The following is a 42530-nucleotide window of genomic DNA, read 5'->3' on the forward strand; positions in this document are numbered from 1 at the left end:
GCGAAGTCGAGACACGTTGCCGTTGCGCGCGGTGTCTCGACTTCGCTCGACACGAACGGGGCAGAGGAATTCAGCCCCGCACCTAGGCAGGCGGCTTGGGCGATCCGGGCAGGCCCATGTAGTAATGCCCGGCATTCATCCCGCCATCGACCGACAGCTCGGTGCCCATGCAGTACCGCGCGTCCTCCGACGCCAGATAGGCCGCCGCCGCGCCGATGTCCTTCGGCTCACCGGCGTATTGCGCGGGGTAGACCCAATAGCCCTTGTCGTATGTTTCCTTGTCGACATTCATCGGGTTGGCCAGCGGGGTATAGATCCCGCCCGGATGGATCGAATTGACGCGAATCTTGCGCGGCCCCAGTTCCAGCGCCAGCGCCTTGGTCAGCCCGCGCACCGCGAACTTGGTCGCGCAATAGACCGATACCGCGTTGGCCCCGGCAATCCCGTCGGCCGAGCTCATGTTGATGATCGCCCCGCCGCCAGCCCGCTCGATCGCCGGGATCGCGGACTGGCAGCCGATGATCACGCCGTTCAGGTTGACGTTGATCAGCGTCGCGATTTCGGTTTCCGAATAATCCTCGAACCCCCGAAAGAACAGCACGCCCGCGTTGTTGACCAGCGTATCGAGCTTGCCGAACCGGGCCTCGGTCGCGGCGATCACGGCGGTCCATTCGGCGCGGCTGGTGACGTCATGATGATGGAACGCGGCGCGCTCCCCCAGTTCATCGGCCAGCGCCTGTCCGGGTTCGTCCAGAATGTCGGTGATCATGACTTCTGCGCCTTCGGCAATGAACCGCCGGACGATCCCTTCGCCAATGCCGCGCGCGCCGCCGGTTACGATTGCTACTTTGCCGTCCAGCCGAATCATCTTATCACTCCCACTAATGCCGCTCTCAGTTCATGGGCGGCGGCGGCCTGACAATACGCAATCATCACCACAACACATAACCCTTTCGGGTAACGCGAATCATAATCGACTGCATATAACGCATTCGTATAACCATCAGGATCGGGAGAATCCTCTGCATGCCGCTGAATCCTCAGGTCGAAGCCCTGCTTGCCATGTTTGCGGCGCTGCCGCCGGTTGACTTCACCACGCTCACGGCCCCGGCGCTGCGCGCGACCAATGACACCCCGCTGGCATTTGGCGAGCCCCCGGCGGTTGCGCAGGTACAGGACCTGTTGCTGGACCTGCCAGGACGCACCCTGCCCGCACGGCTGTATGTGCCGGAAGGTGCCGCGCAGCCTGCCGCGCCGCTGGTGGTCTATTACCACGGCGGCGGCTGGGTGATCGGCACGCTGGAGACGCACGATGCGACGTGCCGTGCGCTGGCCCGCGCGAGCGGCGCGGCGGTGCTGTCGGTCGGTTACCGGCTGGCACCGGAACACGCCTATCCCGCCCCGGTTGACGATTGTTATGATGCGCTGGTCTGGGCAGCGGCCAACGCGGGCGCGCTGGGCTGCGATCCGGCGCAGCTGGCAGTGGCAGGGGATAGCGCCGGCGGCAATCTGGCGGCCGCCGTGGCCATTCTGGCGCGCGATCGCAGCGGCCCCGCGCTGCGTCACCAGTTGCTGATCTATCCGGTGACCGATGATGATTTCACCCTGCCGTCCTATGCCGAAAATGGCGGGGGCGAGTATTTCCTGGGGACCGAGATGATGCGCTGGTTCTGGGACCAGTATCTGGGCCGTGCCGCCGACGCCCCGCTCGCGCGGATTGCCGGAACGCCCGATCTGGCCAGCCTGCCCCCGGCGACCGTCATCACCGCCGAATTCGATCCGCTGCGCGATGAAGGCATGGCTTATGCCGCGCGCCTGGCCGGCGCCGGTGTTCCGGTTGATGCAGCCACCGCTCCGGGGATGATCCACGGGTTCTTTTCGATGTTCCAGCCCGTGCCCGATGCGCTGCCGTGGATTGACCGGGCCGGAGCAAACCTGCGCAGCGGATGGTGCGCCGCGTAGTCATATCATTATTCGCGTAACAAAATGTGACACGTCATGCGCAAATATCAAATTCATCGCGCGCTGACCGGAAAACTCCGCTATACTTTGCGGTAACGGTTACGAACAAAGGCCCTGCGCGGGTTACGGGAGAAGGACTTTCACATGGCCAAGACAGCCGATTACGCCTTGGGCGAATTCACCTATCCGCGTGGCTGGTTCATGATCGGCGCTTCGGCCGATGCCACCACCACCCCCGCAGCCGTCCGCTATTTCGGCGAAGACATGGTCATGTATCGCGGTGAAAGCGGCCGGGTCTTCCTGATCGAGGCCTACTGCCCGCACATGGGCACGCATCTGGCCAAGAACACGTCATCGTATGTCGTGGTCGACAAACAGCACGTCGAAGGCGACGGCATCCGCTGCCCCTATCATGCTTGGCGGTTCGGTCCGGACGGTCAATGCGACGACATTCCCTACTCGCCGGTCAAGCCGCCCAAGGCCGCCTGTGTGAAAAGCTGGAAAGTGGTTGAACGCGCCGGGTGCCTGTGGACCTGGTATGATCCGGAAAACGGCCTGCCCGACTATGAACTGCCCGCGTTCGAACAGTGGGACCAGCCGAACTGGGTCAACTGGAACGTCGAATGTCTGGGCGAACTGGCCTGCCACCCGCAGGAAGTGGTCGATAACATGGCCGACAAGGGCCATCTGGAACCGGTCCACGGTTCCATCGATATGGTCCAGTTCGAGAACGAGTTCGACGGCACGGTGGTGCGCCAGATCCTGACCGCAGGGCACAAGACGCTGGCCGGATCGGGCGCCGAACCCATGACCAACGATACCTGGTACACCGGCCCCGGCATCCTGCAATCGACGATGATCGGCGAATACCCGTCGCACATGCTGATTGCGCACACCCCGGTTGACGACGGTGTGATCAAGGTCTGGTACGGCCTGTTCGTGAAGGTCAAGAACGCCGCGCCCAGCGATCCCGACCGCGAACTCGCGCGCGGTTATGAGCAGGCCGGGGTTGCCGCCTTTGCCCAGGATTTTGAAATCTGGTCAAACAAGCGCCCCTGTATCAATCCGTTGATGGTGCGCGGTGACGGTCCGTTCGACAAGGTCCGCGTCTGGTACAAGCAATTCTATAACCCGCGTGAGCGGGCCGGGGATTTCCAGGCCCGTGTCAACGGCCGCTATGTCACGCGCGGCACGCAGCAGGCCCCGTGGGATACGGCTGCGTAACGGACGGCGATGGCATGAACCGATCGTGCCATCGCCAAATTTCGTAATTTTAGGGAACGCAAACGGGTAAAGGAACATTTTCGGCCTTATTATCGGCAACTTTGCTTTTGTTTGCGTAGAACGATTTGACGCATGCTACGAATTTTGACAGCCTCTCATCCTAAGGACAGCGCCAAGCCTGTCCGGTGAAGGAGAGGGCAGAAAATGATCGTAAAACGATTCGCAGTCCGGCACGCCTTGCTGACGACTGCGGCAGCCGCAGCGCTTGCTACACCAGCCTATGCACAGAGTGCCGATGATGCCGATCCGCAGAGCGGCGGCCTGGGCGAAATCGTGGTGACCGCCAATAAGCGGTCGGAAAACCTGCAAAAGACGCCGATCGCGATTTCCGCCATTCCAGCAGAAGCGCTGGAACTGCGCGGCCTGAGCGAAGCCAAGGACCTCTCCGCCATCGCCCCGAACGTCTCGGTCGTCGGCGCCGCCACCAACGCCACAGCCTCGGTCGTCTCGATCCGCGGCATTCCCAGCCCGGCCGATGAAACCCAGGGCTTCGATTCACCGATCGGGATGTATCTCGACGGGGTTTACCTCGCCCGCTCATCCGCCTCGACTTTCGAAGTGGCGGATATCGAACGGGTTGAAGTGCTGCGCGGACCGCAGGGCACGCTGTTCGGCCGCAACACGACCGGCGGTGCGATCAACTTCATCACCAAGAAGCCGTCCAGCGAAGCCAGCCTGAAACTGCGCGCAGGCGCAGGCAACTATGGCATGTGGACTGGCCGCGTGGTTGCCAATTCGGGCGACATGAACGGCGTGCGGCTCTCCCTCGGCTATCTTCACCGCCAGCGCAACGGCACGGTCAATGACCTGCTCGAACCCAAGAAAAGCCGCGATCCTGGCGCGATGAAGGTCGATTCCGTGCGCGGTGCGATCGAATGGGACGTGACTGATACGTTCAGCGTCTACAACGTGTTCGATTACACCCGGATCAAGGCTGCACCGATGGTGATGCAGCTGGCCGCCGTCGGCGACGGCACGTTCCGCCCGAACGTCACTCTGGGCGGCAACACCTTCAGCCAGGTCCAGCCTGCCAACGTAGCCGGTTACCTGAATGCGGCCACGGTGGTCGAGCCGGGCTGCTCAAAGACTGTATCGCGCACCTTCAGCGACACGATCTGCCTCAATTCGGGCAACCAGTCGGACGACAAGATCTGGGGCAACATGTTCCGGATGGAACTGAACCTGCCGACCATCACCGTGCGCAGCACTTCGTCCTACCGCAACTGGCGCAACGACATCCGCGGCGGCGATCTGGACGGTCTGGGCACCTTGCGCGGACCGCTGTTCAACATCGGCAGCCCCAGTGCACCGTTTGCCACGTTCACCGGCTTCCCGACCTCGGTCCTCACCAATGTCGGCATCCCGGACGGAACCGCCGCGTTCCTGACGGCGGGCAGCGTGCCCACCACCACCAACCCGCTGTTCACCGCCAATACCCTGCGCGGGCAAAAGCAGTTCAGCCAGGAACTGGAATTCGTCTCCACGGCGGAGGGCGGTTTCCAGTGGGTCGCGGGGGCATTCTACTTCAGCGAAAGCGGGTATGAAAACAACGCCCAGCAGTTCGGGTTCGTGCTGGATACCAATCAGGCGGTCTATATCCCGTCGACCATGCAGTCGATCCTGACCGGCTTCGGCTATCCGCTCGCCACCGCGCAGGCGCTGGCCCCGGGCATGGCCGCTGCGTTCCAGGCGGCCAACCCGGCCCGTTACCGGCTCGTGCCGGGCGGTGCGGTGCTGGATTACAAGGCCAGCGGCAATTCGATGGCACTCTATGGTCAGGCCAGCTATCGCCCCGGCGGTGAAGATGGTCCGCTGGGCGTGACGTTGGGCCTGCGCTATACCTGGGACAGCAAGAGCGTTGACCGCACCCAGAACGGGGCCACGCCGTTTTCCGCCGCAGAACTGGTCCTGAACCGGCGCAAGGCCAGCTTCAGCGCGCCGTCCGGGCACCTGACCGTGGATTACCGCGCGACCGAGGACATCAACCTCTATGCCCGCGCCGCCCGTGGCTACCGCTCGGGCGGGTTCAACTTGCGCCAGTCGACCAGCGTCGCCAGCAATATCGGCCTGATCCCGTTCAACGAGGAACAGATCTGGTCGTATGAACTGGGCGCCAAGATGGAGTTCATGGACCGCATCCGGCTGAACGTGGCCGCGTTCCATAACGTCTACACCGACCAGCTGGCGACGATCCCGATCCCGATCCAGGGCGGCGGCAGCTTTGGCACGCAAGTCGTCAACGCGGGCAAAACGACCTACACCGGGCTCGAAGTCGAAGCCGCGTTCCAGATTACCGACAATTTCTCGATCGACGGGAACTTTGGGTACATCGACGTCAACATCAAGGAGTTCCCCGGGGCGGACATCGGTGGCGTGACGCGCAACATCGCGCCACTGATCTCCGGGGCCGGCTATGCGCCCAAGTACACGGCTTCAATCGCAGGCAACCTGACGGTGCCGGTGGGCGATGCCAAGCTGCACGCGCGAGTGGGTTACAACTACACCTCCGAGTTCGAGATGTTCCCCAACACCCTGACCGCACCGTTCTCGCAGGCCGGGCGCGGTGACGCACGGGGCCTGCTGGATGGGCAGCTGCGCTTTTCCGGCTTCGGCCCGAACGGCGGCATGGGGCTGACCATCTGGGGCAAGAACCTGACCGACAAGAAGTATGTCGCGCGTTCGGTCGATTTCGGCGCGCTCGGCTTTGCCACGGTCATCTATGGCGATCCGCGCACCTTCGGGGCGACGCTCGACGTGGAATTCTGAGGCTTTGACGACCTGGCGGGCCGCAGGGACCGCCAAAGTGAACGGGGCGGCTGTGCAAACGGCTGCCCCGTTCTCACATTGTGCCCCCTAATCGGACAACAAATGGCCCGGGGGGAATTGCGGTTTTCCGCGCCCCGCGTATGGAACAAGGAACGCTCACCCAGACAGAGGACCAAGCCCGGCATGACCCAGGCCGCCCCGCCCGCCACTTTGCCCGACCAGTTGAAGCAGGTCCTGCGCTATCTCCCCGCGCCGGTCGGGATCGTGACCAGCTTCGATCCGGAAACCCGCGCGCCCGTCGGGCTGGCGATGTCGGCGCTTATGCCGGTTGCGCTCGATCCGTGCTCGATGGTGATCGCGGTCAACCGGTCCGGGTCCAGCCACGCGAGCATGCTGGCGGCGGGGCGCTATTGCATCAACCTGCTCGATACCGGTTCGCACAGCCACATGACCCCGTTCGCCAGCTATGATGCGCGGGACCAGCGCTTCACCCAGGCCGACTGGAAGCAGAACGGCGACGTCTGGTATATCGACGGGGCACCGGCCAACATCTTCTGCGAAGTGCGCGAAATGCTGTCGTTCGGGACGCATGACCTGCTGATCGGCGAAGTCTATGACTTGCGCACCACCGGCGGTCAGGAAATCCTGGGTTGGGCCAACGGCACGCTGGGCCGCCTTACCCCGCTCTGAACTTTTCTGCCGGAATGAACCGGCAGCGCCACAATCGGCCCAACCCCGCCCTTTCCGGTTGCCTGCCCGCGCGGGGCGTGGCGAAGTGGATGCCTGCACGCGCGGCTAACCGCGGCGGGATCGGAGCGGCCTGATGAACATTCCCTACCTTCTGCGCGGCGTCATGCCCGTGGGCACTGACAGCAGCGTGCTGGTATCCTCGTCCAAATACCTCAACAATCCGCGCCTGCGCGAATGGCTGGCCATGATCCTGCTGCGCAGGAACGGCCCGGACATGCCCCCGCAGGCCGAAATGCACGAGTTTCTGGGCATTCTGGACGAGCTGCGCGATTATGCCGAGATCGAGGAGCGCTTCACTGCCGAACGCCGGGTCAACCCCCGGCTCGACGCGTGGTTCCGCGAAGGGCACGTGTCGAACTACAAGATCGACGATTTCGCACAGTATGCCCCCGGCACGCTGGGCGGTATCTTTCATGCGCAGATGACCGGCGGGAACTATGAAATCCAGATCGTGCCGTGGTCAGAACCGAAGACCCAGCTGGAATTCTTCAACCTGCGGTCCGGCCAGACGCATGACTTCGAACATATCCTGACCGGCGGCGGCTTCAATTTCATGGGGGAACTGGTCCCCTACTGGTACCGGCTAACCAACGTGCCGCGCTTCTTCGTCGATCAGCACCTTGCCACCGAGGTCAACCTGATCCAGATTTTCGGTTCGCTGCGCTACACCATCCGCACCGCGCTGCATTACCCGGAAGTCTGGGACACCGCCGTGCAGTGCATCCAGCGCGGCATGAAGGTGGGGCAGGACAGCGACGCACTGTTCCTGATGAAGCTGGAGGATGCGTTCCACCTGCCGCTGGAACAGGCGCGTGCAGCGCTGGGCGTGCGCGGTGCGGTGGACGTGGATACAGACCGCGAAGGCGCCTTCTGGGCCGAACGCGGCGAACTTTGAGAGGGATGAACGGCATGGCGGAATATGACCTGGTGGTGCGCGGCGGCACGATCGTCGATGGCAGCGGCGACGCGCCCTATGCGGGCGACATCGCCATCCGGGGCGACCGGATCGTCGCGGTCGGCGACTGCCCCGGCACGGCTGCGGAAACGGTCGATGCAACCGGCAAGTTCGTGACGCCGGGGTTCGTCGATATCCACACCCATTACGATGGCCAGGCAATCTGGTCAGAGGAACTGTCGCCATCGTCCTCGCACGGGGTGACAACGGTCGTGATGGGCAATTGCGGCGTCGGCTTTGCACCCTGCCGCAAGGAAGACCACGCCACGCTGATCAAGGTGATGGAAGGGGTGGAGGACATCCCCGGCGTCGTCATGGCCGAAGGCCTGCCGTGGGACTGGGAAACGTTCCCCGAATACCTCGACGCGCTCGACGCACGCCGCCGCGATATCGATGTCGCCGCCTATCTGCCGCACAGCCCCTTGCGCGTTTACGCCATGGGCGCGCGCGGCGCGCAGCGCGAACCGGCAACCGCCGCAGACCTTGCCCGGATGCAGGAACTGGCGCGTGAGGCGATGGAAGCCGGGGCGCTGGGCTTTGCCACGTCGCGGCTGATGATCCACAAGACGATGGACGGCCAGCACATCCCCAGCTTCGATGCCGACAACGCCGAACTGATCGCGATCGCGCAGGCCCTGAAGGACACCGGCAAGGGCGTGGTTCAGATGGTGCTGAACCTTTATTCGGGCTGGGAATCCGAATTGTCGCACCTGATCAAGGTGGTGGAAAGCAGCGGTCGCCCGGCGACGTTTACTTATGCCGTGGCCAACACCGGCCCGGTCACGCCCGACACCGATCTGGCGCTGGTCAACGCCGCCAATGCCGCCGGGGCAAAGATCAGCCCGCAAATCCTGCCCCGCCCGATCGGGATCGTCGCGGGGTTTGACCTCTCGACCCATCCGTTCTGCCTCTGCCCCAGCTATCTGCCGATCGCGGGCCTGCCGCTGGACCAGCAACTGGAACACCTCAGCGATCCCGAATTCCGCGCCCGGTTGATCGCCGAAGCGCCGGAGGAAGGCCACCCGCTGGCGCAGCTGTCGCGCAACTGGAACTGGCTGTTCCCGCTGTCCGATCCGCCGAACTATGAACCCTCCGCCGAAACCAGCGTCGGCGCGCAGGCCCGGGCGCAAGGGCGCTCGCCCGAAGATGTGGCAATGGACCTGCTGATGAACGGCGGCGACGGTCAGGGCATGCTCTACAACGCGCTGGGCAATTTCAACGCGGGCAAGCTAGATGCGCTCTACGAGCTGATGCAGCGCGATGACGTGGTGCTGGGTCTGGGTGATGGCGGCGCGCATTACGGCGCGATCTGCGATGCCAGCTATCCCACGTTCCTGCTGACCTACTGGACGCGTGACCGCGCCGGGCCGCGGCTCGACTGGGCCAAGGCGATCCGCGCCCTGTCTGCCACTCCGGCTGACGCGGTTGGCTTGCATGATCGCGGTCGGCTGGCCCCCGGCTACAAGGCTGACGTCAACGTCATCGATGCCCAGCGGCTGGCGCTGCACCGCCCGGTGGTAAAACGCGACCTGCCCGGCGGCGGGCGGCGCCTGGATCAGGCCGCAACGGGCTTTGCCGCAACGATCGTTTCCGGCGAGGTGATCCGCCGCGACGACCGCGCCACTGGCGCCCGCCCCGGTCGGCTGGTGCGCGGAGAGCAGGCTGCGGCGGCGTGACCGTCACGCTGGAATCCCTCGCCGCCCGCATTGCTCAGCTGGAGGATCTGGAAGCGATCCGCCAGCTCAAGGCGCGCTACTTGCGCGGCTGCGACCTGAAACAGGTTGACGTCGTGCGCGATACCTTGCTGCCAAAGGGTGCGGTGATCGCCTACGAAGGGTTCCCGCCCTTCGACGACCGCGAACCGTTCGTGGAAATTTTTGCCGCAATGGGCTGTCAGCCGGGTGTTTACGACATCCATCATGCGACCAACTCCGAAATCACCTTCACCGGCCCGGACGAGGCGGTGGGCAAGTGGTCACTCAATTTCCACAGCATCATCCTCGCCGCCCGCAGCGTAACGCACATGGGGGTGGAGTATGAGGACCGCTATGTCCGCGAAGGCGGACGCTGGTGGATCGCCGAAACCCGCAGCCGCCGCCCGTTCTGCCGGATCGAGCAAGTGGACGAGGCGGGCCACGCCGTCACCATCGCGCTGGGCGATCCGCCCGCCGCATACGGTGCATGACGCGCAATCTTCTGGATAAATCGCGGCCTGCCCTTGGTGAGCCAGACGCTGGTTCGTAAGGCAGCGGCACAATGATCCATCCCATTCCCTCTCCGTTCGTGTCGAGCGAAGTCGAGACGCGTTTGCGCCTGCGTGTCTCGACTTCGCTCGACCCGAACGGAGGTGGCTGTCTGACTGGCGAGGTCTGCCGGTGAGCGGTCCGATCGTCATCGGTGCCGGGCCGACCGGCACACCTGTCACCATCGACATGGAAGAACTGCTGGCCACGCGCCTGCTGGTTCAGGGCAACAGCGGCTCTGGCAAATCGCACCTGCTGCGCCGCGTGTTGGAAGAAAGCGCCGCCATCGTCCAGCAGGTGGTGATCGATCCCGAAGGCGACTTCGTGACGCTGGCCGAACCGTTCGGGCACATCGTGATCGACGCCGCCGCCTATTCCAGCGCAGAAATCGGCCGGCTGGCCGCACGCATCCGCGAACACCGGGCCTCCGTCATTCTGGCGCTCGACGGGCTGGAAATCGAGGCGCAGATGCGCTGCGCCGCGCTGTTCCTCAACGCGCTGTTCGATGCCCCGCGTGAACAGTGGTATCCCGCGCTCGTCGTGGTGGACGAAGCGCAGATGTTCGCACCGGCTGCCGCTGGCGACGTCAGCGATGAAGTGCGCCGCCTCTCGCTGGCGGCCATGACCAACCTGATGTGCCGGGGCCGCAAGCGCGGGCTGGCGGGCGTGATCGCCACCCAGCGACTGGCCAAGCTGGCCAAGAACGTCGCCGCCGAAGCATCGAACTTCCTGATGGGGCGCACGTTCCTCGATATCGATATGGCCCGCGCCGCCGACCTCTTGGGCATGGAGCGCCGTCAGGCCGAACAGATCCGCGATCTGGAGCGCGGCCATTTTCTGGGCCTTGGCCCCGCGATCAGCCGCCGCCCGGTGGCGGTGCGGATCGGCGCGGTCCAGACCGGCACCCGCGCCATCAGCCACGCCTTCGCCCCGCCGCCCGTCACCCCGGCGGATGACCTCTTCGCGCTACTGCATGACGGGCTGGAGGCCGAGCCGGTTTCGGCCAGCGCGCCCGCCCTGCCCCTGCCCAAGCCGGTCGCTGCCGATGTCCTGCTGGACCAGATTACCCTGACCGCCGAAGCCGCGCCGGTGGGCGAACATGATGCGCCGCGCGCAGACCCGGAACCGATCATTGCCGAGATTCTGGCCCAGATGGCGGAAGAACCCGACGCCCCGTTCCAGACCCCGGCTGACCTGTTCCAGGACTTCACCGTGCGCTGCCGGATGCGGCGGATCATGGTGCCGGGGCTGGACGTCACGCGGTTCCGCCGCCGGTTTGCGATGGCGCTGGCGGGCATGGCCGACCCGGCGGATGAGCGCTGGGCCGATGTCCTGCAAGTCGCCCACGCCGTGCCGGAAGACCTGCTCGCCCCATTCCTGTTCCTCGCCCGCGCGGCGCTGGATGGCGCGCCCTGCCCCGATGACGCCAAGCTCGCGCAGATTTACGGCACCCACTCATCGGGGCGCATCCGCCGTTTGCTCGATAACTTCGAGCGGCAGGGCCTGATCGTGCTGCGCACCGATTTCAGCGGCCGGCGAACCGTGACGATCCCGCAGCTGGGCCTGACCAGCGCCGCCGAAGACGCCTGAACGGCTGCCCCTCCCCCGCCCTGTCGGCAGGCGGGAGAGAGGCCACCCCCATCAATGCCCGTGGCCGTCTCCACTGCTGTGGGCCTGACCGGCGGCGGAATTGCCGCTGCCTTCCCACCAGTACGACGGGCGCACGCGGGTGCCGGTGGCCTTCTCGTTCAGCGTGGCCGCATCGTACAGTCGCCCGCCCAGCATCACCGCATTGACCTTTTCGGTGTTGCGGATGTTGTCGAGCGGGTTGGCGTCCAGCACGACCAGATCTGCCAGCTTGCCCACTTCCAGCGTGCCGATATCACGGTCCATCCCCAGCGTTTTAGCAGGAGATACGGTGGCCGATTGCAGCGCCTGCAGCGGGGTCCAGCCGCCCTTGGCAAAGCTCCACATCTCCCAGTGCGCGCCGATCCCGTCCTGCTGGCCGTGCGCGCCGATGTTCACCTGGATGCCCCGGTCGGCCAGTTTGCGGGCCTCCCGCGCGGCCCAGGAGTCGGCATAATCCTCTTCCGGCGCCAGTTCGCGCCGCGCGTTGGCAGCGGCCAGCGTGCCCGGCGGAATATGCGCCTTCAGCAGCGGCTGCTCCCAGACATTGGTGCGCGAACGCCAATACGGATCGCCGCCCGGCCCGCCATACGTCACCACCAGCGTCGGGGTATAGTTGGTGCGGGTCTGCGACCACATTTGCAGCACATCGTTATAGAACGTGCTGCCCGGAACGTTGTGTTCCACCGTCGCGTTGCCGTCCTGGATCAGCGTCATGTCCATGTTGAACAGCGATCCGCCCTCCGGCACGACCAGCATGTTTTCGGCCTGCGCGGCGGCCACCACCATCTGGCGCTGTTCGCGGCGCGGCTGGTTGTAGTTTTTCACGCTCTGCGCGCCCTGCGCCTTCAACCGACGGACATGAGCCAGCGCGTCTTCGTACTTGCCGATATCAGCAAACACCCCGGCCGCTTTCGCGCCATAGATGATCTCCCCAGTCGAGAAGATGCGCGGCGACAGGATCAGCCCCGCGCGCTGCATTTCGGCGGCGGCGAAGATCTCGCTCGCGCGGCTGGACGGATCGTGGATCGTGGTCGTGCCCAGCGCCAGATTGGCCTGCGCCGACCAGTTCTGCTGCGGCACCAGTCCGTCCACGCCCTGCGGGCCGTGGGCGTGGGCATCGATGAAGCCGGGCACCACGGTCTTGCCAGCCAGATCGACCGAGGGCGTCCCCGCTGGCACCGCCACGCTGCCGCGCGGGCCGATGGCGGCAATCCGGTCACCCTTGATCAGGATCGTCGCATCCTCGATCACGCCGCCATCCGCGCCCGCCATCGTCACCACCCGTGCGCCGGTCAGCGCCACGGTGCCGGTCGGCTTGGCGGCGGGAACCGTCCGCGCCAATGACAGGCCGGACTGCGGCGGCTTGTAGCCTTCGCCATAGGCCTTGGCCGTATCGGCGCTGAACAGCACCGGACCGATGCTCCAGTGCACCGTATTGCCGCTGCCTGAGAAGTGGATGAAATCGCCCCCGCCTTCGCTGAGGCGCACGTTGGGCAGCGCGGTTTCCTTCGCGCCCGCACCGACATCCTGCGCGCCCGGCATCAGCGGCATCAGCCACGCTTCATAGTTCTGCCGGAACGCCAGCGCGCGGCCATCGGGCGAGACCACGAATTCGCTGGTCATGTCGCCCGATGCATGGACCCGGCGCTGCTGGCCGCCCATGTCGGTGCTGACCAGTTGCAGCTTGCTGTCGGCCTGCGCCACCGTGAACAGCCGGTCGCCGGTCGCGCCGAACTGCGGATTGCCGCTGCCGCGCACCACCAGTTTCGGCGCGCCGCCGCTGGCCGGAACGGCATAGACGCCGCCGTCGCGGCTCCACTGGTCGGACGTCAGATAGCCGCCAGAGCCAGCCTCGAACACCACGGTCTTGCCGTCGGGCGAAAAGCGCGGAGTGCCGTAATGACCCGGCTCGCTCGTCACCACGCGCGGCGCGCCGCCACTGGCCGCCACCACCTGCACCCGGCCCAGCGCCTTGTCGTTCCAGGCGACGAAGGCCAGCTGCCTGCCATCGCGCGACCAGCTCGGCCACGCCTCAAACGCGTCCTCGTTCCCGCGCGTCAGGCGGCGGGCCTCGCCCCCGGCGGCGGGCTTGACCCACAGCTTGCCGAGCGATTCAAACACCACCGTCTTGCCGTCGGGCGACACCTGCGCCCAGCGGACCATCCTGGTCTGCACGGTATCGGGCGCGACTTCGATCACCGGGTGGACCGAATCCGCGACCACGCGGTCATCCTTCACGCGGAAGGGAATGCTGCGCACCGTGCCGTCCAGCGCCACGCGGGCCAGCTTGCCACCGGTCCACAGCACGACCTCGCGGCTGTCCGCCGTCCAGTCCATGTTGGGATAGACGCCGGTTACCGCCCAGGTTTCCTGCATATCCTGATCGGGCAGGTCATAGAGCTTGCGCTCATTCCCGCTGGCGAGATCGCGGACGTACAGCTTCGACTTCGCGCGTTCGCGCCGCACGAACGCCAGCTGCTTGCCATCGGGCGACGGCGTCGGGCGCACCGCCCCGCCATTGCCGCCCGCGACGCGCAGCGTTTCGCCGCTTTCCAGGTCATAGCGCTCGATCGCGAACAGACCGCCGTTGGAATCCTGCGCGTACTCAAAGATCGGCCCCGGCGTGACATTACGCGAGAAATAGACGCTCTTGCCATCGGCCGCGAAGGTCGGCTCGCCCAGTTCCTTCTGGTGGCGTTCGTTCACCCGCTTGACCAGCGGCACCCCGCCGCCGCCCTCGACATGGAACAGCCAGACCTCGCCCGTGCCGAGCGAGCGCCCGGTGGTGAAATGCTTTTTCGCCACGATGTAGCGTCCGTCCGGGCTCCAGCTGGGCTGGTTCATCAGCCGGAAGTCTTCCTTGGTCAGCGCCTTGCGGTTGCTGCCATCAGCATCCATCAACCAGATGTTGTCGCCGCCGCCCCGGTCCGACACGAACGCGATCCGCTTGCCATCGGGCGACCAGCGCGGCTGCTGGTCATAGGCCAGCCCCTCGGTGATCCGGGTCGGCGTGCCGCCGCTGATCGGCATGGTGTAGATATCGCCCAGCATATCGAACGCGATCCGGCCCCCATCGGGCGAAACGTCAACGTTCATCCACGTGCCCTCATCGGTATCGAGCGCGACCTTGCGGGTCTTGAGACCGGCGGGCGCATCGACATCCCACTTGGGCGGCGTGGTGGCAGTGGCTGGCGCAACAGCGGGTGCGGCGGCTTCCTGCGCGGAAGCGAGCGAGCTGCCCGCAAGCAGCACGGCGGCGAGCGAAAGTCTGGCGATCATGTAGGCAGTGTTCCCTGGCATTTTTGGACCGGCAAACCGGTAATGCCAGGAAAATGGACTGCTCTGCGCTTGCGCGCAAGGGGACCTTGGGCCGCAGTTGTGAATGCAGCAACGGCGCGCGCTGCGGCTGGCCCGAAGGCCCGCCGTCAGTGCGTCATGCTGCGCCGCATCCGGTAGCGCCCTTCGGCGAATTCCTCAAACAGGTCCGTGACCGACGGGTGATCGATCGGCCCGCTGTCCCCGTCCTCGGTCAGGTTCTGCTGGCTGACATAGGCGATATAGCTGCTTTCCCCGTTCTCGGCGAACAGGTGATAGAACGGCTGTTCGCGGTTGGGGCGCACTTCCTTGGGGATCGATTCATACCATTCGTCGCTGTTGGCGAAGACCGGATCGATATCGAACACGACGCCGCGAAAATCGAACAGCCGGTGGCGAACAATGTCGCCAATACCGAAGCGCGCCTGCGTCCGGCGCGGCATTTCGATCCGGCGTCCGGCCTGCGGTGAAAAGAACGACGCTTTGTCCATGCACCCTGTATAGGGATTGTGCGCCTGCGAAACAACGCCGCAACCGGGGCGTTCCCCCGAAAATGCCGGAATGAGGGCTTGGCAAGCCCGACAACATCCGCTAACCGCGCGCTTCTTCGACCGAACGGGCACGTCCCGCTCAGACGGCGATCTCGCGGAGAGGTGGCAGAGAGGTCGAATGCGCCGCACTCGAAATGCGGTGTACGGAAACGTACCGTGGGTTCGAATCCCACCCTCTCCGCCAGTTATATCATCCCGGGAAAGCCCGATTGATCCCGGAAAGTCGCAGAATTCTACGGCCGTTGGGGCTTGATTGCACTTTCTATGTTCTTATATTGTTCTCAATGATCTCCCTAAATCCAGCTTGGAGTGTGGGGGAGATTGTGGGGGCGGGACAGGATGATCGTTCATGGGCCGACTCACGCCACTGCAGATTCGGAACCTCAAGGAACCCGGGCGTTAGAACGATGGCGACGGTCTGTTCCTGGAACTGACGGGACAGAACAAAGGTAACTGGCAGCTCCGCGCTACTGTGAACGGTCGGCGGCGCGATATTGGGCTCGGTTCGCTGACGCCAATATCAGGCCATGCAGGGATAAGTGAAGCAGGTGCCATTCGGCGATTTGAAACTGGGTTGGCAGAGATGCTGATGCCCTCAATCTGGCCGCTGTATCATCCAGATTCGACGCTCCACGGTAAACGGGATGCTGCGCTCCTTGCAGAAATCATCGATCGTCCACAGAACGTCAGGGTGGGTTCTGGCGCAGTCGTCGCCGCACAATATGCCTCCGGGTCTGACCCTCTGGAACCAGTGCGTCACGTCTGCATGGAACACCGGATTGTGATGCACGCCGTCAAGGAAGACGAGGTCGAGACTGTCCCTCGGCCAGCTCAGGAAGTCATCCGGACTGCGGCCCTTCACGGCCGTGATGTTGTCGCAATCCCGTGTGTAATAATCGAAGTTCTCGCGCGTTCCCCAGCTGCCGCGTTCTCGTGACGTCTTGCCGAAATCCTCGCCCGAAACGGCTTCGGCGTCACTCTTGGCTGGTGGCGAAAAGGGGTGCTCGATCGGATCCCAGATGTCGATGCAGGTGATCGAAACATCCGCAGCCACCGATTTGGACCAGCACCAGGACGAGCGACCGCAAAACGGGCCTACCTCCAGCATGGCGCCGCCGGACGGGATTGTGCGGGCCAGCCTCTCAAGTATCTTGAGCTCGGGCTCGGGCATCCACCCGGGTATATCGAGATTATATGGCATGAAGTTCACTCATTCCTCACGCCCTTTCGGACCTGCCATTCGCCCACTGGCCACTTGCCCCATCTGCGCTGCGGTGCCGTGGTTCGATGCAAGCCACGCCGGTCACAGCCCCGGATAAGTCTGATGTGCGTCATTGGGCCACTTGAAGTTGGTGTGGGTGGCAGAGACGCTGAAATCGAGCGCCGTTACCTGGTGCCACCAGCCGATAGGTATGAACAGCGCGTCACCCGGTGCCAGAACGATCTCATAGGTCTGCACATCGTGAGCCAGCGGATAGCTGGCTTCGTCGATATCCGTGATGTCGACCATGCGGCTGAACACATGGTCATCGTTGTACAGCTTTCCGTACTGGGACGGCGGGATCATGATGATACGCTTACGACCGCGAATCTGGACGAGAAGGTTGTTGGTCAGATCGTGATGGAGCGGGGTGAATGTTCCTTCACCGCCGATCCAGAGCATCCCCCGTGCCCCGGATGCCTCGCCATCAAGAACCGCATCGATATTGTCCAGATCGGCATGGAGCGGCTCGATCGCGGCTGCGTTGGACGCCGAATTGTAGGCCGTCATATACAGGTCGTTTGCTGCGCCCGGCTGCTGGATTTCGTTGATGAAGCGGCTGAACGGCATGGACTGGCGAAAGGCGTCCTTCTGCCTTTCGTAATTGCCACCGGCATTGCGGCCGGCCTGTACCTCGACCGGACTGTCGCCAAGCCGGGCTGCCAGATACTCAGGTGTCCAGCGCATCAGCGCCGACCAGTGGCCGATGGCATTGCCGAGAATGACGGGACGGCCCGGGGCGTAATGTTCGTCGAGGAATTCGTCGCCGCTGATGTTTTCCTTCCGGAATATGGCGCTCGCCTGCGCGGAAAGGCTCCGGCACCGCTCTTGTGTCTGCAGGATCCAGTCGCGCTTCAAAGTTCCGACATCGTCCGTCTGCCGCGTTTGCGGCGGATTGAGATCGTGGTGCGAAACCGGGCATTTCGGCTCGGGAATGTCTGGCTTCAGGGCCCCGCCAAACGGCTGTAGATGCAGCTTGGTCTGGTGATCGCGGATGGCCGTTTCGCCGTGCGGATCGATCCCGCGGTAATAGAGCTTCTGCCACTTGTCCTTCGGATCGGCGGGGCAACTGATCGCGACCTGCTTGTGAAAATCGTCCCGCAACTGGCTCCATTTTTCGAACTGGGCTTTCAAGTCGGCATCGTCATCGATGGACAGGTACTGCGGCTCGATTGCCTCGATGATGTTCCGCTGCACGGGAGCAATGAAGCAGAAGGGTTCGTTCTCCTCGAACCGGACCCGATGATTGGCGCGGGTGAAGCGCCAGTTCATGGTGAAGGTGTAGGGCGACCAATCGGTTTCGATGATGCCTGAAAGCGGGCTAATGCCATCCTTTGCCGCATTGGGCAGGCCGCTGACCGACAGGTTCCAGCCCGGAGAAGTCCGGAACAGGCCAGCAACGTGGAACGTGATGGTGCCCAGTCCGAACAGGGCGACCGGCGCATCGTGCGGTTCTGTGCCTTCATCCGTCAGAATCGTCACATCTGCCGCCATCGGGCCGCCGTTCCAGACCGCTTCGAAGCCACATGGGCTCAGGATTTCCCAGCCGTGGGAATTGCCGATTGCCAACGGCAGGCAGCGATAGGGAAAGGCTTCGGGAGCAGTATCCATCCAGTCGCGGCGGGTGGATGCCGGACGGATGCGGGGCTTCCAGCCGTCATACAGATAGCACTTCAGTTCCATTCAAAGTGTCCTCCGTCGGTTATGGTGCGGCCCCTGGCCGGTCGGTCGGCTCCTGCATGGCAAAAACCTGATAAATCGATGCGATTTCCGGCAGGATGTAGGTGATCCCGGTCGTGTTGGTGAAAGTCGTCCGCACGACGGTTTCATAGAAATTCGCGGGCACATTTATGCATCCGAAGGAGATGCGGTTGTCGAGAACCGAAGGACTCTGCAACCGCTTCAGGCGACGCTCGGCAGGGTTGGTGGTGATGACCGGATGCAGCGACATCGAGGACACGTAATCGATCCACAAGATGTCCTTGTTTGCCTGATTGTGGCCGGCAGACGTGATGAAGCGCCCGGCGGCGGTAATACGTTCGCTCGATGAGATGGCCGACAACTTGCGCGAGCCAATGTCTGCCGGAGCGATATCGCCCTTTGCCATTCCGAGCAGGACGGGGGCTGCACCGCGCAGCAGTCCGACCGCATCGAAGACAAACACTTTCGCGTTGACCTTGTCGACAATGATGAAGGGCAGGCCCTGATTGTCGGCTTGCAGGACAACCCAGTCGGCAACCTGTCGCGCTTCGCGCGACGCATCCTCACCGCGGAAATCGGCTTGTCGATGAATCTGAGCAGGGGGAAGCTCGCTGCTGGCGGTCGCCGCTGAAACAGCATCGGACATGAGCGGCCCTGCGAGCAGGAATGCAACCATTCCAACCCACTGGCGGGCCGGACCTGAGGCGATCCGGCCCGTGTAGATCATTCTGATTGGGGCGTGGGTCAACATCCTTGCATCGAAGCCTCAGTTTCGATCCTGCTTGGGCGGATAGACCGGCGGCGGAGCAATGACCGGGGGGACATAGGGCGGCGGCACCCGCTCGACCGGTGGCGGCGTGATGACCTTGGGCGGAGGCAGGTTCACGCCCGGCCCGAAGACCTCTAGCGGAACAAAGCCGGAAGGCGGGATCACCATGATCGGCACGCCTGGAATCGGCGTCCGCGGCACTTCTGGCACCCAGGGTGGAGTCGGAGTTGGTGTCGGCGTCGGCGTCGGTGTTGGCGTCGGTGTCGGCGTCGGTGTCGGCGTCGGTGTTGGCGTCGGTGTTGGCGTCGGCGTCGGCGTCGGTGTTGGCGTCGGCGTCGGCGTCGGTGTTGGCGTCGGCGTCGGTGTTGGCGTCGGTGTCGGAGTTGGCGTCGGTGTCGGTGTCGGCGTCGGTGTCGGAGTTGGCGTCGGTGTCGGCGTCGGTGTTGGTGTCGGTGTCGGTGTCGGCGTCGGTGTCGGAGTTGGCGTCGGCGTCGGTGTTGGCGTCGGTGTCGGTGTCGGAGTTGGCGTCGGCGTCGGCGTCGGCGTCGGCGTCGGTGTTGGCGTCGGTGTCGGCGTCGGCGTCGGTGTCGGAGTTGGCGTCGGCGTCGGCGTCGGCGTCGGTGTTGGCGTCGGTGTCGGAGTTGGCGTCGGCGTCGGCGTGATGGTCGCAGTCGTCCTGAATGTTTTCGTGCAGCAGGCCTCGACCAATGCGTAACTGTCCGCGTTGGTGCCACCCAGGCTGTAACCTGTGTAGGTAATACCAATGTCCGATCCCGGCTCGGCCGTATCAAAAACCGCAGTACTGTCGGGCGCGGCGATCAGAGTGACGCCTGTCGGAAGGCCGGTCACCACGGTCCCCTTGAATCCGGTGAGCGTCGCAGCCGTTGTGCCGTCCGCAACCTTGTCGCCAGCGGGAAACACCAGCATCCGCTGCTTCAGCGTGGCGCCATTGGTCAGGGTGAAGTTGACCGAATAATCCGACGGTGTGGCATAGGACGTCGGATTGTAATTGACGACAGCGGCGGCATTCGGACCCGTGACGGTTACCGGTGCAGCGTGACTGCCGAAAATGACAGTGCCGCCGGCAACGCCCGGCCCGGTTCCGCCAGCGCCGGCAATCAGGGTGAGCCCCGTCGCCAAGTCGAGGCTCTGTGACGGAATGGTTGAGCCACGCGTCAACGTGATTGCGCCGTCAATGCTTAGATCGAGTCCGGCGCAGATCGTGATGTTTCCGTCAGTAGTAGTGAGGGCCGAGGCGAGGCCGAGAACCACGTTGCGGCCAGCGCCCAGCAGGATGGAGCCATTGGTTGTGGTGATGGCGCTGTTCAGATTGATATCGCGGCCGCAGCACACAACAAAATTTCCGTTTGTCGCGGTGATGGCGGCATTGATGTTGACATCGCGCACTGCCAGCAAGGTCAGCGTCGTCGTGCTGGGGCTTGCTGTCCAGGCGATCGCGTCGTTGACTATGATATCTCCATTGCCGGTGAGGCTGGTGTACAGGTTGGTCACCGGCGGCGTGCCGGCTTCAGTTGCATCGGAACCGGCCAGCGTGTTGATGACAACGCTGTTGGTGACGAGCAGCGCCGAAAGCGTCGGGCCGGAAATATTTCCTCCGGCACCGATGATGAAATCGAACGGGTCGATCAGCCAGGTGCCCGTGACGCCGCCCGGAGCTGCCGTTGTGACAAATGCCGTATCGGCGATCATGACATTTGCGCCCGACGTTTCGATCATACCGCCGTTGCCGCCATCGGGCGCGCTTGCATCCAGCGTGCCGTTGACTGCCACCGTGCCGTTAACCATGTCGCCCAGGAGCCAGATGGCCCCCTCCCGCGAGCCGAAGGTTTGCGCTTCGATTACCCCTGTGTTGTTCACCGCGGTCTTGAGCAGTTGACCGGCCGCCTGTGCTGTCAGCACAACTTGCCCGCCTTGTGCAACGATCATCCCGCCATTCTGGACGAGCGCGCCAACGGCTCCGGTGTCAACGGTGACCTTCAGCAAGCCATCGCCTGCAACATCGAGCGTTATGGCCTCGCCCGCTGCCAGGGCCACAGTGCCGAGCCGTGCGCGGATCAGCCCCTGATTGTCGACGCTGGCTCCCAGCATGGCGACATAGCCGCGATCGGCAACGTTGATCGCGCCCCGGTTGAGCACGGCACCACCCGTGCCGGAAAACCGGTAATTTCCTTCCATAAAGTTCGCGTCCGTCAGGTCCAGTGTGGATGCGACCAGCCCCCCCACATTCACCTGCGCACCCTGGCCAAAAAGGATGCCGCTGGGATTGACGAGGAAAACCTGACCGTTGGCAGAGAGGTTTCCGAGGATTTCGGACGGATTGGTGCCAATTACCCGGTTCAGGACGACCGAATTGCTGTCCGGCTGGACAAAAGCGACCGACTTACCTGCCGCAATATTGAAAGTTTGCCAGTTGATGACCGCATTCTGGCTCGACTGCTGGATCGTGACGGCATCCGTGCCACTCGCAATGCTGGCGGACCCGGTAACAACCTGTCCGCCCGTCGGCAAGCTCTGTGCGTGGCCGACCGAGACCAGAAACAGGGAACCGATCAGGCCGCAGGCGACTTCCATTGAAAGGCCGGTCAGAGCGGTTGAACACGTCCACCTCTTGCTATGGTTGCCTGAGGGCGATCGCCTGGCATGAATGGCGTCGGTGATGATTGCTCTTGCGGGCGAATGATGATTGCGGTTCATGAAATTGTCCTTGGTTTCTGACCCAGGCCAGCACACGTTGTCAGAAGAATTTGGCGATCTGTATCCAGAACCTGCCCGAACGATCGGGGGCCGAAGTGGCCGCAGTGTTGCCGATCTTGCGCGAGTAGGCGGCCTTCACGATGAAGTTGCCGGGGTCTGACCAGGTAACACCTACGCCATAGCCGCTGCGATGCGCGCTATTGCTTCCGGCAAACCAGGGATTCTTGGCCAAGGTGACGGCCCCTGTGTCCACGAAGCCGATCAATTGGACCTGCCCCGGTAAGCTTGCCGACAAGGCGGGCAGCGTCAGCCTTGCCTCGATGGTGGCAAGATAGCCCTCGTCACCATAGGCCTCGCCCTCAGGATAGGCGCGCACACCATAGGCGCCACCCAGTTCCATCCGTTCTGAGCTGTCGAGGTTCTTGGAGGCCAATTGCCCTCTGATCGACCCATAAAGCGAGAGCGGGCCGACCAGAGTCTGCAGGCGTGATGCGCTTAATTGCAGCTTGGCATAATTGCCATCGCTGCGCGCCGTAAGGGCATCGTCCGCAAGATCAAGCGGGGTCTTCAGCCGCAGCGTACCGATGGTCGCACTGATCGAGTAGGTGCTCCAGGCACCTCCGCCCAGGCTATCGTGGAAGCTCCCGTTGAGGCCCACCATCAGCGAGCGCGTTGTCCGATCAGTTTCCGACCCGGTCAGGCGGACCTTATCCTTGAACCATTTGGCCTCTGCCGCTGTGACGAAAAAGAGATTGTGATCGCGTGATCGGATCAGCGGATAGCTGGCATAGATGCTGGCGATATCCGCCGTGCCGCTGGCGTCGAGGCTTTTGAACTCGCGGCCCAGGGCATACCGGATATGGGCATAGGACACGCCCACGGTCGCCAGGCCAAACTGCGTCTGATAAGCAACGCGGCCATAGACCATGCCAAGGTTTGAAGCGAGCAGACGGAAGCTGGCCACATCGCCATGTCCCGTAATGTTGTTGAAATTCACGGTGCCGCCAAGCCGGTATTCGCCAGTGTAGCGGTTGCCGGCATTGTCCGCCTCGATCACGCCGGTTACGCGCCGACCAGGCTCGACATTCACGACAAGATCGGATGTTCCCTCCAATGTGCCGGGCTTCAAGGTGGCGTTGACAGCAACGCCGGGGATGTCAGACAATAACAGAAGCCGTCGTTCCAGCGGGGCGCTGGCCACCACATCACCGCTGTCCAGCCCATGCAGCACCGCGCGAGCCTGTCTGTCCCCGAGGCTGGAATGGTTCTGGACGTCAATTGCTCCATAGCGTCCCTCGATCACTGCTATGGTCACCCTGCCGCCGCTGACGTCCTGTGCTGGCACATAGGCCTGCGCCAAGGGATAGCCGCGGCTGTTGTAATAGTTTGTGATTTTCATGGCCGCGTTGCGCAGGTCGCCCAGAGCAAGTTCTCCACCCGGCTTGAAGCCTGTCGCTGCGATCAGTTCACTTTCAACAAAGACCGTTTGCCCAGTGACATGCAACGCATCGACGCGAATTCTGGTGCCATCCGATGCCGAGGCAACTGGCGTATCTTTCGATGTGATCCTTATGTCAGGGATTGTTATCCGCGATTGGGGGGGTGGCGGGATCTGCTGTATTTGCTGGCCAGCATCGGGCACCTGCTGTGCCAATGCTCCCTGGCTGGTCGTTACAAATGTAGCGGTTATCAAGCAGCATCTGAATAGCGTCATAGCCGTTCCCCAATACCAGCACCCGTTGAAACAAAAATGATTCGATAAGAATCAGATGAAGCACATGAACATTCGAAAATGATAACCGGGGGGACGGGAAGTTGTTCCGTCGGTGGTTAGATAAATTCGGACCCTATTCATGTCGGAATCGACGAATTTTCATTCGTTGGATGAGAGCCCGATTCAAATGTTCATCAAGCGTAACAGCACCTTGCGGTACGGTGTGTGACCATTCGGATCGAGGCTATGAGCGCCGATGTGGTTGAAGAAGCGATGGAACGCTCCCAATCTTCGGCCAATCGTTGGCGTCGGCCCAGCCATGCGAACGTCCGCTCGACACAATGCACAGCAACGCGCTCACGACCTCGCGAATGTCCGTCGCGCCGCTGCCAGCCAGACTTCGCCGACGGGATGAACGGCGCGGTGAGTGGTCACTCGCGATCGGTCAAATCGGATGATCTGGCCACTCTGCAGCATCTGGCTGGACGTGCTCTTTCCTTGGCCAATGTCGTGGTGGTGACCGGCGGCGCATCGGTTGGTGAGCGGGACTACGCCAGGGCGATGTTCGCCGAACAGGAACTTGAGCCGCTCTTTACGAAGGTCGCGATCAAACCCGCAAAGCCGATCTGGATCGGCTGCTCACATGGCTTGGCCGGCTTCTCCGAAAGCGGACTGGCAGCATATGGCGGCCTTCCTAAGGAGCTGGGCTGCTTATTGCCTGCGCCACAATCCCGGATTTACGATGCGTAACCGAGGCTTCTTACGCCGCCTTGCCTTGCACTTCTTCAACCGTTCGGCCGTCACGAATATTGTAAAGCCGCTTGAAGGTCGGGATGATCTTTTCATCGTGAGTGACAATGATGATTGCCGTATCAAATTGCCTGGCCATGTCATTGAGCAGCCCCACAACTGCGAGGGCCCTTTGACCATCTAGCGGCGCAGTTGGTTCGTCGGCGAGGATCACCGGCGGACGATTGATCAGCGCACGTGCAATGGCGACACGCTGCTGCTCCCCTCCCGAGAGCTGTGAGGGCATAGCAGCCGCGCGGTGACCGACATCCAGTGCATCAAGGAGATCGCGGGCCAACCTTCGAGCCTCTGCATTGGGTTTTCCGGCCAGCATGGGCAGCAACGCGACATTGTCCGTCACATCGAGGAACGGGATCAGGTAGGGTGCCTGAAAAATGAAGCCGATCATATCGCGGCGCAGCGCGCGCAGATCGCGTACTTTCCAGCCATTGTCATAAATGCACTGGTCGCCAATCGTCATCTTGCCAGACGTCGGTTCGATCACCGCGCCAAGGCATTTGAGCAGGGTGCTCTTGCCCGAACCCGATGGCCCGATCAGCCCCACGACTTCGCCCTTGGCCACGGCCATGTCTACGCCGCGCAGGGCATGAACCGCTGTCTCGCCGCTACCATAGGTCTTGACGACATTCTCAAGGATGATGCCTTCAGCCACCGATCGCCTCCGCCGGATCGACCTTGATCGCGGCCTGGATGGCCAGAAAGCTGGCCAATGTGCAGATCAGCATCACCGCCCCGAAGCCCAGAATCGAATCCGATGGCAGCAGCAGAACATATTTGGGGAAGAAGGGCGCCCACAGGCTGGCTGCGATCTTGCCAACGATAAAGCCAATCAGTCCCAACCCCAGGGCCTGTTGCAGGATCATCCAAGAGATCGTGCGATTGCGTGTGCCGATCAGTTTCAGCACGGCAATTTCACGGATCTTGCCGATGGTCATGGTGTAGATGATGAAGGCCACGATAGCCGCACTGACAATCGACAGGATGACAAGGAACATCGCGATCTGCCGGGCCGAGTTGGCGATCAGCTTCTGAACCAGGATTTCCTCCATCTCAGCCCGGGTATAAACCGTCAGGCGTTGCCAGCGGCGGATGGCGGCGGCGACTTCATCGGGATTGGCATCCGGCGTGATGGTGACCAGAATGGCATTGACGTTGGTATTGCCCGATTGAACCGCGTTTACGGCTTGCCCCACCGCCGGATTGCCCGGCGGGTTCAGTTGCGGGTTGGCCGCCGTGCGCGCCCGCTGTCGGACAATGGCGTCGCTGTCCTTCTGGAATTGGGCTGCCTGCGCATCCTTCAAAGACAAGAACAGCATCGGATCGCCGCCCGATGACACCATCCGGCTGGTCAGCCCGACAATCGTAAAAAAATTGCGGCGCACTTTGACGCGATCACCAATCGCGAAGCCGGTCTTCACATCGGCCACAGCTTCATAGTGGCCACGCACGATCTGGCGTCCGGAAATCAGATGGGTGGGCTGGCCGGGCAATCCCGGTTCGCCCATTTCCGCTCCGACGACCATCACCCGCACATCCTTGTCACCATGTGCGATCTGCATGGTGAGGTAAGTAACCCCCGCGGCCTGGGCGACACCGCGCATCGCCTGGATCGGGCGTTCGCTATCCTCGGTCAGGCTGGAGGGTTCGGCATAGGGGCCAAGCGTATCCTTCTGCACCACCCACAGGTCGGCCCGACTATTGTCGAGCAAGGCCTGCGCATCATCGACCATCCCGCGATAGACACCCGCCATCGATAGAGTGACGCCGATCAGCAAGCCCAATCCCACGCCGGTGAGCACAAATTTGCCCCAGCCATGCAGGATATCGCGCCCGGCCAGACTGATCATGGCAGCGCATCGACAATGCTGAACCGACTGTTGGTGGAGAGTGCCTTGGCACTATGCAGCACGATCCTTTCGCCCTTGGCGAGGCCACCCAGGACCTGCACCCAGCCGCCGAGGTCTTCGGCGCCCAACTTGACGGGTGCAAATTCAAGATCACCATCACGGATTACCCACACGCCAACCTGACCATCGATCCGGTGAACGGCTGCATTGGGAATGGCCAGCGATCGTGCCTGTGCGGGCAGGGCCACGGTGACCTCCGCCAACTCACCGATAGCGGGCAGGCCGCCGGTGATCGTAAACCGCGCCTTTGCGAGCACTTCCTCGGTCAACGCATCTGCCATCGGCTCAACGCGTTCGATTATTCCCGGCACGGGCGCGTCCGGCCTTGACCGCAGAGCGATCCGCACCGCTTGACCCGCAGCCAGACCCGCCGATTGGGTCTGATCGAAGCGCACGTTGATCCACAATTGCGAAGGATCGATGATTTCGATCACAGCTTGGCCGGCCACCACGGTCGTGCCGGGTTCCACAGCGCGGCGCACCACCAGTCCTGCGTGCGGTGCGACAAGCCGCAGATTGGCGCGCTGCTCGACCAACGCCGACCGTTCCGCGCCCAGACGTCCCCGATCCATTGCAGCAGCACTGCGATTTGCCTGCGCAGCGGCAAGTCCTGCCTGAGCAGCGGCCAGCTCCTGACGGCGTTGATCCACCATCGCATCGGTGACCCAGCCCCCCCGTTTCAGCTCTTCCGTCCGTCCGGCCACAGAGCGGGCGAGGGCGACCCGCGCATTGGCATCCGCAATCTGAGCTACGGCGGCCTGTTCCAGCGCGGCCGACCGCGCAGTCCCGCCAGCCGCAGCATCGATGCGCTGATCAAGATCGATGGGATCGATCTGCGCCAGCAATTGCCCTGCCTGTACTGTATCCCCCACATCCACGGCGACCATTGTCACCCGGCCCGCAGCGGTTGGCCCGACTTTCTGCGTGTAGCGCGCTTCGACGGTGCCGATGCCGAACATGGCCGGGGAAACGCTGCGTTCTCCCACTTGCGTGACTGTCACGTTGGTCGGTGCCAACGGGCCGGATCGAAAGGCAACCCATGCAAACAACAGCAGCAAGGGCACCAGCACCGCCAGCATTGTCCATCCACGGCGGCTCATGGTGAACGGCACGGTCATTTGGTTCCTCGCAGTCCATCCAGGAAGACTTCGAAAAGCCTCGCCGATATCGCAGGCATCGTGGTGAAATCATCGGCCGCCATCGCCTGCATCACCAACCCTTGCACCATGCCAAGGAACATCGTGGCGGCCGCGGCGCAGTCAGCCTTTTCGTCTATTTGGCCTTGCGTCTTGGCAAGTTCGAGCAGGCCAAGCACACGACTGCGATACCCGCTCATCAGCGCCCGCACCCTCGCCTTGCCGGGGGCGTCGGCATCGCGCTGCAACTCTCCGAACAGGATTCTTGGGACTCCGACATGCTCTACAACAAAATCGATATGGGCAACGAAAATGGCCTGCAATCGATCTGTGGGCGTTGCTCCAGCAACTCCATCAATCCGCGCCAGCAGTGTATCGCTCGTCCATTCCATCACGGCCAACCAGACGGCCTGCTTGTCGGAGAAATGACGAAAGAGCGCCCCTTGGGTTACCCCCATATGCGCTGCAATCTGCGCAGTGGTGATATCTGCGGGATTGGTCGTAGCCGCCAGCGTGATAACCGCTTCAACGGTTGCGGCCCGGCGCACATCGGCAGGAAGTTTCGTGCGAGTCATGAGCATTCATACCACTAAGATAGTAATTGACCACTATCTTAGTGCGAGCGCTTTTGCCCCAGATATGCGATCCGCAAGCATCTGGACTGCAAAGAGCCTGAGGTTCTGCTGAGCGTTCAGGCATTCCCTAACCCGGCCAACTATGGCAGATTCGGAAGCACAAGGCTTGCTGGTCAGGATCGACAGCGGACTTACCGGATTGTCCGACGAAGCGGACATCGTATTGGCGTGCGCGAAGTGGGAGGAATGTGGGGGCGGAAGGTCCAGAATGATTAACTTGTTCCTCTAATCAACTTGTTGCGTAAACATTCTTGCACGCACCCACGCCGCCCGGTCCTCCCGGGCAAAAGATAACAACAGGATACCTGTAAGTCAGGCGGCCACTCCGGGGGTCAGCGTGAGCTGGCGCATGGATTGCCGGCGCAGCCCGCCGGCCGCCGATGCGCCAGCGGGCCGTGTCTGGCGGGACTACTCCTCGCCCATCCGCAGCGCAGCAATAAACGCCTCCTGCGGGATGCTGACGTTGCCGTATTCGCGCATCCGGGCCTTGCCCTTCTTCTGCTTGTCGAGCAGCTTCTTCTTGCGGCTGATGTCGCCGCCATAGCACTTGGCGGTCACGTCCTTGCGCATCGCGGCGATGGTTTCGCGGGCGATGACCTTGCCGCCGATCGCAGCCTGGATCGGGATCTTGAACAGGTGACGCGGGATCAGGTCTTTCAGGCGTTCGCACATGTGGCGCCCGCGATCTTCGGCCACGCCGCGGTGGACGATCATCGACAGCGCATCGACCGGCTCGTTGTTGACGAGGATGCTCATCTTCACGAGGTCGCCCTCGCGCAGCCCGATCTGTTCGTAATCGAAGCTGGCATAGCCGCGGCTGATCGACTTCAGCCGGTCATAGAAATCGAACACCACTTCGTTGAGCGGCAATTCATACGACACCTGCGCGCGCCCGCCGACATACGTCAGATCGGTCTGCACCCCGCGCCGGTCCTGACACAGTTTGAGGATCGAGCCGAGGTATTCGTCGGGAGTATAGATCACCGCCTTGATCCACGGCTCGTCAATCTGTTCGATCCGGCTGGGATCGGGATAGTCGGCCGGGTTGTGCAGCATGATCTCACGCGCGTCGTCGGTCTTCGATTTGCGCAGCTGGATCCGATAGACCACCGACGGCGCGGTGGTGATCAGGTCCAGATCGTATTCGCGGGTCAGGCGTTCCTGGATGATTTCCAGATGCAGCAGGCCCAGGAAACCGCAGCGGAAGCCAAACCCCAGCGCCGCGCTGCTTTCCATTTCAAAGCTGAACGACGCGTCGTTGAGCCGCAGCTTGCCGATCGATTCGCGCAGCTTTTCGAAATCCGCCGCATCGACCGGGAACAGCCCGCAGAACACCACCGGCTGGACTTCCTTGAAGCCCGGCAGCGCGATCGTCGCGCCCTGTTTGACCGTGGTGATCGTGTCGCCGACCTTGGCCTGCGCCACTTCCTTGATCTGCGCGGTGATGAACCCGATTTCGCCGGGGCCGAGTTCTTCGAGCTGTTCGATCTTGGGGGTGAAGCAACCCACCCGGTCGACCAGATGCTCGGTCCCGCCGGCCATGAACTTGATCTGGAGGCCCTTCCTGATGACGCCATCAATCACCCGGACCAGGATGACCACGCCGAGATAGGGATCATACCAGCTGTCGACCAGCATCGCGGTCAGCGGCTTGGCCCGGTCGCCCTTGGGTGGGGGAATGCGCGCGACGACGGCATCCAGCACGTCCTCGATCCCGATGCCCGATTTGGCCGAGGTCAGCACGGCATTGCTGGCGTCCAGCCCGATGATCTCCTCGATCTCTTCCTTCACGCGCTCTGCATCGGCGGCGGGCAGGTCGATCTTGTTGATGACGGGGACGATCTCGTGGTCGTGCTCGATCGACTGATAGACGTTCGCCAGCGTCTGCGCCTCAACCCCCTGTGCGGCATCAACCACCAGCAGCGCGCCTTCGCACGCGGCCAGGCTGCGCGACACTTCATAGGCGAAATCGACGTGACCCGGCGTGTCCATCAGGTTCAGCTCGTAAACCAGCCCGTCCTTGCCCGTGTACTTCAGGCGGACGGTCTGCGCCTTGATCGTGATCCCGCGCTCTTTCTCGATGTCCATGTTGTCGAGCACCTGTTCGCTCATTTCACGCGCGGTCAGGCCGCCGGTGAACTGAATCAGGCGGTCGGCCAGCGTGGACTTGCCGTGGTCGATATGGGCGATGATGCTGAAATTGCGGATCTGGGCCAGGTCGGTCATGGGAATCTTTATAATGAGGTGTGGTGCATTGGCACCGCTGGCCCGTTAGCAGCGCCCGCACCCGCTGTCAGCAGCCTTGCGCACTGCGGCCGGTCAGGCTGCGCGCATCCCTTTGCCCTTGGGTTCGACCTGACCGAACTTGGGCAGCGTCATCGCCATGCCCGGCTGCTGCATCAGCTGCATCGGGTATTGCCCCGCCGGCAACGCGCCCAGCGGCATCCCGGCCTGCGCCAGGACATAGGGCGACACGCGGTTGCGGGTGCACAGCCCCCCCGCCCCGTCGTCGACCAGCGGCACTTCGAATTCCAGCCCCTGCATTGCCCCGGCAGAGCGGCGCACGCGGGCAACGGCCAACTGGCCTTCGCCGAAATCGACCACGAACATCGTGTTCATGGGCACATCGAGCAAGCCTTCGACCATGCAGCCGGTGCGCGACAGATTGCGCATCGTCGCCTCATAGCGATGATCTTCGTGGATCAGGCCGACCTTGCGCAGCACGGTGCGGCGTTCGGGGCGATAGTGACTGGGACCACTGGGTTCGATCACCCAATCGCCGCTCAGCATCGCTTCGCAGACTTCCTCGAAACAGACGGCAGCTGAATAGATATAACCCTGGATCTGCTTCACCCCCAGGCGGCGCATGGCTTCCAGTTCGTCGTGTGCCTCGATCCCTTCGGCGGTGGTGTCCATATCCAGCGCGTTGGCAAGGCTGACAATGGCTGAAATGATCGCCGCATTGCGGTTTTCTTTCTGGGTCACCCCGGCGATGAAGCCCTTGTCGATCTTGATCTTGTCAAACGGCGCTTTCTGAAGGTAGCCGAGCGAGGAATACCCCGTCCCGAAATCATCCAGGGCCAGCCGCAGCCCCAGCATCTTGAGCTGGGTGAACATCTCCTGTGTGGCCGTTTCGTCGCCCAGGAAAATCGATTCGGTCAGTTCCAGTTCCAGCCGTTCGGGCGGCAGTTCCGAATAGGCCAGAGCCTGCGCCACGCTGGCGGCAAAGCCCGGGTTGGTGAACTGCGCCGCAGACACGTTGACCGCGATCTTGACGCTGCCAGGCCACTGGGCCGCATCGACACAGGCCTGCCGCAGCACCCAGTCGCCCAGTGCGCCGATCAGGTTGCACTCTTCGGCAATCGGGATGAACACGGCGGGCGAGACATCGCCCAGATCGGGATGTTCCCACCGCGTGAACGCTTCCAGCGTGACCACCTGGTTGGTTTCGGTGCTGACGATCGGCTGATAGACCACGCGCATCTCGCCCCGGGCCAGCGCATCGCGCAAGTCTTCCTCGATCTGGCGGCGGCGTTCGGCTTCGCTGTGGAGGTCAGCCGAATAGAACCGGAACTGACCGCGCCCGCCGCCCTTCGAGGCATAGAGCGCAAGGTCAGCCGAGCGGACAACGTCTTCGCTGGTGATCCCGTCATACGGGGCAATGGCGATCCCAACCGACGCGCCGATGACACAGCGGCTGCCTTCGATCTGGTAGGGCTGCGACACCATCGTGATGATCGTCTTGGCGATTTCACCCAGCCGCCCGCGATCGTCGATATCCGGCAGCATGATCTGGAATTCGTCACCGCCCAGTCGGCCGATTTCGAAACCCTTGTCGGTCAGCACGCGCTGCAGGCGCTGAGCGACCTGCTTCAGCAGTTCGTCCCCGGCCGGATGGCCCAGCGTGTCGTTGACCTGCTTGAACCGGTCAAGGTCGATCATCATCACGGCGCAGCTGCGTTTGCTGGCCCGGTATGCAGTCAGCGTCGCGCCCAGGCGCTTGCCCATGCGATGGCGGTTGGCCAGCCCGGTCAGCGAATCGTATTGCGCCAGCCGGGATGCATCCCGCTGATTCTGCCGCGTGGCGGTGATATCGATGCCGTTGCCGTGGTATCCGGCAAAGTTGCCATCCGCGCCAAACTGCGGTCGCCCGGAGATCGACCACCACAGCTCTTTGTCATCCAGCGCCGCGCGAACCGGCAGATCGACGAAAGTTTTGCGGGCGCTGAGGATCAGCGGCAGCGTCCGTTCGATCGTGTCCTCTTCGTCACGCTCCAGAATAAACAGCGACTGGATCGGACGGCCGATCAGTTCCGCAAACGACAAGCCCATTTTTCCGGCCACGCCATCGGTCAGATACGTGATCCGGCCCTGCGCGTCGCTCGACCAGAACCAGCCGATCCCCGACTGCTCGTAATCCCGCATCAACTCCAGCGCGTGTGCGCATTCAAGCCCCGACGCGGTACCCTTAAAGGCGCGCGAACCGTCATCACCCTTGCCGCCAAGCAGGGAGCGAAAACGTCCGAACGGGGTTCCTTTCGCGTCGGTCATCTATACGCTTACTTCTCAACCTGGAGAAAATACTCAAATCCTGCTCTTCTGATAACCGGACATGGTTGCGGTTTTCCTAACGCTCACTGCAAAGCGCCGGTCAGGCCTGACGGCGGAGCAAGGCCGAGCGGGGGCGTTCACCGGGCGGTGCCAGAATGGCGATCCGGCCCTTGTCGTCGACTGGCAAGGACATCGAAAACTCGATTCCCATACGGTCTTCCTGACACCAGCGGGCCGTGGCCGTCACCGTCTCGGTGTCCGTCAGCGTGATCCGGAAGATCGTGCCGACCGGCACGTTCCACAGCCCTTCAACCAGCGCGCCGGTGGCAGAGATGTTGCGGATCGTACCGTGATACTGCTGGCCGCCATGATCCAGCACGATCTTGCGCAGCATGGTCTGGCGCGATGCCCGGGCGGCACGGGGACCGCGGGCGATTGCGGTCAGTCCGGTCATCAAGCGCTGGGTCGCATGGGCGATGCTCAGCGGCTTTTCATAGATATAGCCCTGCACATGGCTGCAACCCAGCATCCGCACCAGATCGAGTTCGTCCAGCGTTTCGACGCCTTCGGCGGTCGTTTCCATCCCCAGTGCTTCGGCCAGACTGACAATCGCGGCGATGATCGCGCCGTTGCGGCTGCCCGCGATGGTTGCCCCGCGCACGAAGCTCTGGTCGATCTTGATCTTGTCGAACGGCGCGTTCTTCAAATAGCCGAGCGATGAATACCCGGTCCCGAAATCGTCGAGCGCCAACCGCACGCCCACCCGCTTGAGCGCCTTGAACATGGCGTCAGTCACCGCGTCGTCGTTCAGGAACACGCTTTCGGTGATTTCCAGTTCCAGCCGGGCCGGATCGACCTGGGCCGATGCCAGCGCACTGGTGATGATCGCGGGCAACGCGGGATTGGCAAACTGCAACGGTGAGACATTGACCGCCACCCGGACGCTGTCCGGCCACGATGCCAGATCGTGACAGGCCGTGCGCAGCGCCCATTCGCCGATCTGTGCGATCAGGCCGGTATCCTCGGCAATCGGAATGAACTTGGCCGGCGACATCCGCCCGCGCGTGGGATGATCCCAGCGCAGCAAGGCCTCGAACCCGGTGATCCGCTCGGTCGCGGTATGCACGACCGGCTGATAGTGCAGTTCCAGCCCGCCATGCGACAATGCATCGCGCAAGTCCTGTTCCAGCTGGCGGCGCTCTTCGGCATCGCTGTGCAGATCGGCGGCGTAGAAGTGATGCCGCCCGCGCCCGCCATCCTTGGCGGCATAGAGCGCAAGATCGGCGTTGCGAATCAGGGCTTCGGCGGTAACGCCATCATCGGGTGACATCGCAATCCCCACCGATGCGCCGATCACGATGCGGTGGCCCTCGATCGAATAGGGTTCGGACAAGTCACCGATGATCCGGATCGCCAGTGCGGCCAGGTCTTCGCGCCGGTGACGACCCGCCAGGATGACCTGGAACTCATCCCCGCCAAGCCGACCGACCCGGCCCGATTGGCCGACCGTGCGCTCCAGCCGGCTGGACACCTGCTTCAGCAGCGCGTCGCCGGCCGGGTGACCCATCGTATCATTGACCTGCTTGAAGCGGTCCAGATCCAGCAGGAACACCGCGCAGGCACGGTGTTCAAGCTTGGGCGCGATCAGGATCTTTTCGAGCGTCTGGGCCATCTGCAGCCGGTTCGCCAACCCGGTCAGTGAATCATAATGCGCCAGCCGGGAAACATGCTCCTCCGACCGGCGCTTTTCGGTCAGATCGTGACCGGACCCGCGAAAGCCCCCGAAATTGCCATAGCTGTCATAGACCGGTCGCCCGGTCAGCGACCACCAGCGTTCCTCATCGGTAGTCGCGGCGCGCATGCCCAGTTCACTGAAGGCTGATCGCGCGGTCAGGTGAAAGGCGAGCGAGCGCTCACTTTCCTGCGCCAGCGGATCGGCCGAAAACAACGCGGAAAACGGCCTTCCCAGCAATGACCCCGGCGACTTGCCCAGCACTTGCGCGACAATCGGCGAAACATAGGACAGCGCCCCCCGGCGGTCCGTCTCCCAGAACCAGCCCTGCCCGGTCTGTTCAAAGTCCGACAGGATCTGTTCGGCGCGCTGCTGCACCCGCTCGCGCTCACGTTCGCGCTTGGCGACAACGGCGTCGGCGCGGGCCTGCCGGTACGCGGTGTAGATGCCCACCAGTGCGCCGATTGTCAGCGAAAAGAACGTGCCGGGTGAACCGAACACCACTGCGGCGCCCGCCCACAGGCTGACCTGGGCGGTGATGATGCTGGTTACGCTGCGTTTCAGGATCAGCCCGCCCAGCGCGCCGATGATCACCAGAATGCCCAGCGTGCCTTCCCAGTCCCCGGCGATGTCGGCAGTCCACCAGCCCATTGCAATCCCGAACAGCGCCATCGGCAGCCCGACCACCGCGAGCATCATCAACCAGCGCTGCGATGCCGTTTTCAGTCGGGCCTGTTCCAGTTTCAAGGCATATCGGGTGGCCGCTGTGATCGCGATCGCCAGCAATGCCAAGATGGTTGGCACCAGTCCCGGCAGGCTCAGTGTAGCGATCCCGGTCAGCACCAGCGCCCCGGCCATGGCAGGCGCCAGCAGCACCCAGTTCGGCTCGATCAGATCGTGCAGACCATCGGTGCGGCCGGACCGCTTGGGGGCCACGTTGTTTGCGGCTCGGGCCGCCGTAACCGATTGTGGCCCCACCCTTTCTGCCGCTTCGCCGTCACCGCGCTGCGGGCGCTGTGCCTCACCGCCGGACACAGCCGATCGCCCACGCCCTTGGGGCGAGCGCGGCGATGCATCGGGCTGGTGGGCTGGTTGAGCGACCATATCCTGAGGATCATGCACCGGCAGCGTTTGAAAAAACGTTAAATTTACCACTTTTGTCAGGCTTTTCGGTCGGTCGCCGCGGCGGCGCGGGCCTGCTTGTCAAGCTGACCGGGCCGGTGCATGTTCCAGCCAACAACAAGGCGGCGGAAACGACGGGATACGCGGTTACCACGCCACTAGGGGGAATACAGGATGGCCAAGGGCACTTCGCCGCTTGAGAACGAAGCTGCGCAATCGACCACCGCGCTTGGGCCGCTGGTCGGTCTGGCACGGGAAGACTTTGTCGGCGCGGTCGCGCTGCTGCTGCGCGAAACCGCCACGGATCCGGCCCGCACGATCCGCCACATGCAATCGTTCGGTGACGATGTGGTCAAGATCCTGACCGGCAAGTCGGACCTCGCCCCCGATCCCAAGGACAAACGCTTCATGGACCCGGCGTGGCGCTATAACCCGTTCTACCGGGCCGGGGCGCAATACTATCTGGCGGTGCAGCGCGGGATGAAGCACTGGCTGGAGGAACTCCAGCTGGATGATCTGGAACGCGACCGCGCCAATTTCATCGCCAATATCATCATCGATGGCCTCGCCCCCACCAACACGCTGGCCGGCAACCCGACCGCGCAAAAGCGGCTGATCGACAGCGGCGGGCTGTCGGTGATCAAGGGGCTGAAGAACGCCTACAACGACATCGTCCACAACAAGGGCATGGTCAGCCAGGTCGACAAGAAGCCGTTCAGGCTGGGCGAGAATATCGCCACGTCGAAAGGCAGCGTGGTCTACCGCGACGCGATGATGGAAGTGATCCACTATGCCCCGACGACGGAGCAGGTTTACGCCATCCCGCAGCTAACAATTCCGCCCCAAATCAACAAGATGTACATCAACGACCTGTCCCCCGAAAAATCCGTGGTGAAATGGCAGGTCGATAACGGCATCCAGTGCTTCGTCATCAGCTGGAAAAACCCGGTGAAGGAAGAAGGCCACTGGGGTATGGACGAATACATCGCCGCCTGCCGCAAGGCGATCGACGTGGTCTGCGAAGTTACCGGCGCGAAAAAGGTCAACGTCTCGTCTGCCTGCTCCGGCGGTCAGACCGGTGCGATCCTGGCCAGCAAGATGGCCGCCGACGGCGATACCCGGCTGGGCGCGCTGACGTTCATGGTCACGGTGCTGCACCCCAAGCAGAACGATATCGAGGCCGGATCGCTGATTTCCGAAAACGGCCTCGCGCTGGCCAAGCGCCGCGCGGCCAAGGCGGGCGTGATCGAAGGGCATTCGCTGGCGCGCGGGTTCGCGTGGCTGCGTCCGAATGACCTGATCTGGAACTATGTCATCAACAACTACCTGATGGGCGATGATCCGCCTGCGTTCGACGTGCTGTTCTGGAACGCGGACGCGACCAACCTGTCGGCCACGCTGATGGGCGATTTCCTGCACCTGTTCGAAACGCTGGCCTTCACCAGGCAGGGCGAGGTCGAAATGGCCGGCCATCCGATCGACTTGTCCAGGGTTACCAGCGATGTGCTCATCCTGGGCGGGACGACCGATCACATCACGCCGTGGCGGGCGTGCTATCGTTCCACCCAGCTGTTCGGGTCGAAGGACGTGACCTTCGTGCTCAGCCAGGCCGGCCATATGCAGGCGATCCTCAACCCGCCGGGTAACCCCAAGGCGCGCTATTATGTGTCGAAAAAGCCGGGCCATCCCCCCGCCGATGTTGACGACTGGCTTCAGGGGGCCGAGGAAGTAGCCGGAAGCTGGTGGCCGTTCTGGATGGAGTGGGTGCAAAAGCGCGCAGGCAAGCTCATTGCGGCCCCGACGGCCCTGGGCAGCAGGCAGCACCCCCCGCTGGAGCCCGCCCCCGGTCGCTACGTGCTGGACGAGGCGTAAGGGATAGCATTTTGAAGCATGATCTGACCTGCGAATTTTCGATGGAAGTGGTTGGCGGGCGCACCTTGCGCGTGGCCCGCTGGCGCTGGGACATGGAAAGCGAGCATCTGCCGATCCTGTTCTTCAACGGCATCGGCGCCAATATCGAGGCGGTCGCCCCGCTGGCCGAAGCGCTGACCGACCGGCCGTTCATCATGTATGACATGCCCGGTGTCGGCGGTTCGCCCGATCCGGTGATCCCGTATAATGCGTTCACCGTGGCCTGGCAGACGAAAGAACTGCTCAAGCGCTTCAACGCCGATCAGGTCGATCTGATGGGCGTTTCGTGGGGCGGCGGCATGGCCCAGCACTTTGCCATGCAACACGGTGATTTCGTCCGCCGACTGGTGCTGATGGCAACCAGCGCAGGGATGCTGATGGTCCCCGGCAACCCCGCCGCGCTGACCAAGATGGCCAACCCGCGCCGCTATATCGACAACGATTACATGGCGAAGAACTTCAAGACGCTCTACGGCGGGATGGTCGGCGAAAAGAGCGAGCACATCGCCCGCCTCACCCCCCCTTCCCCGCGCGGCTATGTCTATCAGTTGCTCGCGATGCTGGGATGGACCAGCGCCCCGGGGCTGCCGTTCCTGAAAAAGGATACGCTGATCATGATGGGCGATGCCGATCAGATCGTGCCGCTGTCCAACGGTCACATCCTGAACCGGCTGATCCCCAACAGCCGCCTCGAAGTGTTCGAAGGCGGCGGGCACCTGTTCATGCTGAGCCACCAGGACCAGACCATCGCCGCGATCCGCGCATTTCTGGGCCAGGAAATCCTCGGCGCTCCCGCACCGGGGCAAAGAAAGGCCGCCTGAATGCTCCACATCGCGATCATCGGTTCAGGCCCTGCGGGGTACTACACGGCCGAGGCCGCGCAGAAGCAGTGGGGCGATGACGTTCGGGTCGATATCTTCGATATGCTGCCGGTCCCTTACGGCCTGATCCGCTCCGGCGTGGCCCCCGATCACCAGTCGATCAAGGGCGTGACGCGCCGCTATGAAACGACCGCCCTGTCCGACAACGTCCGCTTCGCAGGCAACGTGATGGTCGGACGCGACGTGACCGTGCCCGAACTGCAGAACCTCTACGATGCCGTCGTGCTGGCCACCGGCGCGCCGCATGACCGCAAGCTGCACCTGCCCGGCGAGGATCTGCCCGGTGTCCACGGCAGCGCAGAGTTCGTCGGCTGGTATAACGGCCACCCGCAGTTCGCGACGCTCGACCCGGACCTGAGCGGCGATACCGCCGTGGTGATCGGCATGGGCAATGTCGCGCTCGACGTCGCGCGGATCCTGTCCAAGACCCGCGCCGAATTCGTCGGCAGCGATATCGTGGGTCACGCGCTCGACGTGCTGGACACCTCGAAACTGCGGCGGGTCGTGGTGCTGGGACGGCGCGGGCCGCACCAGATCATGATGACGCCCAAGGAACTGGGCGAATTGTCGCACCTGACGCGTGCCGCCCCGCGGGTCGATCCGCAGGACCTGCCCGAGGTGGGCGAGGACGCGCTGCTGGAGCCGGGCATGCGCAAGTCGGTCAACCACTTGCGCAGCTTCGCGGCGATCCCCGCCAGCCACTATGCCGACACCGAGATCGAGATCGAGTTCGATTTCTTCGCCAGCCCCAGGGCGATCCTCGGCACCGACAAGGTTGAGGGGATCGAGGTTGAGCGCACCACGGTCGAGGCTGGCCGCGCCGTCGGCACGGGCGAGACTTATGTCATCCCCGCCGGCCTGGTGGTGTGCTGCATCGGCTACCAGACCTCACCCATTCCGGACGTTCCGTTCGATGAACGCGCGGGCCGGTTCGCCAACGACGAGGGACGCATCCTGCCCGGCCTCTATTGCGCCGGCTGGGCGCGGCGCGGGCCGTCTGGCACGATCGGCACCAACCGCCCCGACGGGTTCGGGATCATCAGCAAGATCGCCGAGGATATCGGCACTGGCGCAGGCAAGCAGGGCCGCGCCGGATTCGATGCGCTCGCGCAGGCGCGCAACCTTGAAGTCGTGACCTTCCGTGACTGGAAAAAGATCGAAGCCGCCGAAGAAGGCCGCGCCCGCGACGGCGCCCCGCGTGAAAAGTTTGTCCACGTGGACGACATGATCGCCGCGCGGGGGTGAACTTTTCCGACTGTTTGGCTGGCTGACAAACCCGCGCTTGCCAGCGCGGGCAAGCCGTGGCTTAATCGAACGGTTAAATGGCCACCGCACAGCAGAGTCGGCCAATACGGGAGAGTTCACTATGGCCACGTATGACCTGATCATCCGCAATGGCACCATCGTCGACGGCACTGGCGCACCGCGTTTTTCCGGTGACGTCGCGGTGAAGGACGGGCTGATTGCCGCCGTCGGCACCGTGCGCGGGGACGCCGCGCACGAAATCGACGCCGGGGGCAAGATCGTCGCACCGGGCTGGGTCGATATTCACACCCACTATGACGGGCAGGCCACCTGGGATCAGGAAATGGCTCCGTCCAGCTGGCACGGCGTGACCACGGTGGTGATGGGCAATTGCGGCGTCGGCTTTGCCCCTGCCGCGCCGGACCGTCACGAATGGCTGATCCGGCTGATGGAAGGGGTTGAGGACATCCCCGGCACCGCGCTCGCCGAAGGGATGAAGTGGGATTGGGAGACTTTCCCCGAATACCTCGACGCGCTGGAACGCCTGCCGCGCACGGTCGATGTCGGCACCCACGTGCCCCACGGCGCGGTGCGGGCCTATGTGCTGGGTGACCGTGAAAAGCCGGGCGCGATCCCGACCGATGACGACATCGTGCAGATGGCCGCCATCGTCGAAGAAGGCGTGCGCGCCGGAGCGCTGGGCTTTTCCACCAGCCGCACCGTGATCCACAAGTCGGTCGACGGCGAAGTCGTCCCCGGCACCACCGCCACCGCAGAGGAACTGATCGCCATCGGCCGCGCGATGGGCAAAGTCGGCCACGGCGTGTTCGAACTGGCCAGCGACCTCAAGCGCGAATGGAACGAGTTTGAGTGGATGGGGGCGATCAGCCGCGAAACCGGCCTGCCGGTGACTTTCGCCGCGCTGCAATCCATCGCCAAGGAACTGCCGCTGTCGGAACAGATCGCGGAAATGGACCGCCAGAACGCGACCGGCGCGAACATCGTCGCCGCCATCGCGCTGCGCGGCAACGGGATCATCATGGCCTGGCGCGGCACGGTCCACCCGTTCCGCTTCCGCCCCAGCGTCGCCGAACTCGATACGCTGCCGTGGGATCAGGCGGTCGCGCGCCTGAAAGACCCCGCGTTCAAGGCCCGCGTCCTGTCCGAAGCCAACGTCTATCCTGAAAGCGATATCGTCCACCTCTACCGCGTGATCGCCGAAGGGTGGATGGCGCAGTTCGAAATGGACGCCGATTTCGACTATGAACCCGGCCCCGATGCCAGCATCGCCGCGCGCGCAGCGGCAGCGGGCAAGTCGGCTGACGAATACGCCTATGACCTGCTGACGGCCGATGACGGCACCGGCTTCATCTATCTGCCGATCCTCAACTATGCCGACGGAAACCTTGATTTCCTTGAGGAATTGCAGGCCCGTGACGACTGCGTCAATTCGTTGTCCGATGGCGGGGCGCATTGCGGCACGATCTGCGACGCGGCCAGCCCGACCTTCATGCTCCAGCACTGGGTCCGTGATCGCAAGCGCGGCGGGCGGCTGACGCTGGAGCACGCGGTCAAGCGCCAGTGCCTCGACACCGCGCGGCTCTATGGCCTCGATGATCGCGGGGTAATCGCGCCGGGTTATGTCGCCGACCTCAACGTGATCGATTTCGACAACCTGCAACTGGGCAAGCCGTGGATGGCCTTCGATCTGCCCGCCGGGGGCAAGCGGCTGTTGCAACAGGCCAAAGGCTATGTCGCCACGATCAAGTCCGGCGTTATCACGTTCGAGGATGGAACGTGGACCGGCGCGACCCCCGGCGGACTGATCCGCGGGCCGCAGCGCGCCGCCATGCTGGAGGCAGCTGAATAACATGAGCATGACCGTAGTCCGCGTCGGATCCCCGGCGAGCCTGGAAACCCTGTTGCCGGGCACCGCCGATGATCCCGGCCAGCCCGGCCCCGGCGAAATCCGGGTCAAGCTGGCCGCATCCTCGCTCAACTTCCATGACTTCGCGGTCGTCGCGGGGATGATCCCGACCGAGGCTGGCCGCATCCCGATGTCGGACGGTGCGGGCACGGTGGAGGCCGTTGGCGACGGCGTGACCGACTTCAAGGTCGGCGACATGGTCGTGTCCACCTTCTTCCCGGACTGGCTGGACGGCGCGGTGCCGTCCGCCTCGTTCACCCGCGTGCCCGGTGACGGAATCGATGGCTATGCCCGGCAGGCCGTGGTCACCCCGCAGCACTGGTTCACCCGCGTCCCCGCTGGCTACTCCGCTGCCGAAGCCGCCACGCTGACTTGTGCGGGCCTGACAGCATGGCGCGCGCTGTTCGTGGACGGTTCGGTCAAACCCGGAGACACGGTGCTGGTGCAAGGGACCGGCGGCGTTTCGATCTTTGCGCTGCAATTCGCCAAAGCGGCAGGCGCGCGGGTGATTGCCACCAGTTCTTCCGACGAAAAGCTGGAACGCTTGAAGGCGCTCGGCGCGGATCAGCTGATCAACTACAAGGAAAACCCGGCCTGGGGCATGAAAGTGCTGGAACTGACCGGCAGCGTCGGCGTAGATACCGTGGTTGAAATCGGCGGATCGGGCACGCTCGACCAGTCGATGATGGCCACCCGCGTCGGCGGGCACGTGGCGCTGATCGGGGTGCTGGCTGGATTTGCCGGTCCGGTCCAGACCGCGCTCCTCATGGCCAAGAACCTGCGTGTCCAGGGCCTGACCGTGGGCAGCCGCGCCCAGCAACTGGCGATGATCGCCGGGATCGAGGCCAACGGGATCAAGCCGGTGATTTCCGATCACTTCCCGCTGGTCGAACTGGCCGATGCGTTCCGCCATCAGGCCGCCAACAAGCACTTCGGCAAGATCGTGGTCGATATCTGATATCGGACGGGAGGGGCTTCATCCGCTCCCCTTTTCACCAGTTCCGTTCGTGTCGAGCGAAGTCGAGACACGGGGCGCGGGCGTGTCTCGACTTCGCTCG

The 42530-nt window shown here is 63.3% G+C and carries 29 protein-coding genes, 1 tRNA gene and 1 pseudogene; 15 read left to right on the top strand and 16 right to left on the bottom strand.

The annotated features are described in order from the left end of the window. Positions 1-82: 82 nt before the first annotated feature. Complete coding sequence (locus Q8Q53_RS00745; RefSeq protein ID WP_305699832.1) at positions 83-868, bottom strand: glucose 1-dehydrogenase; 786 nt, start codon at positions 866-868, stop codon at positions 83-85. Positions 869-1026: 158 nt separating this feature from the next. On the opposite strand from Q8Q53_RS00745, the gene estDL136 reads away from it, so the two are divergent. The 8 genes from estDL136 (at position 1027) to Q8Q53_RS00785 (ending at position 11550) form a co-directional block, all read left to right on the top strand. Then, complete coding sequence (estDL136, locus tag Q8Q53_RS00750) at positions 1027-1962, top strand: chloramphenicol hydrolase (RefSeq protein ID WP_305699833.1); 936 nt, start codon at positions 1027-1029, stop codon at positions 1960-1962. A 144-nt stretch (positions 1963-2106) separates the two neighbouring features. Then, positions 2107-3186 carry a Rieske 2Fe-2S domain-containing protein gene (locus tag Q8Q53_RS00755; protein ID WP_305699834.1) on the top strand — a complete coding sequence of 360 codons (1080 nt, stop codon included), beginning with the start codon at positions 2107-2109 and terminating at the stop codon, positions 3184-3186. A gap of 204 nt (positions 3187-3390) precedes the next feature. Next, complete coding sequence (locus Q8Q53_RS00760) at positions 3391-6012, top strand: TonB-dependent receptor (RefSeq protein WP_305699835.1); 2622 nt, start codon at positions 3391-3393, stop codon at positions 6010-6012. 183 nt (positions 6013-6195) lie between these two features. Then, on the top strand, positions 6196-6702 hold the full coding sequence (locus tag Q8Q53_RS00765) for a flavin reductase family protein (RefSeq protein WP_305699836.1): 507 nt from the start codon (positions 6196-6198) through the stop codon (positions 6700-6702). Between the two features lie 133 nt (positions 6703-6835). Beyond that, positions 6836-7657, top strand: coding sequence for a hypothetical protein (locus Q8Q53_RS00770; RefSeq protein WP_305699837.1), 822 nt, complete (start codon positions 6836-6838; stop codon positions 7655-7657). A 14-nt stretch (positions 7658-7671) separates the two neighbouring features. Further along, positions 7672-9393: an amidohydrolase family protein gene (locus Q8Q53_RS00775; protein ID WP_305699838.1), complete on the top strand. Its 1722-nt coding sequence runs from the start codon at positions 7672-7674 to the stop codon at positions 9391-9393. Continuing rightward, positions 9390-9902 carry a nuclear transport factor 2 family protein gene (locus tag Q8Q53_RS00780; protein WP_305699839.1) on the top strand — a complete coding sequence of 171 codons (513 nt, stop codon included), beginning with the start codon at positions 9390-9392 and terminating at the stop codon, positions 9900-9902. Before Q8Q53_RS00775 ends, Q8Q53_RS00780 begins: the two co-directional genes overlap by 4 nt. 190 nt (positions 9903-10092) lie before the next feature. Continuing rightward, the gene (locus tag Q8Q53_RS00785; RefSeq protein WP_305699840.1) at positions 10093-11550 is read left to right on the top strand and encodes an ATP-binding protein; all 1458 of its coding nucleotides are present in this window, start codon (positions 10093-10095) and stop codon (positions 11548-11550) included. A 51-nt stretch (positions 11551-11601) separates the two neighbouring features. Here the strand turns inward: Q8Q53_RS00785 and Q8Q53_RS00790 are convergent, their stop codons facing one another. Both Q8Q53_RS00790 and hspQ read right to left on the bottom strand, forming a co-directional pair. Beyond that, positions 11602-14868, bottom strand: coding sequence for an amidohydrolase family protein (locus Q8Q53_RS00790; protein ID WP_305699841.1), 3267 nt, complete (start codon positions 14866-14868; stop codon positions 11602-11604). 146 nt (positions 14869-15014) lie between these two features. Beyond that, complete coding sequence (hspQ, locus tag Q8Q53_RS00795; protein WP_305699842.1) at positions 15015-15395, bottom strand: heat shock protein HspQ; 381 nt, start codon at positions 15393-15395, stop codon at positions 15015-15017. Positions 15396-15551: 156 nt separating this feature from the next. Between hspQ and Q8Q53_RS00800 the strand changes: the two genes are divergently transcribed. Then, positions 15552-15639, top strand: a tRNA-Ser gene (locus Q8Q53_RS00800). A gap of 411 nt (positions 15640-16050) precedes the next feature. Here the strand turns inward: Q8Q53_RS00800 and Q8Q53_RS00805 are convergent. From Q8Q53_RS00805 to Q8Q53_RS00830, 6 genes and pseudogenes are all read right to left on the bottom strand, one after another. Beyond that, a complete protein-coding gene (locus Q8Q53_RS00805) occupies positions 16051-16656 on the bottom strand; it encodes a class I SAM-dependent methyltransferase (protein WP_305699843.1) in 606 nt (201 codons plus the stop codon). 102 nt (positions 16657-16758) lie between these two features. After that, on the bottom strand, positions 16759-18399 hold the full coding sequence (locus tag Q8Q53_RS00810; protein WP_305699844.1) for a DUF6065 family protein: 1641 nt from the start codon (positions 18397-18399) through the stop codon (positions 16759-16761). Between the two features lie 19 nt (positions 18400-18418). Beyond that, positions 18419-19144: a L,D-transpeptidase gene (locus tag Q8Q53_RS00815; RefSeq protein ID WP_305699845.1), complete on the bottom strand. Its 726-nt coding sequence runs from the start codon at positions 19142-19144 to the stop codon at positions 18419-18421. 39 nt (positions 19145-19183) lie between these two features. Continuing rightward, entirely contained in the window at positions 19184-21901 is a 2718-nt protein-coding gene (locus Q8Q53_RS00820; RefSeq protein WP_305699846.1) for a filamentous hemagglutinin N-terminal domain-containing protein, read from the bottom strand. 40 nt (positions 21902-21941) lie between these two features. Further along, complete coding sequence (locus Q8Q53_RS00825; RefSeq protein ID WP_305699847.1) at positions 21942-23555, bottom strand: ShlB/FhaC/HecB family hemolysin secretion/activation protein; 1614 nt, start codon at positions 23553-23555, stop codon at positions 21942-21944. A gap of 254 nt (positions 23556-23809) precedes the next feature. Then, positions 23810-23953, bottom strand: a pseudogene (locus Q8Q53_RS00830) (IS5/IS1182 family transposase); the annotation flags it as partial. Between the two features lie 73 nt (positions 23954-24026). Between Q8Q53_RS00830 and Q8Q53_RS00835 the strand changes: the two are divergent. Continuing rightward, positions 24027-24365, top strand: a complete 339-nt coding sequence (locus tag Q8Q53_RS00835; protein ID WP_305699848.1) for a molybdopterin-binding protein — start codon at positions 24027-24029, stop codon at positions 24363-24365. 10 nt (positions 24366-24375) lie between these two features. Here Q8Q53_RS00835 and Q8Q53_RS00840 read toward each other — a convergent pair whose 3' ends face one another. The 7 genes from Q8Q53_RS00840 to Q8Q53_RS00870 all read right to left on the bottom strand — a co-directional run bounded on the left by Q8Q53_RS00840 (position 24376) and on the right by Q8Q53_RS00870 (position 35322). Then, positions 24376-25077, bottom strand: a complete 702-nt coding sequence (locus Q8Q53_RS00840; RefSeq protein ID WP_305699849.1) for an ABC transporter ATP-binding protein — start codon at positions 25075-25077, stop codon at positions 24376-24378. After that, positions 25070-26272 carry an FtsX-like permease family protein gene (locus tag Q8Q53_RS00845; protein ID WP_305699850.1) on the bottom strand — a complete coding sequence of 401 codons (1203 nt, stop codon included), beginning with the start codon at positions 26270-26272 and terminating at the stop codon, positions 25070-25072. Before Q8Q53_RS00845 ends, Q8Q53_RS00840 begins: the two co-directional genes overlap by 8 nt. Beyond that, a complete protein-coding gene (locus Q8Q53_RS00850; RefSeq protein ID WP_305699851.1) occupies positions 26269-27450 on the bottom strand; it encodes an efflux RND transporter periplasmic adaptor subunit in 1182 nt (393 codons plus the stop codon). Before Q8Q53_RS00850 ends, Q8Q53_RS00845 begins: the two co-directional genes overlap by 4 nt. Then, the gene (locus Q8Q53_RS00855; RefSeq protein WP_305699852.1) at positions 27447-28043 is read right to left on the bottom strand and encodes a TetR/AcrR family transcriptional regulator; all 597 of its coding nucleotides are present in this window, start codon (positions 28041-28043) and stop codon (positions 27447-27449) included. Before Q8Q53_RS00855 ends, Q8Q53_RS00850 begins: the two co-directional genes overlap by 4 nt. A 468-nt stretch (positions 28044-28511) precedes the next feature. After that, complete coding sequence (lepA, locus tag Q8Q53_RS00860; RefSeq protein ID WP_305699853.1) at positions 28512-30329, bottom strand: translation elongation factor 4; 1818 nt, start codon at positions 30327-30329, stop codon at positions 28512-28514. Positions 30330-30422: 93 nt separating this feature from the next. After that, positions 30423-32654 (bottom strand): bifunctional diguanylate cyclase/phosphodiesterase, encoded by a 2232-nt coding sequence (locus tag Q8Q53_RS00865; protein WP_305699854.1) that lies wholly within the window; start codon positions 32652-32654, stop codon positions 30423-30425. A gap of 100 nt (positions 32655-32754) precedes the next feature. Beyond that, on the bottom strand, positions 32755-35322 hold the full coding sequence (locus Q8Q53_RS00870; RefSeq protein ID WP_305699855.1) for an EAL domain-containing protein: 2568 nt from the start codon (positions 35320-35322) through the stop codon (positions 32755-32757). A gap of 360 nt (positions 35323-35682) precedes the next feature. Here Q8Q53_RS00870 and Q8Q53_RS00875 point away from each other — a divergent pair, with 360 nt between their 5' ends. The 5 genes from Q8Q53_RS00875 to Q8Q53_RS00895 all read left to right on the top strand — a co-directional run bounded on the left by Q8Q53_RS00875 (position 35683) and on the right by Q8Q53_RS00895 (position 42430). Continuing rightward, the gene (locus Q8Q53_RS00875) at positions 35683-37380 is read left to right on the top strand and encodes an alpha/beta hydrolase (protein WP_305699856.1); all 1698 of its coding nucleotides are present in this window, start codon (positions 35683-35685) and stop codon (positions 37378-37380) included. An 11-nt stretch (positions 37381-37391) separates the two neighbouring features. Beyond that, entirely contained in the window at positions 37392-38240 is an 849-nt protein-coding gene (locus Q8Q53_RS00880; protein ID WP_305699857.1) for an alpha/beta fold hydrolase, read from the top strand. After that, on the top strand, positions 38241-39545 hold the full coding sequence (locus Q8Q53_RS00885) for an FAD-dependent oxidoreductase (RefSeq protein WP_305699858.1): 1305 nt from the start codon (positions 38241-38243) through the stop codon (positions 39543-39545). A 121-nt stretch (positions 39546-39666) separates the two neighbouring features. Then, positions 39667-41415, top strand: a complete 1749-nt coding sequence (locus Q8Q53_RS00890; RefSeq protein WP_305699859.1) for an amidohydrolase family protein — start codon at positions 39667-39669, stop codon at positions 41413-41415. A 7-nt stretch (positions 41416-41422) separates the two neighbouring features. Beyond that, positions 41423-42430: an NAD(P)-dependent alcohol dehydrogenase gene (locus Q8Q53_RS00895; RefSeq protein ID WP_305699860.1), complete on the top strand. Its 1008-nt coding sequence runs from the start codon at positions 41423-41425 to the stop codon at positions 42428-42430. Positions 42431-42530 lie beyond the last annotated feature (100 nt).

The organism is Novosphingobium sp. (genome assembly GCF_030699305.1).
In the GTDB taxonomy this organism is placed as follows: domain Bacteria; phylum Pseudomonadota; class Alphaproteobacteria; order Sphingomonadales; family Sphingomonadaceae; genus Novosphingobium.

Bases quoted from the DNA above. Each gene is read 5' to 3' on its own strand.
- Q8Q53_RS00855 (WP_305699852.1), bottom strand. From the start codon at position 28,043: ATGACTCGCACGAAACTTCCTGCCGATGTGCGCCGGGCCGCAACCGTT.
- Q8Q53_RS00790 (WP_305699841.1), bottom strand. From the start codon at position 14,868: ATGATCGCCAGACTTTCGCTCGCCGCCGTGCTGCTTGCGGGCAGCTCG.
- Q8Q53_RS00850 (WP_305699851.1), bottom strand. From the start codon at position 27,450: ATGACCGTGCCGTTCACCATGAGCCGCCGTGGATGGACAATGCTGGCG.
- Q8Q53_RS00865 (WP_305699854.1), bottom strand. From the start codon at position 32,654: ATGACCGACGCGAAAGGAACCCCGTTCGGACGTTTTCGCTCCCTGCTT.
- Q8Q53_RS00745 (WP_305699832.1), bottom strand. From the start codon at position 868: ATGATTCGGCTGGACGGCAAAGTAGCAATCGTAACCGGCGGCGCGCGC.
- lepA (WP_305699853.1), bottom strand. From the start codon at position 30,329: ATGACCGACCTGGCCCAGATCCGCAATTTCAGCATCATCGCCCATATC.
- Q8Q53_RS00815 (WP_305699845.1), bottom strand. From the start codon at position 19,144: ATGATCTACACGGGCCGGATCGCCTCAGGTCCGGCCCGCCAGTGGGTT.
- Q8Q53_RS00820 (WP_305699846.1), bottom strand. From the start codon at position 21,901: ATGAACCGCAATCATCATTCGCCCGCAAGAGCAATCATCACCGACGCC.
- Q8Q53_RS00810 (WP_305699844.1), bottom strand. From the start codon at position 18,399: ATGGAACTGAAGTGCTATCTGTATGACGGCTGGAAGCCCCGCATCCGT.
- Q8Q53_RS00770 (WP_305699837.1), top strand. From the start codon at position 6,836: ATGAACATTCCCTACCTTCTGCGCGGCGTCATGCCCGTGGGCACTGAC.
- hspQ (WP_305699842.1), bottom strand. From the start codon at position 15,395: ATGGACAAAGCGTCGTTCTTTTCACCGCAGGCCGGACGCCGGATCGAA.
- Q8Q53_RS00775 (WP_305699838.1), top strand. From the start codon at position 7,672: ATGGCGGAATATGACCTGGTGGTGCGCGGCGGCACGATCGTCGATGGC.
- estDL136 (WP_305699833.1), top strand. From the start codon at position 1,027: ATGCCGCTGAATCCTCAGGTCGAAGCCCTGCTTGCCATGTTTGCGGCG.
- Q8Q53_RS00760 (WP_305699835.1), top strand. From the start codon at position 3,391: ATGATCGTAAAACGATTCGCAGTCCGGCACGCCTTGCTGACGACTGCG.
- Q8Q53_RS00890 (WP_305699859.1), top strand. From the start codon at position 39,667: ATGGCCACGTATGACCTGATCATCCGCAATGGCACCATCGTCGACGGC.
- Q8Q53_RS00875 (WP_305699856.1), top strand. From the start codon at position 35,683: ATGGCCAAGGGCACTTCGCCGCTTGAGAACGAAGCTGCGCAATCGACC.
- Q8Q53_RS00895 (WP_305699860.1), top strand. From the start codon at position 41,423: ATGACCGTAGTCCGCGTCGGATCCCCGGCGAGCCTGGAAACCCTGTTG.
- Q8Q53_RS00755 (WP_305699834.1), top strand. From the start codon at position 2,107: ATGGCCAAGACAGCCGATTACGCCTTGGGCGAATTCACCTATCCGCGT.
- Q8Q53_RS00765 (WP_305699836.1), top strand. From the start codon at position 6,196: ATGACCCAGGCCGCCCCGCCCGCCACTTTGCCCGACCAGTTGAAGCAG.
- Q8Q53_RS00805 (WP_305699843.1), bottom strand. From the start codon at position 16,656: ATGCCATATAATCTCGATATACCCGGGTGGATGCCCGAGCCCGAGCTC.
- Q8Q53_RS00885 (WP_305699858.1), top strand. From the start codon at position 38,241: ATGCTCCACATCGCGATCATCGGTTCAGGCCCTGCGGGGTACTACACG.
- Q8Q53_RS00845 (WP_305699850.1), bottom strand. From the start codon at position 26,272: ATGATCAGTCTGGCCGGGCGCGATATCCTGCATGGCTGGGGCAAATTT.
- Q8Q53_RS00835 (WP_305699848.1), top strand. From the start codon at position 24,027: ATGAACGGCGCGGTGAGTGGTCACTCGCGATCGGTCAAATCGGATGAT.